A 57,671-nucleotide genomic window follows, 5' to 3' on the forward strand; every position below is an offset into this window, starting at 1 on the left:
TTATTGATCAGCCTGCTCGCCAAAGAACCCAAACGCCAGCTCATTGCGATACTCGGCGGGCTGGGATTCGGTTTTTCATTGACGAAATCGGCAAGTTTGCAACTCGGGCAAACGACTATTTCTACCGTGATGCCTTTTTGTTGATGTATTTGTCGTTGCTATTGCTTTGGTCCGCAGCTCGACTGATAATCGTCCGGTCCGAACAACTCAGCTTCTTCTCCCCCGCCGAATGGCCGCGCCGTACAGTCTCCAAAGCGATAATTCTTGGCTGGTGCCTCGTCCAGACTCTCGGCACCGCAGTGCTGCTGGCTTTTGCCACTGCTGGTCAGCTCACGGAGCTACCTGCCGCAGCACATATCGCCTTGGTATTGCTCGCCGCCCATTCGGTCTTCGCTCTCGTGGCAGTGTTCTGCTACCCGCGAAATCCGATCCGATCCGGCAAACTACTGCGCTATGCAACACTGGCCCATCTGCTGTTTGTGGTGCCAGCATTTTTCTTTGATTATCCCTTCGCGGCGTTAGTTGGCGCTGGCATTGACGTTGCCATCATCATTGGCCTATCCAAGGTCTCATTCGCGACCTTGTTTCGTCGCCTGGTAGTACACCGCTAGGCTCGCCACCCATTAGCCTGGCAACAGCAAAGCCCCATTCGGCCGAGGCCAAATGGGGCTTTAGAAGCTGCGTTGAGAAAAGCTCAGGCAACCGTTGAGAACTTGATAACCAAACCAAGGGCAACGATCACAACGCCCCAAGTCAGACCAAGAATTACCGTGAAACGGTTGAGGTTCTTTTCAGCCACGCCGGAGGACCCCAGCGATGACGACATACCGCCGCCGAACATATCCGAAAGGCCTCCACCGCGGCCTTTGTGCAGCAGGATCAGCAGGGTGAGCAACAACGATGTAATGCCCAGCAGAATCTGCAGGATGATGGTGAGAACTTGCACAGTAGCCCTTCCGCGGTGAACCAAGCTGGTCGCTTGGTTGAAAAACTGTTCAGTCAGTCAGAAGATGTGACTCGAACCTGACAATATTAGCAAACTCAGCTGGTTCCAAACTCGCACCGCCGACCAACACGCCATCGACGTCGCGCTCACGCAAGATCGTCGCGACATTATTCGCCTTAACCGAGCCGCCGTAAAGCAACCGAATCTTATCTGCGATCGCTTGATCGAAGAGTTCTACGAGCTCGGCGCGGATCGCTGCACACATTTCTTGGGCGTCCTGCGGACCTGCAACTTCTCCGGTACCAATCGCCCAGACGGGCTCGTAGGCAATGACCAGTTCTGCGGCCTGCTCCTCACTCAATCCAGCAACATCGGCCCGAACCTGAGCCAGCGTGTGCTCAACGTGCGTGCCTGCTTGCCGAATCTCTAAGCCTTCGCCGACGCACAGAATTGGTGTGACCTTGTGCTTATAGGCGGCTTTGAGTTTTCGGTTGAGAAGTTCATCAGATTCTTGGTGAATCGTCCGTCGCTCGCTGTGTCCAACAAGAACATAACGGCAGCCCAGCTTGGCTAAAAAGGCGCCAGAAATATCTCCGGTATATGCGCCGGAATCCTGGTCCGATAAGTCTTGACCGCCATAAACAATCTTCAGCTGGTCGCCCTGGACTAAGGTTTGCACGCCGCGCAAATCAGTAGATGGCGGGAAAACCGCTACCTCCACCCGACTGTAGTCATGCTTCGCATCAGAGAGGGTCCAGGCCAGCTTCTGTAGCAAGGTGATGCCCTGGACATGGTCCATGTTCATCTTCCAATTGCCAGCAATGAGCGGAGTGCGGTCAAATTTGCCATTTGTCGATGTGGTCACAACCCCATCCTAATGCGAATTTGCGCCCTCACGATTCTGGTAGGCCCGGCGGATTGGTTTTCGATTCCGGGATTGCTTCGCTAGCTAGCCCCCAGCGATCCAAGATCTTAGCGTAGGCTCCGTCCTTGATCAAGCCATTGAGCGCAGCAGTAAAGGCCGCATTACTAGCTACCGCTATCTCTGCGGTCAGCGGCCAGTCACCGGGAACAAGACCTACCAGCTTTGTCTTGGCATTGAGCGCGGCTTTGTATACGCCCATCGCATTTGGACCAAAGGTGAGATCCGAACGACCGGATTGGAGTGCAAGATCCGCGGCAGAGACGTCGTCATAATATTGAAACTCCACCGCGGGCAATCCTGATGCCTTATTTTGCGCGTCCCAGGCCAAAAGAACTTTCTCTTGGTTGGTGCCGGAACTGACGATGATCCGCTTACCGGCTACGTCCGCTGCTCCACTGATCTTGCTGATATTGCTGTCGGATTTGGCATAAAATCCCAGCTGATCCTGGCGGTAAGTTGAGAAGTCGAATCGTTCTTTGCGTTCTTCCGTCACGGTCACATTGGAAATCACCGCGTCGTACTTCCCCGAGCCTAAGCCCAGCGGCCAATCAGCCCAGGAGGTCGCTTGCAACTCAAGCTTCAGGCCGAGCGCATCTGCTACCGCTTGCGCAATTGCGGGCTCCGAGCCAACGATAGTTTTGTTATCGGTGGCAAAAAGCCTAGCGGCACTGCGCCGACGGCGTTGGCCACGGTTAGTTTTCCGCGTGCACGAAGTTCAGCGGGTAATTGATCTGCCGCAGCTTGGTTGAGCTGGGCTCGGATAGGTTCAGCGCTGGCAGCCTGCGCAACAGGAGTCAAGGCAGCTGCGGTCGTCTCAGTTTTGCTGCTGTTTCCAGGATCGGAGCACGCAGCAAGACTAAGGCCCAATGAAAGCAATACCGCGATGGTAGCCACACTGCGGGCGCGGCTCAGGTGGTGAATTTTCACGATGTCACTTTCGATTCTGGCAAAGCTTCCTCAGCGAGGCCCCAACGCGCCAACACCTTTGCGTAGCTGCCGTCCTTTATTGCCGAATTAATTGCCGCGGACAAGGCGGGTGCCAGTCCGTTACCTTTAGCAGTTGTGGCTGCCACCAATGTTTCATTGGGACAACCGGCGTTAACTTTGCCGACGATCTTGACTCCGGGGGCGGTGCTCTGCTGATAGACCGCGGTTGGATATGGCTGCAGTGAAGCGTCAATCCGACCCGCTTGCAGGCTCAGCAAAGTGTCGCTAGCACTACCGAATTGAACCAATTCAGCCGGCTTCTTCCCGGCCTTTTCTAACGTGGCATTCCAGGCGAGCAAGATTTTTTCTTGATTGGTGCCCGAGCCAACGGCAATTTTCAACCCAGCTACATCATCTGCTGAATTGAGCTTGGCCTGTGACGAGCTGGCTGCGACGAAGCCCATATATGCGGCGCGATAGCTCGCGAAATCAAAAAAAGCTTCTTCCGTTCGTCATTAATTCCAACGTTGGAGAAGACCAAATTATAAGCGCCGGATTGGGTTTTCAGCGGCCAGCTCTCCCACGAGGTCACCTGCAGATCGAGGCTGAGCCCTAACTTATCTGCGACCAGTTGCGCCAGATCAATTTCCGATCCGATCACCGTATTGTCATCGGTGGCGTGGAAACTCAAAGGTGCAGCCCCTGCTGTGGTCGCAACGACTAAAGAACGCCGGTCTTGAATCTTTTGCGGTAGCAGGGCCGAAACCGTTGGGTCCTTTTCGACTCGAATTCGGTTCTGATCCGGGCTGGTGTTAATACTGGGTGACGTTGTGCTGCCGACGGCGCCTGCAGGCTTGGCCGACACCGGGTCAGGGCTGCCGCAAGCGCTGGGTGAAGATAAACCTAGCGAAAGCAGCCCCACCGCTATCGCTATTGGTACGAGTTTGCGATTCATGATGCCTTTCAGAGCACCTTAGCCAAAAGGCTTGGGCCCGCGGATGTGCTTCGGTACTGAAGAGGTGTTGCGGAGTGCCCTGGTCAATGATCCGGCCGTCGTCCATAAAGACGATGCGATCGGCTATTTCTCGAGCAAAGCCGATTTCATGGCTAACGATGATCAAAGTCTTCCCACTCCTTGCGAGGTCTTTGATCACATCAAGTACTTCTTTGACTAACTCCGGGTCGAGCGCCGAAGTCGGTTCATCGAAAAGCAACACCTTTGGCTCCAAGGCCAGCGATCTGGCGATAGCAACGCGTTGTTGTTGTCCACCGGATAGCTGGCGCGGGTATGCCTGCGCTCGATCTTTCAGGCCAACCCGATCCAATAATTCCAGCGCTCTAGCTTGCGCGACGGCTTTTGACTGGCCTAAAGCAGCAATGGGCGCTTCAACGATGTTCTCCAGCACGCTCAAGTGCGGAAACAGGTTGAAGTTCTGGAAAACCATCCCTAACTTGGGTACGTTGACGCAGCACCTCACGCTCAGGAAGTTCGTGCAAGGTAAAAGTTTCGTTACCACTTCGATCTTTTTTACTGTGCCGGCGGTAACCAACAAGTTCACCATCAATATCGATGCTGCCTCTGTCTAACTTCTCCAGGTGATTAATAGTCCGCAGCAATGTCGATTTTCCTGAGCCAGAAGGCCCCAAAATCATGGTCACCTCGCCGGGGGGCAATCTGCAAATCGATTCCTCGAAGGACTTCAACTCCGGCGAAGCTCTTGTGCACCGCCGCAATGTTGACCCGGCCTTGGCTGGTGATCGTCATCGCCCATCCCCTGATCCTCGTACGGCTGAGATCAATCCAGGGGCCTTGAGCGCGGCCCGAAGCCGTTGCCAGGGGGTTGGCGGAATGGTACGTAGCGCCCCGCGAAAATCGCCGCTCAATGTAGTACTGCGCCACGCTCAATACCGAGGTAATCAATACGTACCAAAGTGTGGCTACTAAGAGTAGTGGGATGACTTGCTGGGTGCGGTTATAGACCACTTGAATGGTGTAGAAAAGCTCGCTGTACGCCAAGACATAGACGACCGATGTTCCTTTCACCAAACCGATAATCTCGTTAAAGGCGCTAGGCAAAATTGCCCGTAATGCTTGGGGCAACACGATCCGCAATGCTCGACGGCTCCGCGGAATACCCAAGGCAGCCGCGGCTTCCAATTGCCCCTGGTCTACCGAAAGGATTCCGCCCCGGATAATCTCGGCCGAATAGGCGGCCTGATGCAGAGTCAGTCCCAGAACCGCGGCGGCAAATTGACTAATCAGGGTGGTAGTTTGCACTTCAAAAAAGACCGGGCCAAAAGGCACTCCGAGCTGGATCTTTTCGTAGAGGTAACCCAAGTTGTACCAAAGAAGCAGCTGCACCAATAGCGGCACTGAGCGAAATATCCAGGTGTAAGCCCAAGACACCGTCCAAAGCAGCGGTGAGCTAGATATCCGCATCAAAGCAAGCAAGAAGCCGAGTACGAATCCGGAACTGCCAGCAATTACCGTGAGCAAAAGCGTCGAGCCAAGACCACGAATCACCGACTCAGCGGTAAACCATTGCGCCACCACAGCCCATTCCCAACGCGGGTTGGCGAGCAATGACCAGGCTAGTGGCGCCAGCAGCAAGGCTACGAGCACCGTCGCAATAATGCGTCCTGGATGCCGGGTGGGGACGATTTTTGCTGGCGGTGCATTGCTCGTTATTGGCGAGTTGATCTCCGGTGATGCCTGGGCTGTCGCCCTCAGCAGGGTGCTACTCATGCGTTCAGCTCCTTTCGGAATGGCAGATTCCAGACCGACTCTGGATCAACAGAGAGATCAAATTGCGGCAGGTAGCCAGCCGCCAGATAAAGTTCCTTCGCTTCCGGCTGGCGCGGGCCGGTGGTCAGGTAGATTCGCTGATAACCTCGGCTTTGCGCCTCAGATTCAAGCTCGTGTAATACTCGTTGCGCCAGACCTTGCCGCCGGTGCGATGAATGCGTCCAGATCCGTTTCAATTCGGCAGTCCGCTCGTCGTATTTCCGAAAGGCTCCACCGGCGATCGGCTCACCATCAGCCAGCAACAGGATGAACGCGCCATGCGGTGCAGCAAACTCGATTTCTGGGTATTCGACCAGTTCACGGTGTATTTCCGCTAAGGGATGCCCATATCGGTTGCTATATTCCACTGACAGCTCGGCAAATAGCGGCGCTAGCAGCGGGTCCTTTTGGCCAACAATGATGACTTGAACGGTGGAGGTATCAGCCGTCATTTTAGGCCACCGCAGCAGTCTGACCGCGGTCGAGACCTAACCGAGCGGCTTCCTGCCGAACGAGCGGAATGACATAATTCCCGAAGTCTTCCGCATCTTGCAGGGTGTCGTAACCTCGCACCGAAATGATATCTACGCCAATTTTGAGATACTCCACCAGGGCTTCGGCAACAATTTCTGGCGTGCCTACTAAGGCATTTGAATTACCGCCGCCAGTCAACTGCGCAGTTTTCTTCCATAGAGCCGCACCAAATTTTTCACCTTGTTCGGCAAGCTTCAACAACCGCTGAGAACCACTATTTTCGGGTTCGGTCAGCGATCGGCGATGCCGGAAGACCGTCGCGCCCTTGACTCTTTCTTCGAGCCTTGTGGCGATCTCCTCAGCACGCTGCCATGCCTTCTCTTGCGTCGTGGCCAAAATAGGCCGGAACGCGATCTGAATTCGTGGCGCCTCAGTACGGCCTGCATCTAGCGCAGCTTGACGAATCGAACCGATCTGCTCCGCGGTGCCTTCTAACGTCTCGCCCCACAAGGCAAAAACATCGGATTCGGCAGCACCGATCCGGTAAGCAGCAGGAGAAGAACCGCCAAACGAGATGAGCGGCCGAGGTTGTTGAAGCGGCTGAAAGTCGAGAGCAAAATCTTGCAGCTGGTAGTGCTGGCCGGCATAGTCAAAGCGCGCTTGCTCCGTCCAGGCCTTCTTAAATGATCTGTAGATACTCACCGGTACGGGCGTATCGCTCGTCTTTACTCAAATGATCGCCTTCGGCAGCTTGATCCGCCGTTGACCCGCAGGTAATGAAGTGCACCGCTACCCGACCATCAGAAATGTGATCCAAAGTGGCGTAAGTCTTCGCAGCAAAAGTGGGTGCTGAGACGTTCGGGCGATGAGCCACAAGCAGGCCAAGGCTCTGCGTATTAGCAGCTACGAAAGCAGCAGCCTGAGCCGGATCCGGGCTACCAGAGCTGTAAGCAAAAAGTACCCGAGTGAAGCCGTTATCCTCGTGCACTTTAGCCAGCTTCGCGGTATATTCGCGGTCAAAAACCGCCCCGCTACGCTGTTGAATTTCGGTGCCATCATTTAGTGCACCCATGCCTAGAAAATCGATACTCGCTGCTTTTCCTTCCCCTCAACCCTGCTGGTGGCTCGAAGCTACGGTCCAGAAGATGCTGCGGTCAAAGATGGTGACTTCTTCGGTCTCTCTGCGTCGCTGAGCGTCTTCAGATTGCTTCGAATGACGCCAAATCTGCGCTTGCCTGCAGTCTTCATTACCGAGCATTACCAAGATTTACTGTCCGTAAACGGGCGCTGGCGGCATAGTTCTGAAGCACGTACAGTCCTGGCAGAACAGCAAGTCAGCAGCCGGGGGAAATATGCAAAGTCAGTGGGAGTCAAGCATCGCCTTCATTGGTGGCGGACCAAGAACCACTGGAATCCTGGAACGCTTGGCCAAGAATTCTGACAGTAGTACCGCGGCACTCACCGTCCATATCGTAGAGCCCTTCGAACCAGGATCCGGCCGAATCTGGCGGCGCGAACAATCCCCGTTACTGAAACTAAATTCGCTCGCCGCCGATGTCACTATGTTTACCGATTCCAGCGTGCAGATGGCTGGCCCTGCTGCCCCTGGCCCTTCACTGATTGAATGGGCCGTCGGTATCCGTCAGGGCAGTATCACCGACGTACCGGTGTGGGAGACGGCGGTCCAACGTGAACTGGAATCATTAGAACCGGATAGTTTCCCCACTCGAATTCTGCAAGCGCGCTACCTGCAATGGTGTTACGCCCGCGCGGTACGTGCTCTGCCACCGCAGATCGAAGTCCGAATACATCGATGCCTTGCCGAATCGATTGAAATCCTCGACGACGGTAAGCATCGGGTTCGCCTCTCAGCCGGCTTTGAGCCACTGATTGTCGATGCGGTAGTTCTTGCCACAGGCCACAGCGAGCCACAGCGAGCCACAGGCAACGCCTGGTCCACTGAGCGGCTTCGCGGCACGCCACGGGAATTGGTATCAACCACCTTCTTACACCGCAGACACTGATTACTCGGCGTTGGAACCCGGTCAAGACGCCATAGTTCGTGGCATGGGCCTGGCCTTTATCGACCTCATCGTTTTGCTTATGCAGGGTCGCGGTGGCCGCTTTTCCGAGACCTCCGAAGGCTTGCGTTATTTGCCTTCGGGTGAAGAACCACGTCTATTCGTTGGTTCTCGACGCGGTGTCCCCTACCGCTCTAAACCAATACCAATACTTCGAGGTGAGCCAGCCAGCGTCCGGTACCTGACGCCGTCGGCCGTTGCAGAATTGTTGAGCGTTCACTCAACCCTCGATTTTGAATCGCATCTGCGCCCGCTTATGGTCCGAGAATTGGCCTACGGCCACTACCGTGAAATAGGTACTGGTCATCCACATCGGCTCAAGGTTCCCTGGTCTGAGCTGCAATCCGCTCTTGATCGAAATGCCGATCCGCTGGAATTAAGCAGTATGCTCAAGGACCCCCAAGACCTGCTCGACCTAGATACCTTGGCTTACCCGTTGCGCGGCGCGGACGTACCGGACCTACAGCATTGGATGGCCCAGCACATTGAAACCGATGTGCAAAAGCGAACCGACGACCTTCATTCAGAGAGCTTCGGCCTGTTCTTGGCAATTTTGGGCTGCCACGGGGTGCTTTCTGGAATTCCCCTTGACCGGCTAAGCCCTGCTTCGGCACAGGCCATCAGCGGAACCTGGCACTCGTTCTTCAGCTATCTAGCAAGTGGCCCACCGCCAGCTAGACTTCGTGAGCTACTGGCGCTGCAGAAAGCCGGATTGGTGCATTTTCTGGGCGCGGACCTTGAGGTCAGGTCCGACGAAGCGACTGGCCGTTTTATCGCGCGTTCCGCGAGCTCCGGGGTTGCCCCAGTGTCAACCGACGTGCTTATCGACGCCTTTTTGCCAAGCCAGACTGTCGCAGTCACTGTTGACTCGCAGTCGCGGGTACTGGCGGAGAATGGCCAACCGGTCCCTGGCCGATTTGCGTTGGGCCCCTTCACCAGCGCGGTAAAGACCCGGGTCTTCAGCAGACCGCGCAGCAACGCACCCGGATTTCGAGAAAATGACGCCTTGGCGCGGCAGCTACTGGAGTTCTTTCGCGTCCAAGACAAGAGCTCGGCCTTGGACCAAGCAGCCGTATTGCGCATATCGAATAGGCCCAGCCACGCGGTGACTCTTTAGCGTTGTATTTCCGTCGTTCCGGACGTAGAGTCCAGACCTGCTCGAACAGGCTTCCGCTACGGTGCTGCTGCCGCTACAACGCCAGTAGCACCGGTTCAGCGTGCTGGTTCGGCTCGCGACCACCGGCGAAGGCCGGACGAAACGCTAGCGGATCCCCCTCTTGTCAGAAAGTGGTGCTAACTTCATGACGCACCATCGGGATAACCTCAGCAGCGAAGCGGTCCAGGATCTCGAGTTGGTGTTCCAAAGGCAGTGTGCTCGGCAACGAGACTGACTGCAAATCATGGCTGAATGCCTGATGAAATCCTAGAATCTTTTCCGCAATCTGATCTGAAGTACCCACCAGCGCCGGTCCCTGAGCGATCGCGTGCTCTATGCTCCGGAATGGCGAGTTATTTCCCGGCACATTGCGTGCGGAGGTAAGACCCTCGTAGACCGGACCAAATTGCCGTTTGGCCTCAGCCGCGGTATCCGCAATAAACAGTCCCCCAGCCCCGGAACCGGCACCAAGATAGGCACTTTTCGGGTCATGACCGAACCGTTCATAAGCTTCAAAGTAGTGCGCAATCAACTCTTGATACGCAGCTAGCGGTTGGATGGAATCGGCACTAAAAAGTGGATCTCCCCAGCGGGCGGCGAGCTCAACCGCTTCACGCGAAGTTGCTGAACCATGCCAAATTCTGATTGGCCCGTTAAACGGCCTTGGCTGACTGGTAGCGCGATCCAAAGTGGATCTAAACTGCCCCGACCAGCTAACGTGTTCATCCGCCCACAGCTGTCGAAGCAACTCGTATTTTTCTACTAACAATGCATATTGGTCCTGCGCCCGGACACCGAACAATGGAAATTGGGCAAGCTCGTTACCCTTACCAATGGTGATTTCTAGCCGTCCGCGCGAAATTTGATCGATTGTTGCGTAGTCTTCAGCCACTCGAAAAGCGTCTAGGAGCGATAAAACGGTAACGCCGGTCTGCAACCTGATTCGGCTGGTTGTTGCCGCGATTGCGCCGAGCACCGCCACTGGCGAGCTGGAAAGGAACGCGCCAGCATGGCGCTCGCCAACTGCTACCGAGTCGAACCCGAGCTCCTCGGCTCTTTTGGCCAGCAGGATCGTTTGATTCAACCGTTCGGCTGAACTGACAATGCGTCCGGTGACCGGATTTGCTTGGTGTCCAATGATATCCAGCAACTGAAATTTCATGCGCTCAGCGCCGCTAATTTAGGTAATTGCAACGCAGCGAATTGTCCCCGAAAAAATAGTAACGGCTCAATTATGCGACCAGAGCTGCGTAGGCTTTTGACTTTCCCGAGCGCAATACTGTGATCGCCGCCGTCGTACTCAGTCACCAATTCGCAATCAACCCAGGCCAAAGCCGCGGCCAAATGCGGATTACCGTGCTCTGAGGCGGCCCATTCAATTCGGTCAAATCGCTTGATGCCTTTTCGGCTGAATTGGGTCGCGAGTTCCTCGGATCCGGCCGGCAAGATATTGACCGCAAACTGACCGATTTCTCTGATCTGTGGCCAGGTCGCGGAAGACTTGGTCGGATTAATCGAGATCAGCGCCGGCTCAAGGGAAAGTGAGGTGAATGATTGGCAGGTGAATCCAATAGGCCCATCTGGCCCAGCAGCGGTGATTACAGTCAGCCCGGTGGCGAAATGGCCTAGAACAGCGCGCATGCTGCTCGGAGTGATTTCATGCGGCACGGTCACGTTGCTCCTTCGGAGGATTTGGCGGCCTGGTGGAAGGTCGGTAACGCCAATCAATCACGCCTCGGAGCGTGGAAACAAGAAAAGTTACCGCACACGGCAATCTCACGAAACTTCACGAAACATGGCTCAACATCGCGACGCAGTACGCAACCTGGCACGCGAGCCATTAAAAACGCCATGAGGTCCTTGGCACTAATGCCAAGGACCTCATCAACTGATTCTGCAGAGTTATCCGCTAGCGATCCAGTGCAGTCAATCCGGGCAGTTCTTTACCTTCCAAAAACTCCAGGCTGGCGCCACCGCCGGTGGAAATATGTCCGAACGCATTATCGGCAAATCCGAGCGTACGAACGGCTGCAGCAGAATCGCCGCCGCCGACCACGCTGAATGCCGCACTATCTGCCAGGGCTTGAGCAACTGCCCGAGTTCCGGAGGCAAACGCCGCGAACTCAAAAACGCCCATCGGCCCGTTCCAGAAAACGGTCTTTGCGGCGCTGATTTGCTCGGCAAATGCCTGGCTAGTTTCCGGGCCAATGTCCAAGCCGATGCCTGCGGCACCGAAGCTACTCGATTCAATTGCCTGCGCCGCTACCAACTCGTGCGCGGCATCTGCGGCAAACTTCGAGGCCACTACGACGTCGGTTGGTAAGACGAAGCTAGTTCCAGCGGCTTCAGCACGGGCTAGATAGTCCTTCACCGTGTCGATTTGATCGCTTTCCAGCAAACTTGCCCCGACTTCGTGTCCCTGGGCTGCCAAGAAGGTGAACAGCATTCCGCCACCGACTAAAATCGAGTCAGCTTTGCCGATCAGATTTTCAATGACCGCGAGCTTATCCGAAACTTTTGACCCGCCCAGCACCACCACGTAGGGCCGTTCAGGCGAGTCAGTAAGTTTGCGCAGTACGTCGAGCTCGGTGCGGACCAGATCGCCATGAAAAGACGGCAATTTCAGCGCTAAGTCGAATACGCTGGCATGTTTACGGTGCACCGCACCGAATGCGTCATCAACGTACGCTGCCTCTTTGTCAGCACCAGATGCTGCCAGTTCGGCAAGTTCCGCTGCAAAAGCTGCGCGTTCAGCGTCGTCTTTCGACGTCTCCCGTGGATCAAACCGAACATTTTCCAGCACCAGCACCTGGCCGTCGGCCAATTCGGCGGCAGCCTTCTGTGCGGATTCGCCAGAAGTGTCGGCAGCCAAACTGACCGGCACCGAAGCAAGTTCGGCAAGCCGGTCAGCCGCTGGGCGAAGCGAATACTTCGCCTCAGGAGCGCCTTTGGGCCGGCCCAAGTGCGCAAGTACCAAAACTCGAGCGCCTGCGGCGGCCAGCTTTTCAATGACTGGTAGCGAGGCCCTGATTCGGCCATCATCAGTTACCGTCAGATTTGTGTCCTCAGCGCCAGAAAGCGGCACGTTCAGGTCACTTCGGACCAAAACGTACCGCCCCTGGACACCGTCGGCGAGAAGTTCGTCAAGGGTGTGCAATGTCATGTTTAGAGCTTAGACGCTACAAGCTCGGTCAGGTCGACCAAACGGTTTGAGTAACCCCACTCATTATCGTACCATGAGACGACCTTTACCTGATTACCGATCACCTTGGTCAATCCCGAATCGAAAATTGACGACGCCGGATCAGTCACAATATCTGAAGAAACAATTGGATCTTCGGTGTAGGTCAGGTAGCCCTTGAGTGGACCGCTCTCCGCGGCAGCCTTGTAAGCAGCATTGACCTCTTCAACGGTGACTTCGCGCGAAAGCGTCGCAGTCAGGTCAGTTGCCGAACCGGTCGGAACTGGCACGCGCAAGGCGAAGCCGTCCAACTTGCCTTTGAGCTCTGGCAGTACCAAACCAATTGCTTTGGCTGCACCAGTGGACGTTGGCACAATATTGATCGCAGCTGCACGTGCGCGACGCAAATCCTTGTGCGGACCATCTTGCAGATTCTGGTCAGCGGTGTAGGCGTGAATCGTGGTCATCAGACCGCGCTCTATGCCAAAGTTGTCGTTGAGAACCTTGGCGAGCGGGCCCAAGCAGTTCGTGGTGCACGAGGCGTTGGAAATAATGTTGTGCGTCGCCGGATCGTAATCTCCGTCGTTGACGCCGAGCACGATGGTGACGTCTTCATCGCTTGCCGGAGCGGAGATGAGGACCTTTTTGGCGCCAGCCTCAAGGTGTTTGCGCGCATCGGCTGCTTTGGTGAAGAATCCGGTGGACTCGATGACGATATCTACGCCGAGCTCGGCCCAAGGCAGATTAGCGGGATCGCGCTCAGCCAACACCTTGATAGTTTTGCCGTTGACAACCAAATGTCCATCGACAACTTCAACGGTGGCCTTGATTCGGCCAGTTACCGAATCGTACTTGAGCAAATGCGCCAAGGCTTCCGGGCTCGTGAGGTCGTTGACAGCAACGATCTCCAAGTCTGCGCCTTGTTCCAGGGCCGCACGGAAGTAGTTGCGTCCAATTCGGCCGAAGCCGTTGATGCCGATCTTTGTGGTCACTATTCAATCTCCCTTAGAGCTTTTCCAAGCACTTCTAGTACTCGTGATTTGGCAAAAAGCCAATTGCGAAACGAATCCCGCACGACGCTGGGCAGAGACGACTTACCTTGGGGTGCGAACATTGCTGCTCACAAGTCCCCCGTGATCCATCTTACGTTTAAGAACGTTTGCCCCTGCAAATGCAGGGGTAAACATCCACAATGTGAAACAAATTGTGACCTGGCTTACAGGAAACTCTTAGAAAACGATGAGCCCGGTAGCATTCTTACGAGCCGCTTCGAAGCGCTTCGCAACATCTGCCCAATTCACAATGTTCCAGAATGCCTTGACGTAGTCCGCCTTGACGTTCACGTAGTCCAGGTAGAAGGCGTGCTCCCACATATCCAACATCAACAACGGCGTGGTACCCGCGGCAACATTGCCCTGCTGGTCATAGAGCTGCTCGATGACAAAGTTTCCGCCAATCGGCTCATAAGCCAAGAAGCCCCAGCCAGATCCCTGCAAGCCCAATGCTGCTGCGGAGAATTGCGCACGGAACGCATCAAATGATCCGAAAGCATCATCAATTGCGGCTGCCAGCTCACCCTCGGGCTTGTCGCCGCCATCCGGAGAAAGATTGTTCCAGAACACAGAGTGGTTTACGTGCCCACCAGTGTGGAAGGCCAAGTCTTTTGAGAGTCGGTTGATGTTCGCGAAGTCGTTCTTCTCCCGAGCTTCAGCAAGCTGGGTGAGCGCGTTATTTGCGCCGGTAACATAAGCCGCATGGTGTTTGTCGTGGTGCAGTTCCATGATCTTGGCCGAAATATGCGGCTCGAGAGCTGCATAGTCATAGGGCAGATCGGGAAGTGTGTACTGCGTGAATGTCACGATTCCTCCATATTTTGTGAATTACCAACAAATTCATATCACCGACCAAGTTCTTCGATCGGAACCTTCAGCAGCTTCGGTGCCACTAATTGCTATAACGCAAGACTTTTGTGATGTATTTCTGAATTCTGAAATACTTTTCAAACCCAGGCTATTCCTCGAGCATCTCAAGTGTCACATTGGCTTCAGTACTGGGTATACCCAAATCTGATGCGCGCTTATCCGCCATTGCCAAAAGCCGCCGGATCCGACCGGCAATAGCATCTTTTGTCATAGGCGGATCAGCCAGCCGGCCTAATTCGTCCAAACTTGCTTGTTTGTGCGCCACTCGCAATTCACCCGCATATTTGAGGTGCTCGGGCACATCATCGCCTAAGATTTCCAGCGCACGGTCAACTCGAGCACCAGCCGCTACCGCAGCTTGCGCTGAACGACGCAAGTTAGCATCGTCGAAATTTGCCAACCGGTTTGCTGTTGCCCGGACTTCCTTGCGCATCCGACGCTCTTCCCAAACTAGAAGCGTCTCGTGGGCGCCCATTCGAGTCAGTAGAGCAGCGATGGTGTCGCCATCACGGATGACAACGCGGTCGACGCCGCGCACCTCCCTAGCCTTAGCGGCAATGCCTAATCGACGAGCGGAGCCGACCAGCGCCAAGGCGGCCTCCGGCCCAGGGCACGTCACTTCCATCGAAGAAGAGCGGCCAGGTTCAGTCAACGAGCCGTGCGCCAAGAACGCACCGCGCCACACTGCTTCGGCGTCGGCAGTTGAACCATTGACCACCACCGAAGGCAAGCCACGTACCGGCCGGCCTCGGCTGTCTAGCAGACCCGTTTGCCGCGCCAGTGCCTCGCCTTCGCGCACGACCCGAACGACGTAACGGTTACCTCGGCGCAGCCCGCCACCTGAGACCACAATTATTTCGCTCTGATGTCCATAGAGCTCAGCGATTGCCACCCGCACGCGACGAGCCGTAGCGGCAAGATCAACCTCGGCTTCAATGACAATTCGGCCAGAAATAATATGTAGGCCACCAGCAAAGCGCAGCATGGCGGACACCTCGGCCTTACGCACCGAGGACTTTCGCACTTCGAGCCGGGACAGCTCCTCTTTCACAGCCGCGGTCAACGCCATGTGCTTTTCCTGTCTTGTTTTCGGAAAGAAACCATTATGCGCATCTATGCTCCTGCAAAAACGTCGTGGAATGCTGCGGCTAAAGGCAGCGGATCGTGCACAGCTTGCCGATTATTGCCTCGAACGCGGCTCAAAACTACCTCAGCGACAAGTGCGCTTGCGGCTTTTTCAAACTCGGCTCGATCCCCCACGCTAGTTGGGGCCGCCAAGACTACATCTATCCCGAAGTCCGGTGCATACTTCGAGATCACCTTCAAGTGATCAGCCGCGCTCAAGCCCTCAGCCTCTTGATCGTTGACATCCAAGTTCATTGCCAAGCACCGTCTTGCCGGTGTATTGCACAGTGCTTGACGAAGTTCAGGTAATAATAAGTGCGGCAAAACCGAGGTGTACCAGGAACCACCGGGCCCCAAAACGACCCAGTCGGCCAGCTCGATCGCTTCGAGCGCTTCAACACAGGCCGGCGCGTTTTCGGGCAGTAGCCGAACGTCCTCAACGATGCCGGCCGTCGCTAGTGCGGCCTGGCCGGCGATGTGATGACTAACTTCGCTGCCATCAGCGCTAATCTTTCGGCTTCGGCCTTGAATGGTCAAAGGCACGCTGGCCATGGGCAGCACCTGGCCCCGAGGACCCAATAAAGCACCGGCCCATTTCAGCCCGTCCACGGTATTTCCCAGGAGCTCCCACAGGGTCACGATGAGTAAATTACCCATTGCATGTTGATCTAAAGAGCTCGGACGCCCCGGTTTAGCATCGAAACGATGTTGCATAACATCGCGCCAAGTACGGCCCCAATCTGTGTCATCACAAAGGGCTGACAGGGCCATCCGTAAATCTCCCGGTGGCAATACACCAAGTTCCTCGCGCAGCCGTCCCGAGGATCCACCGTCGTCAGCAACCGTGACAATTGCGGTCAGCTCACTTGTGAGCAAGCGCAGTGCTGACAGCGAGGCGTAAAGTCCATGCCCACCGCCCAGTGCCACTACAGAGGTATCAGTTCCACCATTGTTTTGTTTGCCTTTAGGCGGAATCAAAGGCAACGGTCCCGTGAGTAACGCCACTATTCGCGCCCCAGATCACGATGTTTTGTGCTAACCGTGACCCTAGGCAATTGCGCCAGTCTTTTGGCTAGCTCGACCGATACCGCAACGGAACGATGCTTTCCACCGGTACAGCCGACGGCGATAGTCGCGTAGTGCTTGTTTTCTCGGCGATAACCTTCTAAGACCGGTCCCAGAGCCCGCACATAACGCGTGACGAATTCGTTTGCATCGTTCTCAATCAAGACAAAGTCGCTCACGTCTTGATCCAAGCCGGTATGCGGACGCAGCGCGGGGACCCAGTGTGGATTCGGCAAGAATCGGACATCCGCCACGTAGTTGGCATCCACGGGAAGCCCGTATTTGAAGCCAAAGCTCATAACGGTTAGCCGAAGTACTACCGGCCCGGAATCCGAGAAGAGGCCAGTTACTTGGTTAGCAAGCTCGTGCACGTTGAGCGAGGTGGTATCAACCACGACGTCGGCAGAATCGCGCAATAAAGCCAAAATCTCTCGTTCAGCAGCAATACCATCTAACATCCGGCCGTCGCCCTGTAGCGGGTGCGGCCTTCTGCCTTGTTCAAATCTGCGGACCAAAGTGTTATCACTCGCATCGAGAAACAAAACACGATAACTGATTCCGCTGGCTGCCAAAGTGTTCAATGAATCGCGAATGTCGGCAAAAAATGCCTTACCTCGAACGTCAACTACTACCGCAAGTTTCGGTAATGAATTCGGTGTGCGTGCCACCAAATCGGCCAAAGTGGTAAGCATTTGTGGTGGTAGGTTCTCCACCACATACCAGCCGTGGTCTTCAAGGGCATTTGCCGCAGTGCTGCGACCGGCTCCAGACATTCCGGTAACAACGAGCAGTTCAGATTCTTGTGGTTTCACCGGCGTGAACTCACCCTCAGCCCCTGCTTCCGGGGTTGAATCTGTCATTACCGCACGTCCTGTCTGTCAATTCCTACTTACCGAAGCCCGGCTTCCCAATAGCCTAGCTAAGATTCAAGGATTTCGCCGGTGGCCATATTTATTGCAGGCTGCGCATCGACAGATTCAAGAGCGGAACGTACTGCTTCTGCCAGTACTGGGCCGATTCCCTTAACCTCAGAAATCTGCGAAACATCGGCACTTTGGAGCTTCTTGACGGAGCCAAAATGTTTAAGCAACGCCTTTTGCTTCGACTCCCCCAAGCCGGGTACTCCATCAAGCAGCGATGCCGTCATAGATTTACCGCGTTTTTGCCGGTGAAAACTGATAGCAAATCGATGAGCTTCGTCGCGGATTCGCTGCAATAGATACAGCCCTTGCGAGGTCCGCGGCAAAATTACCGGGAAGTCATCCTCAGGCAGCCAAACTTCCTCGAGCCGTTTTGCCAAGCCAATTACCGCAACATCCGTGATACCCAGATCCGCTAAAGCTCTGCTCGTGGCAGCAACCTGCGGTGGGCCACCGTCGACAACAACAAGATTGGGTGGGTAGGCAAACTTGCTCTTAGGCGCTGTTTCAGCAGCATCGCTAATTTCAAATTCGACCGGCCGAGTCAATGCTTCAGCCCGGTCTTGCTGTTCCTGCAAATAGTTGCGGAATCGCCGGGTGATGACGTCGTACATCGAAGCTGTGTCATCTCGAGCGGCGTCGCCGGTAATCGAAAATCGGCGATATTCGCTTTTCTTCGCGATGCCGTCTTCAACGACCACCATCGACGCGACCACGTTTGTGCCTTGCACATGCGAGATGTCGTAGCATTCGATGCGAAGCAGCGGCAACGGTAGATCAAGAGCGTCTTGAAGTTCACGCAACGCTAGCGATCGCTGCGTAAGATCCCCGGCGCGCTTGGACTTGTGCAATTTCATTGCCTGCTCCGCGTTGAGCGCAACAGTCTCCATCAACGCGGCCTTATCCCCGCGCTGCGGTACTTTGATTTCAACTTTTGCCCCGCGCAGCCCGCTGAGCCACTCGGTGAGTTGTTCGACGTTCGCGGGCAGCTCCGGTACTAAAATCTGCCGCGGAATTCGATCTTCGTCGGCGCGCTCGTCGCCGTAGACTTGCTGTAAGAGATGTTCAATGAGCTCTGCCGGTACTAGATCCTCGACTTTTTCTACCACCCAGCCACGTTGGCCGCGTATCCGGCCTGAGCGGACGTTAAACACCTGAACCGCAGCTTCGAGTTCATCTTGATGCACAGCGAAAATATCCGCGCTGGTGTCTTCAGCCAGCACCACGGCATTTCGCTCGAACACCTTCCGCAAAGCGATCACATCGTCACGCAAGCGAGCGGCCCGTTCGTAGTCCAGCTCAGCGACTGCCTCAGCCATTTGCTTTTCCAGGGTTCCAATAAAGCGCTTCGCCTCGCCGCCCATAAAGGCGCAAAATTCATCAGCCAAGGTGCGATGCTCTTCGGCAGAAACTCGACCAACGCAGGGGACGGCACATTTGTCGATGTAGCCGAGCAGACAGGGGCGCCCGCTCTGTTGAGCGCGTTTGAAAGTGCTGGGACTGCAAGTTCGAACTGGGAAAACTCGCAGCAGCGTATCAACCGTCTCGCGGATGGCGCCAGCAGTGAACGGGCCAAAATACCGAGTGCCTTTACGCCGCTCGCCGCGCATCACCTGAACCCTAGGGAACTCTTCGCCCATCGTGACGGCAAGGTAGGGATAGGACTTGTCGTCACGAAAAGCTAAGTTATAGCGCGGCGCGAATTCTTTGATCCAGGTGTACTCCAGCTGCAGGGCTTCAAGCTCACTACCAACAATCGTCCACTGCACGCTCGTGGCAGTGTGCACCATCGCGAAGGTCTTAGGCAGCAATGTTACAGGGTTGGCAAAATATGAGGTGAGTCGAGAACGAAGATTCTTAGCCTTACCAACGTAAATTACCCGGCCGTGCTCATCACGGAAACGATAGACACCCGGATCGGTTGGAATCTCACCGGTTTTGGGCCGATAGCTCGCTGGATTTGCCACAAAAACATCCTAATCGCCAGCACTGACAATCCAGCTCAGAAGCTGTGCTTTCCGCTACAGGCTCTTGCTCTGGTTATATCCTTCGGCCCGCTCTTGGCCCGTCAACTCAGCAATTGCATCCATGATGCGATCAGTCGCGGCCCTGCGGGCAGGCAAAGAATGATCCGGACCGGTTTTTTCGAAATACAAAGGCTTTCCGACCGTCAGCGAAAGGTGTTGCGGCCGAACCGTATTCTTGCCGGATGGTTGAAGCTTATCGGTGTCTTTAAGACCCACCGGCAAGACCGGAGCTCCGGTTGTTAAGGCGAGCCAGCCGACACCGGTACGGCCTCGGTAGAGCTTGCCATCCCGAGAGCGGGTGCCTTCTGGATAGATCCCCACCCCGTCGCCAGCGGCGAGAATGTCCAAAAGCGATTTCAGCGCAGCGACACTAGCTGCCTGCTCACCGCGTTCCACCGGGATTGACCCGACACCAGTAAAAAATGACTTCATCATCTTCCCTTTGATGCCCTTGGTCGTAAAGTATTCTGCCTTGGCGAAAAATCCCACCTTGCGCGGCAACAACGTCTGGATCAAGACACTATCCAGGAAAGACAAATGGTTCGGCGCCACAATAAACGGGCCGTCTTTCGGCACGTTCTCCAGACCGATAATCTTCGGTCGACAGGCAACAGCAATCATGGCCTTTATGGTGCCCCTGGCCAGATCATAGAGCGCCATAGGTCACCCCTTCGGTGGCAAACCGGAGAATTTCCTCGCCGAGCTCTTCCGCAGAATGCACAATGCACAGCTCACCAGCAGCATCTAGCTCGCCGTCAGCGGCAAAACCCCAGGAAACTCCTAGACACGCAAGACCATTCGCTCGCGCACCAAGCACATCGTGTTCCCGGTCACCCACCATCACTACCGTGGCAGGATTGCCAAGTTCTTGCAGAGCACGCTCAACAATCTTGGTCTTGGGCGGCAAGCCATCGTTAGCGGCGAGAAGGCTTTCATCGTCGTCAGCACCAGAAATAAATTCAAAGTAAGGCGCATAACCATGATGCGCCAAGACCGTAGCCGCCAATGTCCGTGGTTTTTGCGTCGCTACTGCCAAACGAATTCCACGGCTCTTGAGCTCTGCTAAAAGCTCAATCATCCCCGGATAAGGCTTGCTCATCGCAATTCCATGTTCGTTGTACCAAACTCGATAAAGCTCAATCGTCTTGGCCAGTTGCGCAGCATCAGTTTCGGTGTATTTCAGCAATGATTCTGCCAACTTTGGCCCAACCATACTGTTCAACACAGCCTCTGCGGGAACCGGTAAACCCATGCCTTTTAGAGCATATGCAATGCCCCCAGTAATCCCACCGGCCGGATCGACCAAGGTGCCGTCCAGATCAAAAAGGACGCCGACACTACTCCGGTCTATGTCTTCAGGCACGCGCGTGTTCACCGCCTAAGTTTCTCACGAGTACGAGGGTGCAACGTACATGCATTCCAATACGGGAATACTTCAGCGAGTCACAATGCCTCGCGAAGGAAAGTCGCCGTATAACTCTTAGTCGACTTTGCCACTTCTTCAGGTGTGCCCGTTGCGATGATCTGCCCGCCACCTGAACCGCCATCCGGGCCCAAGTCCACGATCCAATCGGCATTCTTGATCACATCAAGATTATGCTCAATGGTGATCACGGTATTACCCTTGTCGACCAGTCCTTGCAAGACCAGGAGCAACTTCCGGATGTCCTCGAAGTGCAGGCCGGTGGTTGGCTCGTCTAAGACGTAAATGCTTCGCCCGTTTGAACGCTTCTGCAATTCTGAAGCGAGCTTGACGCGTTGCGCTTCACCGCCGGAAAGTGTGGTTGCGGGTTGGCCTAGTCGAACGTAGCCCAAGCCAACATCGACGAGCGTGTTCAGATGCCGCGCAATTGGCGTGAATGCGGCAAAGAACTCGGACCCTTCTTCAATCGGCATGTTGAGGACATCCGCGATTGACTTTCCTTTGTAGTGAACCTCAAGCGTCTCGCGGTTGTACCTGGCACCATGACAAACTTCGCAAGGAACGTAGACGTCCGGCAAAAAGTTCATCTCAATTTTTAGTGTGCCGTCACCAGAACAAGCTTCGCAACGGCCGCCTTTAACGTTGAACGAGAATCTGCCCGGCTGATAGCCGCGAACCTTCGCTTCAGTGGTTTCTGCGAAGAGCTTCCGGATGTTGTCAAACACACCCGTGTAGGTAGCCGGATTGGATCTTGGCTTACGACCAATTGGGCTCTGGTCTACGTGCACGACCTTGTCCAGATGCTCAAGACCGTCAATTCGAGTGTGTCGACCAGCTACTTGTTTGGCCCCATTGAGCTTATTGGCCAAGACTTTGTAAAGGATCTCATTGACTAAGGTTGATTTACCCGAACCGGATACACCAGTGACCGCGGTGAAGACGCCCAACGGAAAAACGGCGTCTAAATTTTGCAGATTGTTCTCCCGAGCGTCAACAACCTTCAGCACTCGCTTCTTATCAATCTTGCGGCGCTTTGCGGGCACACTGATTTTCTTTCGACCAGACAAATAATCTCCGGTCAACGATTCAGTATTGGTCAGTAGATCCGCCAATGATCCGGAGTGAACCACCTTGCCGCCGTGTTCGCCAGCGCCAGGTCCAATATCGACTACCCAGTCAGCTTCATGAATCGTGTCTTCATCGTGTTCAACGACGATAAGAGTGTTACCCAAATCGCGAAGTCGGGTCAGAGTCTCGATCAAGCGTCGATTATCCCGCTGGTGCAAACCAATCGACGGTTCATCCAAAACGTACAGCACACCCACCAGGCCGGAGCCAATCTGGGTTGCCAGGCGAATTCGCTGCGCCTCGCCACCGGAAAGTGTCGCCGATGCTCGTTCCAAGTTCAGGTACTCGAGGCCTACGTCCAAGAGGAATGTCAGTCGTGCTTGAATTTCTTTCAGCACCTGAGCCGCAATTTGCGCCTCTCGACTGGTGAGTTCAAGTGAGGAGAGGAATTCGAAGCAGTCCCGCATTGGCATTGCAGCTACCGCGGAGATCGACTTGTTGTTGATGAGGACCGAAAGCGATGCCGGATTTAACCTGGCTCCCCCGCACTCAGGGCAATGAATCTGCCGCATGTACTCTTCGTAACGGTCACGCGCGTGGTCCGATTCCGTTTCCAGGTGTTTCCGATGGATGTATTGAATGACCCCCTCGAACCCAGTGGAATACTTTCGTTCACGGCCAAAGCGGTTTCGATACTGAACCACAACTTGATGATCTTTGCCATGCAGGATCGCTTGCCGGTCATCCGCGGGGAGCTTCTTCCACGGCGTACTGAGCTCGAAGCCCAGTTCCTTGCCCAGACCTTCCAGCAATCGGTTCCAATACTCGGTGGTGGCTGTACCTAACGACCAGGGTTCAATCGCGCCATCGCCCAGCGCTAACGCGGGGTTGGGCACAACCAGCTCTTCGTCCACTTCAAGTTTGGTTCCGATGCCGGTACAAGCTGGGCAGGCGCCAAAGGGATTATTGAACGAGAACGAGCGTGGTTCAATCTCATCGATTGCCAAAGGGTGCTCGTTTGGACAGGCTAGATTCTCCGAGAAACTGCGGATAACCGGTTTGCCCTCTTCATCACCATCCACCAGCTCGGCGAGAACCCTGCCTTCTGCCAGCAAGAGCGCAGTTTCCACCGAGTCGGTGAGCCGTTGCTGGATGCCGTCTCTGACGACCAAACGATCAATGACGACTTCGATAGTGTGCTTGTACTGTTTACCCAATTTCGGCGGCTCTGCGAGCTGGATTTGTTCGCCGTCTACTTTGGCCCGCGAAAAGCCTTTCGCGGTTAATTCTTTGAACAAATCGACAAACTCGCCCTTACGCCCTCGGACGACGGGAGCCAGAACTTGGAATCGAGTGCCCTCCGGCATCTCCAACAACTGATCGACGATTTGCTGCGGCGTCTGCCGCGAAACTGGCTCGCCACAAACAGGACAATGCGGCCGGCCCACCCGCGCCCAGAGCAAACGCATGTAGTCATAAATTTCGGTGATCGTGCCAACCGTAGACCGAGGATTCTTAGAGGTCGATTTCTGATCGATAGAAACCGCTGGCGAAAGCCCCTCGATGAAGTCGACGTCGGGTTTATCTACCTGACCCAAGAATTGGCGCGCATATGCCGAAAGCGACTCGACATAACGTCGCTGCCCTTCGGCGAAGATCGTATCGAACGCCAGCGAGGACTTTCCGGACCCGGACAATCCAGTAAAGACGATCATCGAATCCCGAGGCAGGTCCAGATCGACATTGCGCAGGTTGTGTTCGCGGGCACCCTTAACGACTAGCCGGGACATATCCTGCCGTTTTACGGGCTCGCGAGGGGCATCTGGTTCACGAACGGAGGCCAGTTTAGATTCAGCAGCTTTTGGCACGACTCATATCCTAATCGAAAATGTCTTCGAATGACGATTGTTCCGCGGTCAGCATAGCGCGCAGCAGTGACAGTATTACTTCTTTGCTATATTCTTCAGCGTTGCAACGCTGCTCGGGCAAAGCCCAAAGCTTTCTCGGCCGGCATGCCCTGTTGGTGCACGACGTCGGCAAAAACCTTGGCGGCTTTAGCCACCTCATCGCGAATAGCGTCCCCGGCAGCAGCAATGATGGCGCCTTTACGGCCCAAAGTTTCCACCACACCGGCAATTTCGAGTTCTCGAAATGCCTTGGCCACAGTATTGACGGCCAGACCGGTCGCCGAGGCAAGGGCCCTGACTGTTGGCAGCTTCGCCCCCACCGGCAAAACACCACGCACCGCTAGATCTGCGATTTTCAACCGGAGCTACTCATAGGGTGCCACCCCGGTTCGCCCTTCCGTCCGCCAGTTCAGCAAATTTCCGTCGTTCACCCAGTTCACCCAATCACCGCTAGATCTTGGCTTAGCACAGCGCAGGACCCGGACCGATTCCGACCCCAGTCGCGCATGAACACCAATCCTGAAAATTTACTTGCATCAGTCAACTACTAGCATACGCACGCCAGTTGGCGCGCCTGCTCAAGTCTGGACATCCTCGGTCGCCGGTGCTTCATAGCCCGATTTATAGAGCTTCTCGTAGAATCCCTTTGCTACCAAGAGCTGTTCGTGCGTACCTTGCTCGATGATTCGACCGTGATCCATCACCAAAATCAGATCGGCATCCCGAATCGTTGACAATCGGTGCGCAATAACAAAACTTGTCCGATCCTCGCGCAACCTATTCATCGCGTTCCGGATCAACACTTCGGTTCGAGTATCGACGGAGCTGGTGGCCTCATCAAGGATCAAAATCGAAGGATTCGCTAACCAGGCTCGGGCAATAGTCATCAACTGACGCTGCCCTTGACTCAGCGAATCGCCGTCGTCTGAAAGCACCGTGTCATAACCGTCCGGAAGGGCTCGCACAAAGTGATCAACATAGGTTGCCTCAGCTGCTTCGACGATGTCAGCTTCGCTAGCATCTAGCCTGCCGTAAACCAGGTTTTCCCGGATCGTGCCGGAAAACAACCAAGCGTCCTGCAGTACCATGCCAAACCGTTGCCGAACGTCGTCGCGGCTCATCTGCGCGGCGTCCACGCCGTCAATCGAAATCTTGCCGGAGTCAATGTCGTAAAACCGCATCAGCAAATTGACCAACGTTGTCTTGCCAGCTCCAGTTGGTCCCACAATCGCAACGGTCTGGCCAGGTTCTGCAACCAAGGAAAGATCCGTAATAAGTGGTTCATCATCTTTGTATTTGAAGTTCACGTGGTCAAAAACAACCCGACCTTGGATGGGCTCCCCCGGCCGACCAAGTTTTGCAGCCGGCTGGAAATCTGGAGATTGTTCCTTTTCATCAAGCAGAGTAAACACCCGTTCTGCCGAAGCCACGCCAGACTGCAGCAAATTGATCATGCCACCAATCTGAGCAATCGGCTGACTGAATTGGCGTGAGTACTGAATAAAGGCTTGAACCGAGCCCAAGGTAATTTGCCCCGCGGTGATCTGCAGGGCACCGACCACCGCGATTGCCACGTAACTCAGGTTGGAGACAAACCCGGTCGAAGGCATGATTACGCCAGATATGAACTGTGCCTTCGAGCTGGATTTGTAGAGACCTTGATTGGCAACCTCAAACTTTGCGATCGCAGCCTTTTGCTGGCCGAATGCCTTGACAATTTCGTGGCCGGTGAACATCTCTTCGATGTGACCATTGAGCTCACCAGTGGTCTTCCACTGCGCCATGAACTGAACACGCGAGCGCTTGGCCACCAAGACGGTAATTCCGGCGATGAGCGGCACCGAGCACAGCGCAATAAGCGCCAAGGACCAAGAGATCGAAAACATCATGGCGATAACGCCAATTACAGTCAGTACGGACATTAGTAATTGCGTCAGAGTCTGGTTCAGCGTCTGCGAGAAGTTGTTGATGTCGTTAGTTACCCGGCTGAGCACGTCTCCGCGCGAAGCTTCTTGAAAATGGCTCATCGGCAAGCGGTCCAGCTTCGCTTCGATGTCCTGCCGAAGCCGGTACATTGCACGTTGCACAATGCCCGTGGTGATGTAGCCCTGGCTCCAATTGAAGAAGAAGGAGATGGCGTACAGCATCAGCACGGAAAGCATCACCCAGCCAAGGGCTTGAAAATCAATGCCCTGACCAATCACGGCATCCGTGCCATTGACTAAGTCGGCAAGTTGGCCTTGATTCCCTGCTCGCAATGCCGCAACAGCTTGCGCCTTGCTAGTGCCAGCTGGGAAGTTTGCGCCTAACATTTTGCCGATGATGCCCTGGAAGATCAGGTCTGTTGCGTGGCCCAATACTTTTGGTGCGGCCACAGATAGCAATACGGACACTGCGGCTAAGAAAACCAGCCAGGTCATCCGGAGCCGGTCCGGCTTCATCAGACCAAGGATCCTTTTGAGGCTCGGACCAAACGCTGTTGCTTTTTGCGGCGGACCGCCCCGGCCCATCATGCTCATGCGGCTTGCTCCTCTGCACTCAATTGCGAGGTGGCAATCTCTTGATAGGTCGGGTTGCCTGCCATGAGTTCGTCATGGGTGCCTTGTCCAACCAATTTCCCCTCATCCAAAACCAAGATGTTGTCTGCATCTCGAATCGTATTGATGCGTTGCGCGACCAGAATAACCGTGGCCTAAGTGGTCACCGGATTTAACGCTGCCCGTAGTTTCGCGTCAGTACTGAAATCCAGCGCAGAAAAGCTATCGTCAAAAAGATAGACCTTTGGATTCGCAATGATTGCCCGCGCAATGCATAACCGTTGTCGTTGACCGCCCGAGACGTTCGCGCCACCCTGCTCAATGGGCGCGTCCAACCCCTCTGGCATCTCACGGACGAAGTCGGCCGCTTGCGCAATTTCCAAAGCCGCCCAAATTTCCGTTTCGGTGGCGTCAGGCTTACCGAAACGAATGTTGGAGGCTACACTGCCCGAAAACAGGTAGGCCTTTTGCGGCACCAAGCCAATGGATGAACGCAGTGACTCCAGAGTGAGTTGGTGGCTTTCGTGGCCACCAAGCGCGATGTTTCCACCAGTCCGGTCAAGCAGCCGTGGAATCAAATTGATCAGCGTCGATTTACCGCTGCCCGTGGAGCCGATTACCGCCGTCGTCGTTCCCGGTTCTGCGCGGAAACTCAACCCGGAAACAACCGGCGCCTCGGCACCCGGATAGCTAAATTCAACCGCATCAAATTCGATAGTGCCGTCCAGATCCGCAATGTTCTGTGCACCTGGCTTATCTGCCACTGACGATTCCGTGCTCAGTACCTCTTGGATTCGTTCTGCACTGACGGCTGCCCGGGGAATCATCATGAACATGAACAGCGCAAACATGATTGCCATCAAGATCTGCATGATGTAGCTCAAAAAGGCGGTTAGCGCACCGATCTGCATACCACCGGCGTCGATTCGCATGCCGCCAAACCACAGCACACCGACGGTAGCTGCGCTGACCACAACCATGATGGTGGGGAACATCAGCGAAAGCAGTCGGCCAGCACCCAATTGAGTTCTCGTCAGGTTTTGGTTCGCCTGGTCGAATCGTGCGTCCTCATAGTCTCTGCGCACGAAGGCGCGAATTACGCTGACCCCCATGATTTGCTCGCGCAAAACACCGTTAATCGCGTCCAGCTGGGCTTGGCCTTTTCGGAAAAGGGGTACTAACTTGCGCACTATGAGGCTGATCGCCACCACCAGCACCGGAATGATGACCAGCAACAACCCTGATAACGGTACGTCCTGCTGCAGCGCCAAAATGATGCCGCCGACGCACATAATCGGCGCCATCACCATCATGGTGAATGACATCAGGGTGAGCATCTGGATCTGTTGAACGTCATTGCTGGTTCGAGTGATCAATGAGGGCGCACCAAATTTGCCCACTTCACGTGCCGAGAACGATTCAACTTTGCTGAACAACTCGCCACGGAGCTGGCGACCAACTGTCATCGCCAATCGGGCACTCAAAAAGGTTGCCGCAATCGCGCAAACAATTTGGCCTAATGAAATGAGCAGCATCCAACCGCCAAGCGAGTAAATCGCTCCGGTGTCCTGCTTGACGACGCCGTTGTCGATGATGTCTGCGTTGAGGGTAGGTAAATACAGCGTGGCCACTGTTGAAAGTAACTGCAGTAGCACAATGCCAAGTAGCGCACCTTTATGCGGTGCCAAATTTCTTGCTATCAGCCGGAATAACAAGCGAATCTCCTATAGCTCCGTAAAACTCTGATAATGATCTAGCTCACAATTCAAAATTGAGTACAGAGCTTCGCTTCAAGGTACACCTGGCAATTGCGGCTGTCAGCATCTTCGAAAATATTCTCCTATTGGCGAACGAGAAGCCCGCAGCCTTGGCGTCAGTTGACGCAGCTTGACGAACCTAGCTGTCCGGGTGGCTGTGTACTGCGGAAGGAATCAGCTAACCTACCGACCGTTGCCAATGCTTCTTGGGCTTCGCCTTCATTCCAGTCAGACAAACGCTGCCGCATCCGCTCGGCACGTTGGGAAAGCACCTCTGCGAGCGCTTGTGATCCGGCCGGTGAGATCATAATGAGCGTTGCTCGACCATCTTCTGGATCGGGTCTGCGCTGTACCAGACCTTCGACTGCCAAGTCAGCTAATTGCCTACTCAAAGCGCTTGGGCCGACGCCGATCATTTCGGCAAGTGCACTCGCGCGGCATTCACCAAATTGCGCTAACAATCCGATGATGCCGATATGAGCCAGTCTTGGCCCTTCTGAATTCGGTTCGTGCGACAGGGTTTTAAGCGTCCGGAAAAGTCGGAAAACTTCGTTGACCAGCTCGACGAGGGTCTGTTCCTCGACAGCCATGATGCCTCCCAGAAATATTTGCTTGACTCAGTCAACTATATACCCTGCTACCCGATAAACGCCGTACCCGATAGCCTGAGCAAATGGATGAAAATCTCTGGGAATTGCCCCAGCTTACGATTCGCCGAATTTCCGTCAGCAGCATGGATAACAATATCTACCTACTCACTTCGAGACGAACTGGCACCCAGTTGCTCATTGACGCTGCCGATGACTCGCCAGCAATTTTCGATCTCCTAGCCGTAGCTGCCGCGGATGTTGAACCGGGCACCGAGGCCAAACTTGCTGCGGTCTTCACCACACACTCGCACTGGGACCATGTGCGTGCACTTGCCGAAGTTGTGGCGCAAACTGGCGCGCGCACCGTCGCAGGCACGCTTGATGCTGCCAACATTGCAGTGCCCACTGATGCACCCGTAGATCATCAAGACCTTTGCCAGTTCGGCGACTTCGACGTCGAGGCGATCCACTTGCGCGGTCACACCCCGGGCTCAATTGCGCTGCTCTACCAAGACTCGGTAGGCCCGGCACATCTCTTTACTGGGGATTCGCTCTTCCCTGGCGGGGTTGGCAACACCGAAAATGATCCTGCCCGTTTCGAGCAGCTCTTGAACGATGTCACTGAACGAATTTTCGAACGGCTACCTGATGACACCATCGTTAATCCGGGGCATGGCAAGGGAACAACGCTCGGAGCTGAGCGGCCTCAACTTGCCAGCTGGCGCGCTCGCGGCTGGTAAATTGAGGCCTTAGCCTCAGATCAAACCGTTCATTCAGGGCTTCTGTCCCACCACGAAAATTCGTCGGAAGGGAAAGACCGTACCAAATTCGCGCCGCGGATAAGCTTCGTCCAGACGGGCCGAATACTCTTCCTCAAAAAGCGCCGCATCCTTCGGGTCCAAAGCATTCAACACTGGCCGCAATCCCGTACCCCTGACCCATTCGAGCACCGGTTGCGGACCCGCTAACACCTGCTGATAAGTGGTTTCCCAGGCATCCGCTCGCATACCAGCAGCTAGGAATATTTCCAGATAATCCACAGGCTCCCCCACCGCGTCATCGTGCCGAAGCACGCCGTCGAGCTTCGTCCGCCACTGCTCAGATTCAGCAACTTCACGCATCAGCAGGTGCGACTGAGCACCAAAATTTCCCGGAACCTGCATGGCGAACCAAGCGCCAGGCTTAAGCGCTGCTAACCACCGTGGCAAGAGTTCTCGATGCGCTGGGATCCATTGCAATACCGCGTTCGTGACCACGACGTCGACGTCGCTCTCCGGCATCCAGAGCGCCGCATCACTGACCTGAAAGCTCAAGTTCTCTGCATTTGCGCCAGCCTGAGCTGCGGAAATCATCTCAGCGGATGAATCGAGTCCAACAATCTCTGCATCAGACCAGCGCGTAGCAAGTGTTGCAGTCAGGTTGCCTGGGCCACAACCCAGATCGACGACTTTCCTCGGCTGCTCTGCCAAAACTCGACCGGTGAGATCGAAAAATGGTCGATTCCGAAAATCACCGAACTGGACGTACTTTTTGGGGTCCCATGTGACTGCCATTTTCAACCTTTCCGCTCGCACGTTATCTCAGTTCTGAGCCTACTGCCTGATCAGGCGAAGTGCGATGCACCAGAAGGTTGCTGCGCTCCGGCTAGGCTAGGACTGTGACTCTCCTCGATCAATTACCCGCATCCAGCGACGACGCCGATGCCATCTACGAGGGTTTCCTGAGCTGGAGCGCAAGCCGCGGCGTCCGTCTTTACCCCGCGCAAGAAGAAGCGGTTATCGAGTTAGCTAGCGGCAACAACGTGATTCTGGCGACTCCTACCGGTTCCGGTAAATCGCTAGTAGCAGTTGCGGCACATTTCACTGCGATGGCGGCGAAAGCGCGCAGCTACTACACCGCGCCGATTAAAGCCTTGGTTTCGGAAAAATTCTTCGCGCTGATCGAAATCTTTGGCGCGCAAAATGTCGGTATGGTCACCGGAGATTCCTCGGTAAACCCGGAAGCACCCATCATTTGCTGCACCGCAGAGATTCTGGCCAATATTGCGCTACGTGAAGGCGCCCAGGCTCAGGTCGGCATCGTGGTGATGGATGAATTCCATTACTTCGCAGATCCGCAACGCGGTTGGGCTTGGCAAGTACCGCTTTTAGAGTTGCCGCAAGCTCAATTCCTCTTGATGAGCGCAACGCTTGGCGACATGAGCAGTTTCGAAAAGGAAATCACCGAGCGAACTGGACGAGAAACCGTCACTGTTTCCTCAGCAGAGCGACCGATTCCGCTGCACTATTACTACGTCCAGACGCCAGTGCACGAAACTCTAGAAGAGCTACTGTCCACTAACCAGGCTCCGGTCTACATTGTGCATTTCAGCCAAGCCGAAGCAATCGAGCGTGCCCAAACGCTCATGAGCATCAACATGTGCAGCAAAGAAGAAAAGCAGCGCATCTCGGAAATGATCGCACTTTTCCGCTTCTCCCCTGGCTTTGGCAAAACGCTGAATCGATTGGTTCGGCATGGGATTGGCGTCCATCATGCGGGCATGCTGCCCAAATACCGCCGCCTTGTTGAACAGCTAGCCCAAGCCGGACTGCTTAAAGTTATTTGCGGAACCGATACCCTCGGCGTAGGCATTAACGTGCCCATTCGTACCGTGCTTTTTACCGCATTGAGTAAGTACGACGGCGTACGCACAAGAACCTTGCAAGCCCGCGAATTCCACCAAATTGCGGGCCGCGCAGGCCGGGCCGGCTTCGACACCGCGGGCACCGTCATGGTGCAAGCTCCGGAACACACAGTGGAAAACGCCAAGGCAATGGCGAAAGCCCAGGCCAAATTTGGCGATGACCCACGTAAATTACGCCAAGTGGTCAAGAAAAAGCCACCGGAAGGATTCGTCAGCTGGGGCGAGCCAACTTTTACCCGGCTCGTTGAATCCGAACCCGAACCACTTTCATCGAGTTTCACCATTACGCATGCGATGTTGCTTAACTTGATGGAACGGCCAGGTAACCCGTTCACCGCGGCGCGGCGACTACTCAGTGAGAATCGCGAATCCCGCTCAACCCAACTGAAGCTGATGCGCAAAGCGCTCGGCATTCTGCGCGAACTCCTAGTCGCCGGCGTCGTCGAGCGGATCCCGGCAGCAGAACAAACAGAAGATGGCCGGACGCTTCGCCTGACCGTGCATTTACAAATGAACTTCGCACTCAATCAGCCGCTCTCCCCCTTCGCTTTGGCAGCCTTAGAGCTGCTCGATCCGGAATCGCCAAGCTACGCGCACAACGTGGTTTCCGTCATTGAATCCACGCTAGAAAACCCACGGCAGATCCTTTCCGCGCAACTCAAATATGCCCGTGGCGAGGCCATTGCCACCATGAAGGCCGAGGGCATGGAGTATGAGGAGCGGATGAACGCCCTAGAAGAAGTTAGCTACCCGCAGCCGCTTGGTGAGTTACTTCGGCAAGCTTTCGATACCTATCGAGGCTCAGCACCATGGCTTGGTGACTTTACCGTGGAGCCAAAATCGATTGTGCGTGATTTAACCGAACGCGCAATGAACTTCGGCGAGTTTGTTCGCTTTTATTCGCTCGCCCGTAGCGAAGGCATCGTGTTGCGCTATTTGGCTGATGCCTACCGCGCCTTACGCCAAACCGTCCCGACCGGTGCGCTGAGCGAAGACTTGTCCGACCTCATCGCCTGGCTTGGTGAACTAGTGCGGCAAGTAGATTCAAGCTTGCTCGACGAATGGGAAGCGCTCGCCTCCGGACATGAAACTGGCGGCTCACCTGATAGCAATCCGCTACTTGAGGCTCCCCCGGCACTAACTCGGAACGAACGCGCTTTCCGGGTGATGGTTCGCAACGAGTTGTTCCGACGAATCGAATTGGCCGCACGTGACGATTTTGAAGCTTTAGCTGAGCTCGACGCCGATTCCGGCTGGGATACCGATCGCTGGGCCGATGCGCTCGACGATTATTGGGACGAACACGAAAGCATCAACGCTGGCCCGTCTGCGCGCGGACCGGCACTCTTTGTTGTCACCGTGGCAGGTCGAATCTGGAAGGTACGCCAGATCATCGATGATCCGGCCGGCAACCATGATTGGTCGCTCAGCGCCGACGTCGATTTGGACGCCTCTGATGAGGCAGGTTTCGCGGTACTGAGACTAACCGACTTTGGCCGTGCCGACGGCTGAGGCTTGGGATACGCTCACAGTATGACCATACGTCCCGCTGTGCTTTCTGATGTCCCAGTGATTCTTGAGCTAATCCATGATTTAGCGATCTACGAAAAAGAACCGGATGCGGTCAAGACCACAGTCCCGATGCTCGAATCCGCGCTGTTCGGCGCCGAACCCAAGGTATTCGCCTATCTCGCCGAAGATCCACACGGCGTGCAGGGCTTTGCCCTCTGGTTCTTGAACTTTTCCACTTGGGAAGGCGTACACGGCATCTATCTCGAAGACCTTTACGTGCGCCCAGCAGCCCGCGGTGGTGGCCGTGGAAAGGCACTTTTGCAAGAACTTGCTCGAACCGCGGTTAAACAAGGTTATGCCAGAGTTGAATGGAGCGTTTTGGATTGGAATCAACCCTCAATTGACTTCTACCGAGCGCTCGGCGCCATCCCCATGGAAGGCTGGACGACGTTCCGACTCACTGAGACTGCGTTGCAGAGCTTTGGCGCGGGTCAGGAGTTGCGCGCATGAGGGCCGCCCAACATCGGCAGCTGCCCGGCGTCGAACGTGACGGGGTGCTTTACCAGCCGCACGTTTTCCAGGTTCCGCTTGACCATAAAAATCTCGACGGCGAATCACTGGAGATTTTTGCCCGCGAAATAAGCACCCTTGAAGCCCCAGATGCCCCCTGGTTGGTCTATTTTCAAGGCGGTCCAGGGATGCGAGCCGATCGACCGAACTCGGCTAGCGGCTGGCTCAAAGAAGCGCTCAAAGACTTTCGCGTGCTCTTACTCGATCAGCGTGGCACTGGCCTTTCCTCACCAGTGACTCGGCAGAACTTAGCCCACCGGGGCGATGCTGCCACGCAAGCCGAATACCTGAGTCATTTCCGAGCAGATTCGATCGTTGCCGATGCTGAGGCGATTCGACTCGCGCTGGCAAGTGGTCCATGGAGTATTCTCGGCCAAAGCTTTGGCGGATTCTGCGCCTTAGCCTATCTGTCGCAGCATCCGGCAGGACTTCGCGAAGTCCTCATCACTGCCGGCCTTGCCCCATTGCACGGGCATCCGGACCGAGTTTATCGAGCAACTTTCGACCGGATGACCGCCCGGAACAACGAGCACTTCGAACGATACCCGCAAGACCAAGAGCTTGCGCACCGGATTGCTCAGCATCTCACCGAGCATCAGGAGGTTCTACCCACTGGTGAACAACTCACGGCGCAGCGGTTTCAAATGTTGGGCGGATTTCTTGGCGGTAATAGTCGGATAGATGCCTTGAACTACCTACTCGAAGATGCCTTTAGCACGGACGGTGAACAGCTCACGGATTCTTTTCTGAGCCAAGTTTCCGGGCAAGTTTCCTACGCCCAAAACCCGTTATACGCGGTTCTGCACGAGTCGGTCTATTGCCAGGGCGAGGCCTCGAATTGGTCTGCAGCACGAGTAGCCGCAACACTACCCGATTTCGCGCCAACTGCGGAGAAGCTCATGTTCACTGGCGAAGCCATTATGCCTTGGTATTTTGAGCAAGATCCCGCTCTGATTCCGCTGCGCGATGCGGCGGAAGCGCTGGCGCAGCGCAGCGAGTGGCCTGCGCTCTACGATCTGGAGCAACTCGCCCAGAACAGTGTGCCGGTGGCCGCAACCGCTTACTTTGACGATATCTACGTGGACCATGCTTTAGCCGTCGAAACCGCAGCCTCAGTGCGTGGACTCAAGCTTTGGCAAACTGGTGAGTATCATCATGATGGCTTACGCGCCGACGGCGAAAAAATCTTCGCTACCCTGCTCGCGATGACGCGCGGCGCTTCTGCACCGAGCTAAAGACCGCCATTGCCACCGCGAGCACTATCGCGGTGGCAATGGCGGTCAAGCCGGCAAAGCCCCAATACGCAAGCGCTATGCCAGCCAGCACGCTGCCGGCCGCTGCGGAAAAGCCCATCAGAGTATCTGAAACGCCTTGAACTTGGACTTTTTCGCTCGCCGGGACGCTTTCGCTCAGCAACGTGGAACCGGCAATAGTCGATGCCGACCAGCCAAGGCCCAACAAGATCAAACCTACGGTTACCGCATTGGTGTTCGACTGACCGAACCCGGCAACCGCTACCGCGCTCAATAAGATTATTTGCCCACCGATAATGACCTTCACCCGACCCAGCCGATCGCTAAGCCAACCGAACAATGGCGACAACGCAAACATCCCCGCGATATGCAACGAAATAGTGAAGCCGATAATCGCCAACACATCCGTACCATGGTGACCCATTGCGGCGCGCTCATCTACTTGTTTCAGGTGCAACGGTGTCATAGCCATAACTGAGACCATCACAACATGCGAACCAACTACCGAGATAAAGGCCACCATTGCTGAAGGCGATTCTCTGATGGAAGCAAAGCCAGCACGTCGGCTTAGTTTCTGCACGGACTGCTCTTGATTGGCAATTTTTTGCGCAGTCAATAACGGGTCTGGCCGCAAGCCTATCGAGAGCAAAATCATCCCGAGCAACATCGAGGTAGCTGAAAATAAGAACGGGCCGGAATTTTCTGGCAAGCCCAGAAAATTACCCAATTGCGCTCCCGGACGGACCAGGTTTGGCCCGGCCACCGCCCCAAGAGTGGTTGCCCAGACGACTATCGCTAAGTCACGTCCGCGATGCTCGCTAGCCGCAAGGTCAGCGGCTGCAAAGCGAGACTGCAAATTTTCCGTCGTGCTGAAACCCAAACCTGCGGCCGCCACCAGCACCGAGGGAAAGCTTCTGGTCGCCGCTGCTACCACCATTAACACCGCGCCAGCAAAGGCCACGGTGAGGCAAAGGCTAAGCGAAACTCTGCGACCGCGCTTTCGCGCAAAAGAAGCCATGGGCATTGCCGAAAATGCTGCAGCAAGCGTTAGCAACGTGGTCACCGATCCAGCCCAAGCATCCGAGCCGCTCAGATCAACCGCCAGTAACGAGCCAGCTGCCAAGACGCCTACCGTTCGGCGTTGAATTGCCTGGACGGTCATCGGTTGCGCAGGAGTCGATCCGGTCATGCGCCGAGTTTACGGCGTTTCTGAGTCATCCTGTTGCGAACGCGCGCTGGCCTGTTCAAGCTCTGGATCAACTTTTCCGCGTGAGACTAGCAAGCTAGCCACAGTGGCCACCACAATGGTGCCTAAAATGACAGCCAGTGAAAGCCAGATAGGGATCTCCGGCGCCCAGTCGATGCCTTTACCGCCATTGATGAAAGGCAGCTCATTGACGTGCATTGCATGGAAAATCAGCTTCACGCCAATAAAGCCCAGAATAATTAACAGCGCGTGTTTCAAGAAGACCAATCGTTGTAGCAAACAGCCTAGCAGGAAGTACAGCTGCCGCAAGCCCATCAACGCGAAAATATTGGCCGTGAACACAATAAACGGCTCTTTGGTCAACCCAAAGATTGCCGGGATGGAATCCACTGCGAAGAGCAAATCCGTCAGGCCCAAGGCGATGAACACGATAAGCATCGGTGTCCACATCTTTTGTCCGTCGACTACGGTACGCACTTTGGCACCGTCGAAATCTTTGGAAATTGGCAATACGGAGCGAAGCTTACGAATCAGCGCATTGTCACCAGCATGACCTTCGTCCTCACCAGAGTCACGCGCCTGCTGCCATGCCGTGTAAAGCAGGAACAGACCAAATATGTAGAAAACCCAGCTGAAATTCTCAATAACGGCGGAACCGAGCAGGATGAAGATACCGCGAAGAATAAGCGCAATAATGATGCCCACCATCAGCGCTTCTTGCTGATACTTTCGCGGGACCGAGAATCTAGTCAACACAATGATGAAAACAAAGAGATTGTCAATGCTGAGGCTGTATTCGGTGATCCAGCCCGCCAAGAATTGCGAGCCATGTTCTACGCCGGTAAACACGAACATGAGCACGGCAAAAATAAGCGCTAATCCAACATAAAAAGCAATCCAGAGACCAGATTCTTTCATGGAGGGTTCGTGCGGCCGTTTGATAACCAAGAGAAGATCAAAGGCCAAAATGAGTCCAAGAACTACAAAAGTTCCCACTTCAAAGGCCAAAGGAAGTTGAGTCACAAGAATCTTTCGGGTAGGCAATTGCCGCAAGTCTCTCCGCCGATATTTCACGGCCGCTACGCCCGGCAGAGCAACTTTGCTCTGCGTACTGACGTTCGTAGCGCTGAAGGATACTCCCCTACGTGCCTTCTATTCTACACTGGCCAAAAACTATCAGCGTGCCAGACAATACGTGCCTACACCCAGACGGCTAGGCGTGACCGGCTGACTGCATCTGCCTTAGTTCCTTCTTCAAATCGCCGACCTCGTCACGAAGCCTGGCCGCCAGCTCGAATTGCAACTCGCCAGCCGCCGAATGCATTTGCGCCGTAAGCTGTTCGATCAAATCCACCAGGTCTTCGGCGGGCACGGCAGCCAATCCGTCGTGCCGGACCGGGACTGGCGCCTTCCCCCTTGATCTGCCCTTGCCCGCAGACTCCAAAAGGCTCTTGGTATCGGCATCCTCCCGAGCCAAGGAATCAGTAATATCAGCGATTCGTTTGCGCAGCGGTGTCGGATCAACGCCGTGTTCGGTGTTGTAAGCCACCTGAATGGCACGACGTCGATTGGTCTCGTCAATGGCCTTCGCCATGGAATCCGTGATCTTGTCCGCATACATATGCACTTCACCGGAAACGTTACGAGCAGCACGACCAATCGTCTGGATCAAGGACGTGGCCGAGCGCAAGAAACCTTCTTTGTCAGCATCCAAGATGCTGACCAAAGAAACTTCTGGCAGGTCCAAACCCTCGCGCAACAGGTTAATACCCACCAGGACATCGAAGACACCTAGCCGCAGCTCTCGCAACAACTCAACGCGACGCAAAGTATCTACATCCGAGTGTAGGTATTGCACTTTGACCCCGTGACCCAATAAGTACTCAGTAAGATCCTCGGCCATCCGTTTGGTCAAAGTAGTAACCAATACCCGTTCGTCCCGCTCAACCCTAGTTCGAATCTCACCGAGCAGGTCATCAATTTGGCCTTTGGTCGGCTTGATAATGACTTCAGGGTCAATCAACCCGGTGGGTCGAATGATTTGCTGCACGACGCCGTCGGCTTTAGCCATTTCATATTTGCCCGGCGTTGCCGAAAGGTAAACCGTCTGACCGACTCGCTCCAGAAACTCATCCCATTTGAGCGGTCGGTTATCCATTGCTGAGGGCAACCGGAAGCCATGATCGACCAAAGTGCGCTTTCGGGACATATCACCCTCATACATAGCGCCAATTTGCGGTAGAGTAACGTGCGATTCATCAATCACCAACAAGAAATCATCTGGAAAATAATCGATGAGGCAACTTGGCGCGCTGCCGGAGTCACGACCGTCAATATGCCGAGAATAATTCTCGATGCCATTACAGAAACCCATCTGCTGCATCATCTCGAGATCATAAGTGGTACGCATCCGGAGCCGCTGCGCCTCGAGCAACTTGTTCTGACCTTCAAGTTCTTTCAGTCGAACGGCTAATTCATCCTCGATTCGGGTGATCGCCTTGGCCATCCTTTCCGGACCAGCCACATAGTGCGAGGCAGGGAAAACGTACATCTCGTTTTCTTCCCGAATGATCTCGCCGGTCAGCGGGTGCAAAGTAAAGATTTTCTCAATTTCATCGCCAAAGAACTCGATGCGCAACGCTTGCTCTTCATACATCGGGGTGATTTCCACGGTATCCCCGCGAACTCGGAAAGTACCTCGGTGAAAGTCAATGTCATTTCGGGTGTACTGAATCCCCACGAATTGGCGCAAGAGTTGATCTCGATCGACCCGATCGCCCTGCTTGAGCGTAACCATGCCTGCGACATACTCTTCTGGCGTGCCCAAACCATAGATACACGAAACGGTAGCCACCACGATGACGTCACGACGAGTGAGGAGCGAGTTCGTCGCGGAGTAGCGCAACCTTTCAACCTCTTCGTTGACGGAAGAGTCTTTTTCAATGAAGGTGTCCGTCTGCGGTACATACGCTTCTGGCTGGTAGTAGTCGTAATAAGAAACGAAATACTCCACCGCGTTATTAGGCAGTAGCTCGCGGAATTCGTTAGCGAGCTGCGCGGCAAGGGTTTTGTTCTGCACCATCACCAAAGTAGGTCGTTGTACTTGTTCAATCAGCCAGGCCGTGGTCGCTGATTTTCCGGTACCAGTGGCACCGAGTAACACCACATCCTTCTCACCGTTATTAATTCTTTCGGTCAGATCGGCGATGGCGGCAGGCTGATCGCCAGCTGGCTGATACTCACTGATGACCTCGAACGGGGCCACAACTCGATTGATCTGTTGCGCAAGACTCATAGCATTACGCTACTGCCAAGCACCGACAGTTTGCGAGGCCGGATGATTTATCCGGCAATAATAAATAGTTCGCCACAGTCTTTTCCCAGGAAATCCGAGACTTTCATCCAGGATCGTGACAAAATTGCTCTTCAGTTGAGCTGCGTAATTTTCGGCAAATTTGCAGCTCAGGAAACGCTACAACGCCGCAATCAACAATGAAAGAGGCCACGATGTCCAGCAACGAGCCCCAGTCCTACCCACAGGCACCACAACAAGCCGCACCCGGCTATTACCCACCGGCTCAAGATCCGGGCAAAGTTATGGGTATTCTCTCCATAATTTTGCCCTTTGTTTTCCTTGGACTTGTTGGTCTAATCCTTGGCATCATTGGCTTTGTTCAGTCCAAAAAGCCGGGTTCAAAAACATTCCAGCAGTTATTGGAATCATCTTGAGCAGCTTGGCGATCGTGGGAACCATTATTCTCATTATTGTCGGAATTGTGGCTGCTCAAGCAGTTCTACAAACCTGTAAAGATTTGGGATCCGGCACGCACGTCCAGGGTGGAATTACCTATACCTGCCCATAATTTTCGTTTGAGCGCGCAGACGGAACCAGAGCTCGGTCTGATGCGGAGAAAGCGGCCTATCGGCCGAAGAGGAAGGTCATTATGAGCGACAACTACGGCCAACAGCCGCCACCCCAGCCATACCCAGGCCAAAATCCACCTAGCGAAAATCCACCTGGCGGATACCCGCAATTCCAGAACCAACAATTCCAAAATCCACCGGCAGGCTATCGCAACCCCTCCGGAAACTATGCGCCGGCTGCCTCGGAAGATTATCCCGGTAAGACCATGGGCATTGTAGGTCTGATATTGGCTTTCTTCTTTTCGATTGCAGGCTGGATTATCAGCGCAATTGCTTTGAAACAATCAAAAGACGCTGGCGTGCAAAACACACCAGCCAAGATCGGTCTGATTCTGAGTATTATCTTCACGATCGGTGGCGTAATCGTCGCGATCATCCTGATCATCTCGGCTATCACGCTGGCAACGTCGGTGCACAACTATAGCGGCTACTGAGCACCAATTCAGCATCTCTCCAAAAGGCTGCGGCTTAAACCCGGGGCGGCGTCCAGCCGCTCCGGGTTTTCCATTCTTCTAGTGCTGGCCGGGCTATTTCGCTGAACCAGTTTTCCTTTTCTTGGGCTTAATCTGCGCTAGTTCCGGTACCGTTTAATGTTGCGGCTCGCAGTTTTTCTCCAAGGTAAACTTCCCGCCATTCCGGCTCTGCACGTAACCAATCGCGGAACGCTACAGCATAGTTCGCGCCCGGTGAGCCGTCCACGCGAATATGAAGATTCACTGCTCTTCCCGGGTCTGCATTACCGTGCAATCGTTTTTGCCAGTGCCTTGGATCTGGGTCATCCACCGAGGGAGTGTCCGACCAGGTTCCAGGAATTCTTGGGAAACCCGCCGAGGACAAGGCCAAGGCCAGCTCATCCGCGGATGCCAAGGAATCAACTCTCAGCTGCAGGTCGATCACATCTTTCGCGGCCAAGCCCGGAATCGACGTTGAACCAATATGGTCTGCGCCGATGGCCTTTTCGCCTGCCGCATGCAAAATTCTAGCTATCAACCGAGAGGCAGCAGCTGACCAGTCAGGATCAGCCGGTTTGAGAATTGCTGGACCAGACCTTTTAGCCGTCGCACCAGCATGCAGGTTCTCAGCAAACGGAAGCAGCCTTTCCTGCCACAACGTATCAACCGCTTCAATCGTGAGTTCAGCTGGCCCCGAGTTCTCAATGACGACGTCGGCCGCGGCTAACCGCTGTTGCTGACTCGCTTGGGCTGCAATTCGCTGTGTCGCGGCGGCCTCGGTCAGGCCGCGATTCCGCACCATTCGCTCGATCCGAAGCTCGGCCTGGGCATCCACCACAAGGACTAGATGGAATGCTGCACCCTGCCCAGTCTCTACTAACAAGGGAATGTCTTGAACGACGATCGCGTCCGGTGGAGCTGATGCGCGCAATTCAGTTGCACGTGCACGAACTCGAGGGTGCACTATCGCATTGAGTTTTTCCCGCTGTGCCGCATCTGCAAATATTCTCGCGCCAAGAGCCTCCCGGTCCAATCCACCTTCTGGGTTCAGAATCGTCGGGCCAAATTCGACACAAACCTCGGCCAGCCCCTCAGTTCCGGGTTCGACGACTTCTCTGGCGAGCCGATCAGCATCAATCAACACCGCACCAAGTTCCGCTAGCCGAGTGGCTACCCATGATTTCCCGGCTGCGATCCCGCCGGTGAGTCCAAGTGAAAGCATGACACCAGACTATGCTGAATCGGTTTCATACAGCGTGTTGAAAGACGGACCAGCCGAGCGTTACGAGTTGGAAGTGCGGCGTTCGAAATTCATCGCGCTAGTGGGACGGGTCTCAGGTTAAGTCGCCGCACGCGAGATGATTGCCACTGCCCGCCAAGATTTCCCTGATGCCGGGCATCATTGTTCGGCCTATCTGCTGGGCCCCAGACGGGAAATTCAACGCAGCAACGACGACGGTGAGCCATCTGGAACCGCCGGCGAACCAATTCTTGAGGTCTTAATTTCGCGCTCGGCAGCGCCAGCTGGCGCTTTAGAAGGCCGCTCAGATCTATCTGATGTGTGCGCCGTCGTCGTTCGCTACTTCGGCGGAACGCTACTGGGGACTGGCGGACTGATCCGAGCCTATTCTGAAGCTGCCGCGGCCGCATTGAACCAGGAACGCCTGGTAACACGCCAAGAAATGACTCAATTTCGCATCGTGGTTCCGCACGCCACAGTTGGTCAGTATCGTCATGAATTGGAGCGCTCGGGGCATAAAATTACTGCGATTCGCTATTCTGAACGGGCTGAACTGGACTTTGTTGCGTTTGCTCAGCCGGAAACCTATACGCTCGCGCAGAATTTGATTCATTCCGTTGATCGAGCGACTGCTGGAGTACTAACCAAGCTCGAAACCATCGGCAGCCAATGGGCAGATGTCTAGACCTAGACGAACCCGGTCAGAACTTAATGTGGGATCGCGTTAATAAACCGCGCTGAGCTGCCGGCTGCACCAGGTTGCAGTCGTCCGGTAACCTCTGGAATTTCCAAGCTAAAAAGAGTTCCAATTGGTTTGCCGTAACCAAAGTCATCGCTCATGAGCGTCACCTGGTCCGGTCCAACATCCCGAATGACAACGTCGATCGGTTCCGTTGCGTCGTCAACCTGCAGCTTCCAGCGGCTCGCTAGGTAGCCTAATCCGCGTTCCAGCAACAACTCTTCGGCTTCTTCGAACGGCAGCACCCCAGCAATTGGCCGGCCAAGCAGATCAAAAGGCACAAAGCCGTCGTCGGACATAGCTAAATAGCCAACGGTCTCCCGGTCCCCCGGCCGATTGATCCGGAGCCACTCGGACGGAATCATTGCTGCTCCTCGATTTCTTGACCCGTCCCGGAGGCATTTTCAGCTTGCGGATGGGCGTTTAGCTGTTGAAAGAGCATCCGGATGCCGAAAATGCCTCCGGAGTGCTGACAAAAGGTGTGCTGATAAAAAGGAGGGCCGCCGCGTTCAACGCGACGACCCTCCTAAAAAGTGCTAGCTGGAAAGACTAGTTTCCGGTGAGCTTCTCCCGCAGAGCGGCAAGAGCTTCATCTGAAGCCAGGGTTCCGGCATCGGCGGCCGGGGCCTCCGAGGAGTAGCTGGTCGGTGCGCCTTCGCCGGTGCCCTCAGTCGCGGCGGCCGCGTCGTCGGCAGCGTGCTGAGCAACCTGCTTCTTGTGTGCTTCCCAACGGGTCTGAGCCTCGGCGTACTGAGCTTCCCAAGCTGCGCGCTGGGTCTCAAAGCCTTCAAGCCACTCGTTGGACTCCGGATCGAAGCCCTCCGGGTACTTGTAGTTGCCCTCTTCGTCGTACTCCGCGGCCATGCCGTAGAGAGCCGGATCGAATTCGGTCGACTCGGCGTCAAGACCCTCGTTAGCCTGCTTGAGCGAGAGGCTGATGCGGCGACGCTCGAGGTCGATGTCAATGACCTTGACGAACAGCTCGTCACCAACGGAGACAACCTGCTCGGCGAGCTCAACGTGACGGACTGCCAACTCGGAGATGTGCACGAGGCCTTCGATGCCGTCTTCGACGCGAACGAACGCACCGAACGGAACCAACTTGGTAACGCGGCCCGGGACAACCTGGCCCAGCGCGTGCGTACGGGCGAAGGTCTGCCACGGATCTTCCTGCGTAGCCTTGAGCGAAAGTGAAACCCGCTCGCGATCCAGATCGACTTCGAGCACCTCGACGGTGACTTCCCGGCCAACCTCGACAACCTCGGACGGGTGATCGATGTGCTTCCAGGACAGTTCCGAAACGTGAACCAAACCGTCAACGCCGCCCAAATCGACGAATGCGCCGAAATTGACGATCGAGGAAACAACGCCCGGACGAACCTGGCCCTTTTCCAACTTGTTGAGGAAGGTCGAGCGAACCTCAGACTGAGTCTGCTCGAGCCATGCACGGCGAGACAGGACCACGTTGTTGCGGTTCTTGTCCAGCTCGATGATCTTCGCTTCGATCTGCTGACCGATGTACGGAGCCAAATCGCGGACACGACGCATTTCCACCAGCGATGCCGGCAGGAAGCCACGCAGACCGATATCCAGGATCAAGCCACCCTTGACAACCTCGATGACCGTACCGGTGACCACACCGTCTTCTTCCTGGACCTTCTCAATATCGCCCCAGGCACGCTCGTACTGTGCGCGCTTCTTGGACAAGATCAAACGGCCTTCTTTGTCTTCCTTGGTCAAAACCAGGGCTTCGACTTCATCGCCTACGGAAACGACCTCGGAAGGGTCGACGTCGTGCTTGATGGAAAGCTCACGCGAGGGGATAACGCCTTCGGTCTTGTAGCCGATGTCGAGCAGAACTTCGTCGCGGTCAACCTTGACGACAATTCCTTCGACGAGATCGCCGTCGTTGAAGTACTTGATAGTTGCATCAATAGCGGCGAGGAAGTCCTCAGCTGATCCGATGTCGTTGATCGCGACGACAGGGGTGCTGGTCTTCTCGGGGGTCGTGATGGTCATGTAGTAGGGGCTCCGTTGTGGATAGATGATTTGGTCAGCGCGCAAGACGAATCGAGTTTACTGAAATGTTTGTGGTGTTGAATACACGCAATGCGTGCCCGTTTAGTTTAGTCCGATCTGCCTAGCAACGCAAAAGCTCAGTACTAAGCCACAAAGACGACAGCGCCGCGGCCGAAGGTTAAGCTCTGATCCGGCTAATGGCACGATAAACAGGTGCGGAAATCGACGCTATTAAATCTTGGGCCCGCAAGCTGGGTGGTTTTAGCTGCGGTTTCGCTCGCAGCAGCCTTAGGTTTGGCGGTTTTTGCTGAACCGAAATTTCCGTGAAGTATTATTTGCGGGGCTGAGAGCCTTCGTTCAGTTGGCCATCGTTGCCGTTTTGATTGCCCAGTTGTCTAGTCATCCGGCGCTGGCGCTGGCCTTTATCGCCCTCATGTTCTGCATTGCGGTCTGGACAGCTGGCCGTCGAATTGCCAAGACCGGGAACTGGTGGATGGCCGCGATACCGCTAGCCTGCGGCGTGATTCCAGTGGCCGCCCTCATGTTTTGCACCGGGGTACTGCCGTGGAATGCGCTGGCACTGATCGCCGTAGTAGGTCAGCAAATCGGCGGCGCGATGGCGACAACCACACTGGCTGGCAGACGCATCGAATCCGAGCTTCAGCAACGAAGAGGCGAGGTTGAGGCCGCGGTAGAACTGGGTCTGACCTGGCCTGCCTCCAGGCACTTCATCAGTCGCGATATTGCCGGTGAAGCGGTTTTGCCAAGCATCGACCAAGCGAGGACCGCCGGAACCGTGACGCTACCGGGCGCCTTCGTAGGGTTGATTCTTGGCGGTGCCAGTCCAATCGCGGCCGGCCAGATTCAACTACTGGTACTCATTTCATTGCTTTTAGTGAACAGTCTCGCCGCCTGGGTGTGCCTGTTGCTGAGCTCCTCCGGCGCCTGGGAACGACGCCGCCGTCAAAAAACCGCTTGACCTGGAGTGCACTCTAAGTTCTAGCCTGGGTGCATGACTTTAGAACAGCACAAAATTAACAGCGGATTCGGCTTCAGCAGCACCGCGGACGAGGTGCTAGCCGGTATTGATCTCACCGGAAAAACTGCGATCGTAACCGGCGGCTACTCCGGGATCGGTTATGAGACGACGGCGGCGCTCAGCAAGGCCGGTGCCACCGTGATAGTTCCTGCCCGACGGCTTACCGTGGCGCAGGATGCGCTACGCGAAATTGACCGTACCGAGGTCCAGACCATGGACCTCGGCGATCTGGACAACGTGAAAGAGTTCGCCGAATCGTTTTTAGCCTCTGGCAGGAAGCTGGACATCGTCATCAACAATGCCGGGATTATGGCGTGCCCGGAGACCCCTGTTTGCCCCGGCTGGGAAGCGCAATTCGCCACGAATCACTTAGGACATTTTACGCTGGTCAATTGGCTGAAACCGGCATTAGCCGAGCAAAGCCGGGTAGTAGCACTGTCTTCGACCGGGCATTTTCGCTCCCCGATCCGTTGGGATGATGTCCAGTTCCAGGATGGCTACGACCGATGGGAAGCATATGGCCAAGCCAAAACCGCCAATGCGCTCTTCGCCCTGCACTTGAATAAGCTGGGCGCAGAATCCGGTCTTCAGGCTTTTTCCGTCAACCCGGGCGGCATCTTCACCCCGCTGCAACGGCATCTTTCGCAACAGGATCAAATAGAACTAGGTTGGCTCAACCCAGATGGCTCCCCCAGCGAGCTTGCAGCTACCGCGTTCAGATCGCCAGCGCAGGGCGCTGCCACCACAGTTTGGACCGCCGCTTCCAGCCAGTTGGCCGGCCTCGGCGGCGTCTATTGCGAGGACAGTGACGTTGCCGAGCCAGCCGTTGAGGGTGGACCCCGCAGCGGCGTCAAAGCCGGGGCAAGCGATCCCGAGCCAGCGCAGCGACTTTGGGATTTGTCAGCCGAACTCACTGGAGTCAGTGTATTCTGATCCCGCAGTTAGCTGCGAAACTTAGTGTCCGGCGTCGAACCAGCTCTTTCCGATTCCCACTTGCACATCGAGTGGGACCGTAAGGTTGGCGGCGACGGCCATTTGCGCGATAACCAACGCCTGAACCTGATCTAGCTCGCCCTCAGCAACTTCAAAAACCAATTCATCGTGGACTTGCAACAACATTCTAGATTCCAGCCCTGCTTCAGCAATGCCAGCGTCCACACCCAACATGGCGCGCTTGATGATATCTGCCGCCGAACCCTGGATAGGCGCGTTCAAAGCGGCTCGCTCTGACATTTCCCGAAGTTGACGATTGTCACTGGTGAGCTCAGGCAAGTAACGACGGCGGCTTTCAATGGTCTCGGTAAAACCGTCTAACCGAGCCTGCTCTACAACGCCGCGCAGGTAGTCTCGCACCGCGCCAAATCGGTCGAAGTAGTCCTTCATTAAGGTACGAGCCTCATCGACAGAAATGTTGAGCTGTTTGGAAAGACCGAAAGAGCTCAAGCCATAGACCAGACCATAGGACATAGCTTTGACCTTCGATCGCATCGCCGAGGTCACTTCTTGCGGCTCAACATTGAAAATGTGCGAGCCCACAAAACGGTGCAAATCTTCACCATCCTTAAAGGCTTGAATGAGCGCTTCGTCACCGGACAGATGCGCCATGATCCGCATTTCGATCTGCGAGTAGTCAGCTGTCAGCAAGGTCTCGTAGGACTTAGTCGATTTTTGGCCTACGACGAAAGCACCCCGGATTCGACGGCCTTCTTCGCTGCGAATCGGGATATTTTGCAAATTCGGATTGTTCGATGACAGTCGACCTGTCGCGGCGACGTTTTGCGCGTAGGTAGTGTGCACTCGAGTGTCTGAGCCAATGGATTTGATGAGGCCTTCAACGGTTTGCCGGAGTTTAGTTGCATCACGGTACGCCTGTAATTGCAGCAAAAATGGATGTGGATGCTTGGTCGTGAGATCGGCCAAAGCCTCTGCGTCAGTAGAAAATCCAGTTTTGATCTTTTTCGTCTTCGGCATACCTAGCTCGTCGAAGAGCACGGTTTGAAGTTGTTTGGGTGAGCCCAAATTCACTTCATGGCCAATAATTGCGTACGCCTCGGTTTGAGCCGTCTCGATGGTTTTACCGAAATCAGCCATCAAGGTATCTAAGGTTTCTTTAGATACGGCGACTCCGGCGAGCTCCATACCGGACAGCACCCGAGCCAAGGGCAGTTCCAAACCGGTCAGTAGCTGCTCCGCATTTCGCTCGAGCAGAATTGGCGCGAAAAAGCTGCTCAACTTTTGGGTCGCAAAAGCCCTCAGTACTGCTTCTTGAGCACCGTCGTCGCCTTCAAGGCCCAAATCCAGTTGGCCAGCGTCTTTGCTAGCACTCACAGTCATTGGAGTCTCTAAATGGTAAAGACTCAGATCTGCCAAATCATAGTTTCGGCGTTCTGGCTGAATCAGATATGCCGAAATTGACGTGTCATCTACGACGCCGTCAAGATCCAGCCCGCGTCCAGAGAGCGCTTTCAAAGCCGATTTGAGATCGTGCACAGCCTTTGGCGCCGAACCTTTTAGCCAGCTCGCCAGGACTTGCTCCGCTGCCTCGTCTAGACCTGTCAGCGGTATGAAGGCGGCCGACTCTTCTGAACTCAGGCCGATTCCGTGCACGTCCATGCCAACTGGTTCCGCCAGTGGTAACGTCTGACCGGATAGCGCCAGCCCGATTGTTGCCGTTCCAGCAGCCTCTAACCAAGCCGAGATTTCCGCCGCCGAACCGAGCACACCATGTTCCGGCGCATCATGACCTTCGCTAGATGCTTCAGCCTCGTCTTCGCCAAATAAGTCGAAAAGTCGTTTGCGCAAAGTATTGAACTGTAGCTCATCAAAGAGCTCTTCGATTTTTTCCCGATCAGGGTGTTGCAATTCCATCTGCTCAAGGGTCACCGGTAAGTCAAGATCGCGCAGCAAATGGTTCAAACGGCGATTGCGCTTGACGCTGTCAACATGCTCGCGGAGCGAATCGCCAACTTTTCCGCCAATGGCGTAAATATTTTCCAGAATTCCGGCCAAGCCGTCGTACTGATTGATCCATTTGGCCGCAGTCTTTGGCCCAACGCCAGGCACGCCCGGGAGGTTATCTGCTGTTTCACCAACTAAGGCGGCTAAATCCGAGTATTGATCCGGCCGAACAAAATATTTCGCTTCGATTGCCGCGGCATCCATCGGCGGAATATCCGAGATGCCCTTTTTCGGGTAGAGCACAAAGGTGTTATCCGTGATCAGTTGAAAGGCATCCCGGTCACCAGAGACGACCAACGTTTGCCAACCAGCGGCTTCCGACTGGCTAGCCACGGTAGCGATAATGTCGTCCGCCTCAAAGCCATCAATGCTGATAGTGGGAACGTTCATGGCTTCCATGACCTTGATGATCAGATCTATCTGGCCATAGAACTCTTCCGGGGTCTTCGAACGACCTGCCTTGTATTCGGTGTATTCCACCGATCGAAAGGTTGGTGTATCAAGATCAAAGGCCACCGCCACGTGGCTAGGCTTTTGCTGACGGATCATGGTCAGCAGCATTGAGGTGAATCCATGCACGGCGTTGGTGTGCTGACCGGTGTCGGTGACGAAAGTTTCCGGTGGCAGCGCATAAAAAGCGCGGAACGCCATCGAATGCCCGTCCAAAACCAGAAGTTTTGGTGTGGCCTTGGTCGCCGTGTTGCTGACAGAAGCTGCTGCGCTAGATTCACTCACGGATCTAGCCTAGTGCGCAGCACCGACTCTTTCACCTCAAGATTTGGGATGGAAAAATGGCACGATCAAATAGACGCCATACAACACCGCTGCTATACAGAGTAGATAACAGGCATATTCAGTCACTCGAGTCCAGGTTCTGGCTCGCCCGGTACGGTCCAAGCCCGCTGCGTGCAGCCGCACCGCGGAAGAAAAAGTGTGACAACAACCAGGGCACCGACCAAAGTAGCAATGCCGACCACAAAAAAGGCATTCCAGTTGATGTTCATTTCGTGCTCCTGATTTTCGGCTGACGACCAGCGCGCTTGACGATGTCAGCAGCCGCCTCAACCTCGGCAACGCCGCTAATGTCGTGACCCTTGCTGCGCCGCGAGTACAAGAAGATTGCTGCTACGCCAGCCACACCGAGCACCGCGTCGATGATCAATCCGACAAGGCCAAGCTGCGCAATGAATGCGGCAATGGCACCGACTATTGCTGCCGCAGGCAAAGTGAACAACCAGCCCACAGCAATTTTTCCGGCCAGCCGCCAGCGCACCACCGCGCCAGGACGGCCCAAGCCGGAGCCAATAACCGATCCAGAAGCGACCTGCGTGGTAGACAGGGCGAAACCCAGGTGCGATGAAGCCAGAATTGCGGCAGCGGTGGAGGTCTCTGCGGCAAAGCCTTGTGCGGGCTTGACCTCGGCGAGGCCGGTGCCAAAAGTTTTGATAATTCGCCAGCCGCCCGAATAGGTGCCTAGCGCAATCGCCAATGCACAGGAGGCAATAACCCAGAATTGTGGGTCGTTACCGGCTGCTTGATACCCATCAGAAACCAAGACCAGGGTAATAACACCCATGGTTTTCTGAGCGTCGTTCGTGCCGTGCGCTAACGCAACTAATGAGGAGGAAAAATCTGTGCGTGCCGGAATCCACCACGCCGGCTTGGCAGGTTGCTGCCACTTTCGGCAACTCGCTGAGTGATCGCATAAGCCACCAGCGTGCAAACGAAGGCAACGAATCCGGCTACCACCGGTGCCAGCAGCGCCGGCAAAATCACGTTGCTCAGTAGCACGCGGTAATTGACTACACCGAAACCGGCACCGACAATAGCCGCGCCAATGAGACCACCGAACAAGGCATGCGAAGAGCTCGAAGGTAAGCCCAGCATCCACGTCAGCATGTTCCAAAGCACAGCGCCAAGTAAGCCTGCAAAGATGAATGCTGGCGTGATACTGACGCCACCGGACCCCTCTTTGAGCAGGTTTCCGGAAATAGTCTTGGCAACCTCAGTCGAGAGAAACGCGCCAACAAGGTTTAAAACTGCTGCCAACCCGACGGCGACTTTGGGCTTGATTGCCCCGGTCGCGATCGGCGTCGCCATCGCATTCGCCGTGTCATGAAAACCATTGGTGAAGTCGAAAAACAGTGCGACTGCGATCACCAAAACGACGATGACCATTAAGTCCACGAGGACCCCTGACTTTGCCTTACAACGAACACGACCAAGAACGGGTCAGGCAATCTGTGCCACCGGACCTTGAAGATCATATCCTCAGTTTGCTGAGAGTTATCCAGATGCGATTCTTAGTCTGCTGCCTCAAGCAACAGTTCTAAACCCCGTTGGACTTTTGGTCCTGAGCCGCGGCTGCCCGCCTTCTTGGCCCTGAAAGACTTGGTTTGGCCGTCAGGGCGTGCCAGCCTATAGCTATGACTCATAGTGACGACGCGCACTCGAAGGCGCCAAACCCTTTCGAAAAACAACTGACCGATGCCGGAGTTCCCGCAGAATTTCATCAGATGTTAAGCCAACATAGCCTGGGTACTCTGACGGTAAAGCTCGGAATCAAGTTCTTGGAATTGAGCGTCGAGCGCGTGGTTGCCACCATGCCGGTGGAAGGTAATACTCAAGTCACCGGTATCCTGCACGGCGGGGCGCATGTGGTTCTGGCAGAAACGCTCGGTTCGTTCGCGGCCGGAATCCATGCAGGCTTTGGCAATCGGCAAGCTCTGGGTGTTGAAATTGGCGCAAGCCATCACCGGGCAGCGGCTCAAGGCTTAGTCACCGGAACATGCACACCGATTCACCTTGGCAGAACGTTGACCACCCATGAAATCGTGATGACTGATGAACAGGGCAGACGGCTCTCCACGGTTCGAATGACTAATATGATCCGTGAGGTACAACCCAATAACGCCGCGAAATGACCGACAGAGAACCGTCTAATACGAGGAACATTCTTCCACACGAGGCGAGCCGAGTTCTCATCTACGGCGTGACCGGTTCTGGAAAATCCACCTTAGCCATTGTTTTGAGCAAAATCAGCGGCATCGAAGCGCACTTGGTCGACGAAGAGTTCGGTTGGCTACCAAACTGGACATCGCGACCGCCAGTAGAGATTCGTGAGTTGGTAGCGCCGGTAGTCGCCGGCGACGCCTGGATCTTTGATTCGGCGTACGCCACCTTTCGAGATTTAGTCACGCCCCGAGCTCAACTCATTCTTGGCCTGGATTACTCACGGGCACGCACCCTGGCCCAACTACTTCGTCGGACGGTCAAACGAATCATCAGCAAAGAGCCTGTTTGCAATGGCAACATCGAAACGTGGCGAAGTCTGTTGTCGAAGGACTCGATCGTGGCCTGGTATTTCAAGTCATTCAACCGCAAGCGCTCCACGATGCGCCAACTGGCCAAAACAGCCAGCATTGTGCCCAGAGTCTTGTTGTTTAAGAATCCTCGTCAGACGGCAGACTGGTTAAATTCGCTCAAAGCCGCCGCCGAGTCCCGGAACCGGTAACGAAGCTCAACCATTCCTTTGCCAAACACGGTGTGCTCTAAAAGCTCCAGCGGCAAGGTTGGGCTTTTCAACGGTAATAAGGGCTTGCCCGCGCCGAGCACCGTCGGAATGAGAGTCAGCAACATCTCGTCTAGCAGACCCAATTCTTGGAATTGCGCCACCAGGTTGCCACCGCCAACCAACCAGAGGTTCTTCTCCCCCCCCCCCCCCCGCGGCAAGGAGCGCGTCCCGATGTACCGGAGCAACGTCGCCAGCCACGAAACGAATATCCGCACCGGTAAATGTAGTGAGGTCAGGCAATTCTGTGTGGCTGAACACCCAGGTGGGTACGTCCGGGTAAGGCCAGGCGTCAAGATCTTGACTGAGTAGAAAACGAAAGGTGTCGGCGCCCATCATGAGGGCACCGACACCGTCGTAAAAACGCTGATAAGCAGCTTCCTGGCCATCTGCACCGTTGAATTCAAAGAGCCAGGCTAAGTCGTCATCAGCTGTGGCAATAAAACCATCGAGGCTGGCGGCGACAAAATACTGCGTTGAGTTCATAATCTTCACAGTAGGCGAAGGCCCCGACAGTTTGGATCACCAGTCTGTTGAGATGGGAAGCTAGCTATTTCACTCGCCGGCAAATGCCGGAACTTCGTCCTTCTTTTGGCTAGTCTTCTTCGGTTTGACGAAGAAAATCGCTGCGAGTACGCCAACCAAAATCACCGCGGCGGGTACAAACATTGACTGCCCCATCGCCGTCGAGAATCCGGCACGCAAGAACTCTGGCAAAGGACCTTCGCCGGCAGGTGCGGCACCAGCAGGTGCGTGCGGCAAGTTCTCGTTGAGCCGAGCTTGCATCACCGCAGCAATTGCTGCCGAACCCAAAACAGCACCAATTTGGCGAGTTGTGTTGAATACGCCAGAACCAGCGCCAGCCAGCCTTGGGTCAAGGTTCCGGGTAGCGGTCATCGAGACCGGAGCCCAGATTCCCGCATTTGCGAACCCGAATAATGCGATCGGGAACAACAGCAGCCAAATCGGCACGTCAGCGGTAAGGATTGATCCCATCCAGAACAGCGCTACGGACAAGATTGCAAAGCCGCCAATTGCGAAATAGCGAGGATCTACCTTGTTGAGCAGCTTGCCAACCACGGGTGCCAAACCGCCAGAAATCAGCGCCATCGGCACCAAAAGCAATGCAGCCTGGGTGGGCGTCAGCGTGCGGACGTTCTGAGCATAAAGCATCAGCGGCAACACCATCGAGGTGATGGTGAACCCCGTTGCGGAGATCGCCAAGTTAGCCAGCGAGAAATTCCGATCCTTGAAAAGAACCAAAGGCAACAACGGTTCCGCCCGGTTGAGACGCTGCCAAATAACAAACAACACCATCAACACAATGCCGGTAATGATGAGGGACCAGATGGGGATCGGTCCAGTAATCTTGCCCCAGTTGTAGGATTCTGCTTCTTGGATACCGAAGACTATGCAGAACAGACCTAAACCGCTAAGCACCACGCCAAGCCAGTCAAAGCGGTGCGCCGTGGTGGGCAGCGTCGGAACGAGTCGTGCGGCAAAGATGAATCCAATCACACCGACCGGAACGTTGATGTAGAAGATCCATTCCCAACCGGCGGCATCAACCAATACTCCACCCAAGATCGGACCAACCAAGGTGGCAACACCGGCCACGGAACCCCAGAGTCCCATCGCTGAGCCACGGCGTTCTGTCGGGAAAACCCGGGTGATGACGGCCATCGTTTGCGGCGTCATCAGAGCTGCACCAAGTCCTTGAACAACCCGCGCCAAGATCAACATCTCAATGCTGTTGGACAATCCACACCAGGCTGAGGACAGTGTGAAGACGACCAACCCGATCAAATAGATGTTTTTCGGGCCGAAGCGGTCGCCCAAGCGGCCGGTGATCAGCAATGGAACGACATAAGCCAAAAGATAGGCTCTGGTTACCCAGACCGCCTGATTAATATCGGCGTCGAAGCTCTTCATAATTGATGGCATCGCCACCGTAACAATGGTCGAATCGACCAAAATCATAAAGAAGCCGATGACAAGCGACCAAAGCGCCGGCCATGCTCTTGCATGTTGATTCATGATTTTTCCTTGAAAGTGTCAGTGTGGGTGTTTGCGGTAAGTAAATGTGGCGCTTCAGCGACGATTCTGGGGAAGATCGACCAGATGATCTTGCCTTGCTCCAGATCGACGATGATGCCGTCTAACCAGGCCAGCTCTGCCTGAAGCATCGCGAGCGAGTATTCGTAATTCAAATAAAACTGCCGAATTTCGGCATCTACTCCGGTGAGTAGCGTTTCGGTTTTGGCGGCTTGTTCACGCAGCGATACTTGCCGCTCTCGCAGTAAGCCGACCACTTGTTCTGCCGGTAAATCATGAGCTTCAGCGATTCCTCGGCGGAATCCCGGGTATTCATTGACTACTTCGCGAAGCAGAAAGCTCACGTGTCCGTGCAGAGCTTCGTAGCCAGCGGGCAAAATCGTGTACCTGAATCGCCCCGGTGTGTCCGGAGACTTTCTTGTTTGAGAGGATCAGGACATGGCAGGGAAAACTACGACACGGTATCCGCAGGAGTTGAAGGATCATACGGTGCGCATGGTGGCGGAGATGGAGGGTGCGTCTTCGGCGTGGGCGGCGATGCAAAAAGTTGCCCAGCTTTTGGGTGTGGGTGTGCCGGAAACGGTGCGTAAATGGGTCCGGCAAGCCGAGATCGATGTTGGTACTAGAACTGGAACAACGAGCACGGAATCGGCCGAGCTGAAACGGTTACGGCGTGAGAACGCTGAGCTGAAACGGGCGAACGCGATCCTTCGGAGTGCTTCAGCTTTTTTCGCGGTCGAACTCGACCGCCACAAAACTGATCGTGAAATACATCAAGGACCATGCCGGTCACCGCGAGAATAATGGATTGCGGTGGGGTGTCGAGTCGATCTGCCAGGTGCTTACTGGGACGGGGTGAAGACCACCCCGTCCACGTACTACGAATGGGTGGATAAAACACGATCTCACCGAGAACAACGTGATGAGGTGCTCAAGCCCGTGATCCAGAAGGTGTATGCCGCTAATTACGGGGTTTACGGCACCAGGAAAGTCTGGTTGGCGATGAACCGTGAAGGTGTGCCGGTGGCCAGGTGCACGGTAGAACGGCTCATGGGGTTACTTGGCATACAGGGTGTGGTCCGTGGCAAGGTCAAACGCACCACGATCAAAGACTCGAAGGCGGCCCGAGCGAAGGACTTGGTCCGCCGTGATTTCACACCAACGGCACCGGATCGGCTATGGGTAGATGATTTCACCTATGTTTCGACCTGGTCCGGGTGGGTCTATGTTGCCTTCGTGATCGATGCCTACTCTCGGAGGATCCTGGGCTGGTCAGCGAGTGCTTCTATGAACACCGTGCTAGTGCTCAACGCAGTTAATCAGGCAATCTGGAGTCGTGAACGGGCCGGGGCTGAGATTTCCGGGGTGATTCATCATCACGATGCCGGGGCTCAATACGCCTCCTTGGCCTTCACCGAACGCCTGGCCCAGGCCGGTATCCGCCCCTCGATCGGTTCTGTGGGTGATAGTTACGACAACGCCTTGGCGGAAACCATCAACGGGCTTTATAAGACCGAGCTGATCAAACCCGGCAAGCCCTGGCGGACTCTAGAAGAAGTCGAAATCGGCACCGCTGAATGGGCCGATTGGTACAACCACCGAAGGCTCTACCAGTACTGCGGAGACATCCCACCAGTAGAGCTAGAAAACCACTACTACAATCACTACCAGAGCACGGCAGCCGCCGACAGGCTCATCGTCTGAGAAACCCTCCGGACACACCGGAGCGATTCATGCCTCGTACGGGTGCATCGGGCGCTCCATGACGAGACCAAGCACCGCTGCACCCAAGGGCGTGACCTCGACCATGGCATTGCCTTTCTACAAGATTGATTAGATCGGATGAATTATTCCAACTGGAATATATCAAGATTGATTACCCCGTGCAACTATGATCTGCAAAAGATTGACGTGATCCGGCCCACATGGTTGTCTAATAGTCATCTGGTCAGACCACTGAAATATCTTCTCGCGAAGGCGGCTCAGCATGCGAACGACGGCGTACCCAGACGGACTGCCAATTGGCGAAACTTGCCTAGCATGCCAGGATTCGAGCCCCGTACAGTTCCCTTTCGACGGAACGGTGATTGGCCAAGCGCCGTGCGGAAATACTGCGAACGCCAGTTCCGCCGTAGATTTCGCGGCAGCTGTGGCACCGGTTGTTGCGGCGCTCAGTGCCGGTAAACGTCGCAGAATTCTGCACCACGTTGCCGCCGCTTTAGCGACGCATCAAGATCAGCTCATCGATTTGCTGGTCTTAGAAACCGGAAAGCCTCTTGTTGACTGTCGAATAGAACTCTCCCGAAGCCTAGCCACTTGGACCGCCTCGGCTGAAGAGGTGGCCCAGCTGCACGGTGAGACCGTTCCGCTCGATGTGCAGCAAGCCGGTGAAGGCATGTTTGGCTACTGGACCCGCCAACCGGCCGGCGTCGTCGTCGGAATCACTGGCTTCAACTATCCGTTGTTACTTGCCTCGCACAAACTAGCTCCTGCCCTGGCCGCGGGCTGCCCGGTCATAGTCAAGCCAGCACCGCAAACACCGCTGAGTACCTTGTGGCTGGTAAACCTCATCCGGCAAGCGCTTGCTTCCGAAGACGTCCCGTTGAGCTCCGTCCAAGCTGTCACCGGCGGCGTGGACGTGGGCGAAACCCTAGTCAGCGATGCCAGGGCGCCGTCGTCTCGTTTACTGGCTCAGCTGCCGTGGGGCACCAAATTGCCCGAAGCGCCGCACCCCGGAAAGCCGTTCTAGAACTTGACTCGAATGCGGCAATGATCATCGCGGCCGACGCCGACCTGCCTGCAGCCGTTGATGCCGTGCTTCGCGGCGGCTTTTACGCCAGTGGCCAAGCCTGCATCTCAGTGCAGCGGGTGATTGTGGAGGCAGCGATTGCTGATGAGTTTGAAACTGCTTTAGTTGCCGCCATGCCTCAGGTAATTTATGGCGATCCTCGAGCGGAAACTACCCGAATTGCGCCACTGATCGACGCCCAGGCAACTTCGCGCGTGCACGATTGGCTTGCGGCCGCGAGCAACGCTGGCGCGAGAACGATCTATTCCGGTGCCGCCAATGCGTCCGCGGCAAAAGCCCAGCTCCCGCCCACGGTGCTAGCAGACGTGCCTAGCAGCGCGCTGGCTTGGCGGGAAGAAATCTTTGGTCCCGTCGTCTGCTTACGCAGCGTGCCAAACTTCGAGGCAGCAATTACGCTGGCGAACGACTCTCGCTACGGACTGCAAGCCGCAGTGTTCACTTCTTCTTTGAAACAAGCAATGACCGCGATTGACCAGTTGCAGGTGGGTGGCGTCGTAGTGAACGACGTCCCCGGCTTTCGCTCCGACATCATGCCCTATGGCGGAATCAAAGACTCCGGCATCGGCCGTGAGGGGCCGCGATTCGCGATCGAAGAACTGACCGTGACCAAAATGGCGATCATTCGCCCCTGACTTTCTGCGAGGACATCATGGACTATCGCGAGCTTTTTTCGTTACGGGACCGCACAGCACTGGTTGTTGGCGCTGGCAGTGGAATTGGCCGCGAGGCAGCAGCAGCCCTCGCGGCACGCGGCGGCGGCAGTATAATTGGCTTTTCTTCCATCCGTGCCAGCACAGTGGAAGCGGGCCAGGGCGTGTATGCGG

Annotated in this window: 54 protein-coding genes and 6 pseudogenes (2 of these 60 running past the window's edge); 21 read left to right on the forward strand and 39 right to left on the reverse strand. The window is 55.2% G+C overall.

The genetic code is table 11. From position 1 onward, the window contains the following. Window positions 1–144, forward strand: partial view of a hypothetical protein gene (locus tag RSAL33209_RS09965; protein ID WP_012245648.1) — the 3' portion only. It extends 180 nt beyond the left edge of the window; the window shows 144 of its 324 coding nt (coding positions 181–324); its start codon lies off the left edge, out of view; it ends in the stop codon at window positions 142–144. After that, on the forward strand, window positions 138–611 hold the full coding sequence (locus RSAL33209_RS09970; protein WP_012245649.1) for a hypothetical protein: 474 nt from the start codon (window positions 138–140) through the stop codon (window positions 609–611). Before RSAL33209_RS09965 ends, RSAL33209_RS09970 begins: the two co-directional genes overlap by 7 nt. Window positions 612–694: 83 nt before the next feature. On the opposite strand, the gene secG is transcribed toward RSAL33209_RS09970, so the two are convergent. The 11 genes and pseudogenes from secG to RSAL33209_RS18765 form a co-directional block, all read right to left on the reverse strand. Next, the gene (gene secG / locus RSAL33209_RS09975; protein ID WP_041684657.1) at window positions 695–946 is read right to left on the reverse strand and encodes a preprotein translocase subunit SecG; all 252 of its coding nucleotides are present in this window, start codon (window positions 944–946) and stop codon (window positions 695–697) included. A 49-nt stretch (window positions 947–995) separates the two neighbouring features. Then, window positions 996–1,811, reverse strand: coding sequence for a triose-phosphate isomerase (gene tpiA / locus RSAL33209_RS09980; RefSeq protein ID WP_012245651.1), 816 nt, complete (start codon window positions 1,809–1,811; stop codon window positions 996–998). Between the two features lie 28 nt (window positions 1,812–1,839). Beyond that, the gene (locus tag RSAL33209_RS19665) at window positions 1,840–2,505 is read right to left on the reverse strand and encodes an ABC transporter substrate-binding protein (protein WP_114597623.1); all 666 of its coding nucleotides are present in this window, start codon (window positions 2,503–2,505) and stop codon (window positions 1,840–1,842) included. Continuing rightward, window positions 2,469–2,798 carry a hypothetical protein gene (locus RSAL33209_RS19670; RefSeq protein WP_012245653.1) on the reverse strand — a complete coding sequence of 110 codons (330 nt, stop codon included), beginning with the start codon at window positions 2,796–2,798 and terminating at the stop codon, window positions 2,469–2,471. The genes RSAL33209_RS19665 and RSAL33209_RS19670 overlap by 37 nt, the downstream gene beginning before the upstream one ends. Further along, window positions 2,795–3,199 carry a type 2 periplasmic-binding domain-containing protein gene (locus tag RSAL33209_RS19675; RefSeq protein ID WP_012245654.1) on the reverse strand — a complete coding sequence of 135 codons (405 nt, stop codon included), beginning with the start codon at window positions 3,197–3,199 and terminating at the stop codon, window positions 2,795–2,797. The genes RSAL33209_RS19670 and RSAL33209_RS19675 overlap by 4 nt, the downstream gene beginning before the upstream one ends. A 5-nt stretch (window positions 3,200–3,204) precedes the next feature. Beyond that, entirely contained in the window at window positions 3,205–3,489 is a 285-nt protein-coding gene (locus tag RSAL33209_RS19680) for a transporter substrate-binding domain-containing protein (RefSeq protein WP_325050033.1), read from the reverse strand. 178 nt (window positions 3,490–3,667) lie between these two features. Continuing rightward, window positions 3,668–4,563, reverse strand: a pseudogene (locus RSAL33209_RS18180) (amino acid ABC transporter ATP-binding protein). After that, window positions 4,560–5,544 (reverse strand): annotated as a pseudogene (locus RSAL33209_RS18185) (amino acid ABC transporter permease). The pseudogenes RSAL33209_RS18180 and RSAL33209_RS18185 overlap by 4 nt, the downstream one beginning before the upstream one ends. Next, window positions 5,541–6,035 (reverse strand): GNAT family N-acetyltransferase, encoded by a 495-nt coding sequence (locus RSAL33209_RS10005; protein ID WP_012245658.1) that lies wholly within the window; start codon window positions 6,033–6,035, stop codon window positions 5,541–5,543. Before RSAL33209_RS10005 ends, RSAL33209_RS18185 begins: the two are co-directional and overlap by 4 nt. 1 nt (window position 6,036) lies before the next feature. Continuing rightward, window positions 6,037–6,759, reverse strand: coding sequence for an LLM class flavin-dependent oxidoreductase (locus RSAL33209_RS10010; protein ID WP_233494170.1), 723 nt, complete (start codon window positions 6,757–6,759; stop codon window positions 6,037–6,039). Further along, on the reverse strand, window positions 6,737–7,129 hold the full coding sequence (locus RSAL33209_RS18765) for an LLM class flavin-dependent oxidoreductase (RefSeq protein WP_012245660.1): 393 nt from the start codon (window positions 7,127–7,129) through the stop codon (window positions 6,737–6,739). The genes RSAL33209_RS10010 and RSAL33209_RS18765 overlap by 23 nt, the downstream gene beginning before the upstream one ends. A gap of 48 nt (window positions 7,130–7,177) precedes the next feature. Here RSAL33209_RS18765 and RSAL33209_RS17805 point away from each other — a divergent pair, with 48 nt between their 5' ends. From RSAL33209_RS17805 to RSAL33209_RS18775, 3 genes are read left to right on the forward strand one after another with little or no spacing between them, the layout of a single operon-like run. Beyond that, window positions 7,178–7,498, forward strand: a complete 321-nt coding sequence (locus RSAL33209_RS17805) for a hypothetical protein (RefSeq protein WP_012245661.1) — start codon at window positions 7,178–7,180, stop codon at window positions 7,496–7,498. Continuing rightward, window positions 7,482–8,081: an FAD/NAD(P)-binding protein gene (locus RSAL33209_RS18770; RefSeq protein ID WP_049758962.1), complete on the forward strand. Its 600-nt coding sequence runs from the start codon at window positions 7,482–7,484 to the stop codon at window positions 8,079–8,081. Before RSAL33209_RS17805 ends, RSAL33209_RS18770 begins: the two co-directional genes overlap by 17 nt. A gap of 10 nt (window positions 8,082–8,091) precedes the next feature. Further along, on the forward strand, window positions 8,092–9,255 hold the full coding sequence (locus RSAL33209_RS18775) for a hypothetical protein (RefSeq protein ID WP_233494171.1): 1,164 nt from the start codon (window positions 8,092–8,094) through the stop codon (window positions 9,253–9,255). Between the two features lie 163 nt (window positions 9,256–9,418). On the opposite strand, the gene RSAL33209_RS10020 is transcribed toward RSAL33209_RS18775, so the two are convergent. The 16 genes and pseudogenes from RSAL33209_RS10020 to RSAL33209_RS10095 all read right to left on the reverse strand — a co-directional run bounded on the left by RSAL33209_RS10020 (window position 9,419) and on the right by RSAL33209_RS10095 (window position 28,816). Further along, window positions 9,419–10,456, reverse strand: coding sequence for an LLM class flavin-dependent oxidoreductase (locus RSAL33209_RS10020; protein WP_012245664.1), 1,038 nt, complete (start codon window positions 10,454–10,456; stop codon window positions 9,419–9,421). After that, window positions 10,453–10,968, reverse strand: a complete 516-nt coding sequence (locus RSAL33209_RS10025; RefSeq protein ID WP_041685570.1) for a flavin reductase family protein — start codon at window positions 10,966–10,968, stop codon at window positions 10,453–10,455. The genes RSAL33209_RS10020 and RSAL33209_RS10025 overlap by 4 nt, the downstream gene beginning before the upstream one ends. Window positions 10,969–11,203: 235 nt before the next feature. Beyond that, the gene (locus RSAL33209_RS10030; protein ID WP_012245666.1) at window positions 11,204–12,457 is read right to left on the reverse strand and encodes a phosphoglycerate kinase; all 1,254 of its coding nucleotides are present in this window, start codon (window positions 12,455–12,457) and stop codon (window positions 11,204–11,206) included. A 2-nt stretch (window positions 12,458–12,459) separates the two neighbouring features. Continuing rightward, window positions 12,460–13,467, reverse strand: a complete 1,008-nt coding sequence (gene gap, locus RSAL33209_RS10035; protein ID WP_012245667.1) for a type I glyceraldehyde-3-phosphate dehydrogenase — start codon at window positions 13,465–13,467, stop codon at window positions 12,460–12,462. Between the two features lie 237 nt (window positions 13,468–13,704). Beyond that, window positions 13,705–14,334: a superoxide dismutase gene (locus RSAL33209_RS10040; protein WP_012245668.1), complete on the reverse strand. Its 630-nt coding sequence runs from the start codon at window positions 14,332–14,334 to the stop codon at window positions 13,705–13,707. Between the two features lie 151 nt (window positions 14,335–14,485). Beyond that, the gene (gene whiA, locus RSAL33209_RS10045; protein WP_012245669.1) at window positions 14,486–15,466 is read right to left on the reverse strand and encodes a DNA-binding protein WhiA; all 981 of its coding nucleotides are present in this window, start codon (window positions 15,464–15,466) and stop codon (window positions 14,486–14,488) included. Between the two features lie 44 nt (window positions 15,467–15,510). Continuing rightward, window positions 15,511–16,527: a gluconeogenesis factor YvcK family protein gene (locus RSAL33209_RS10050; RefSeq protein ID WP_012245670.1), complete on the reverse strand. Its 1,017-nt coding sequence runs from the start codon at window positions 16,525–16,527 to the stop codon at window positions 15,511–15,513. Beyond that, a complete protein-coding gene (gene rapZ, locus RSAL33209_RS10055) occupies window positions 16,527–17,447 on the reverse strand; it encodes an RNase adapter RapZ (RefSeq protein WP_012245671.1) in 921 nt (306 codons plus the stop codon). The genes RSAL33209_RS10050 and rapZ overlap by 1 nt, the downstream gene beginning before the upstream one ends. A 59-nt stretch (window positions 17,448–17,506) precedes the next feature. Further along, entirely contained in the window at window positions 17,507–19,474 is a 1,968-nt protein-coding gene (uvrC, locus tag RSAL33209_RS10060; RefSeq protein ID WP_012245672.1) for an excinuclease ABC subunit UvrC, read from the reverse strand. 54 nt (window positions 19,475–19,528) lie between these two features. Next, entirely contained in the window at window positions 19,529–20,194 is a 666-nt protein-coding gene (locus tag RSAL33209_RS10065; protein WP_012245673.1) for a lysophospholipid acyltransferase family protein, read from the reverse strand. Beyond that, complete coding sequence (locus RSAL33209_RS10070) at window positions 20,181–20,909, reverse strand: HAD-IA family hydrolase (protein ID WP_012245674.1); 729 nt, start codon at window positions 20,907–20,909, stop codon at window positions 20,181–20,183. The genes RSAL33209_RS10065 and RSAL33209_RS10070 overlap by 14 nt, the downstream gene beginning before the upstream one ends. Window positions 20,910–20,977: 68 nt before the next feature. After that, a complete protein-coding gene (gene uvrA, locus RSAL33209_RS10075) occupies window positions 20,978–23,893 on the reverse strand; it encodes an excinuclease ABC subunit UvrA (protein WP_012245675.1) in 2,916 nt (971 codons plus the stop codon). 95 nt (window positions 23,894–23,988) lie between these two features. Beyond that, the gene (locus RSAL33209_RS10080) at window positions 23,989–24,291 is read right to left on the reverse strand and encodes a GntR family transcriptional regulator (RefSeq protein WP_012245676.1); all 303 of its coding nucleotides are present in this window, start codon (window positions 24,289–24,291) and stop codon (window positions 23,989–23,991) included. A 219-nt stretch (window positions 24,292–24,510) separates the two neighbouring features. Further along, on the reverse strand, window positions 24,511–26,451 hold the full coding sequence (locus RSAL33209_RS10085; RefSeq protein ID WP_012245677.1) for an ABC transporter ATP-binding protein: 1,941 nt from the start codon (window positions 26,449–26,451) through the stop codon (window positions 24,511–24,513). Continuing rightward, window positions 26,448–28,184: pseudogene (locus tag RSAL33209_RS10090) on the reverse strand (ABC transporter ATP-binding protein). Before RSAL33209_RS10090 ends, RSAL33209_RS10085 begins: the two are co-directional and overlap by 4 nt. 158 nt (window positions 28,185–28,342) lie before the next feature. Continuing rightward, a complete protein-coding gene (locus RSAL33209_RS10095) occupies window positions 28,343–28,816 on the reverse strand; it encodes a MarR family winged helix-turn-helix transcriptional regulator (protein WP_012245680.1) in 474 nt (157 codons plus the stop codon). An 83-nt stretch (window positions 28,817–28,899) separates the two neighbouring features. On the opposite strand from RSAL33209_RS10095, the gene RSAL33209_RS10100 reads away from it, so the two are divergent. After that, the gene (locus RSAL33209_RS10100; protein ID WP_012245681.1) at window positions 28,900–29,556 is read left to right on the forward strand and encodes an MBL fold metallo-hydrolase; all 657 of its coding nucleotides are present in this window, start codon (window positions 28,900–28,902) and stop codon (window positions 29,554–29,556) included. A 33-nt stretch (window positions 29,557–29,589) separates the two neighbouring features. Here the strand turns inward: RSAL33209_RS10100 and RSAL33209_RS10105 are convergent, their stop codons facing one another. Then, window positions 29,590–30,369 carry a trans-aconitate 2-methyltransferase gene (locus tag RSAL33209_RS10105; protein WP_041684661.1) on the reverse strand — a complete coding sequence of 260 codons (780 nt, stop codon included), beginning with the start codon at window positions 30,367–30,369 and terminating at the stop codon, window positions 29,590–29,592. Between the two features lie 104 nt (window positions 30,370–30,473). Here RSAL33209_RS10105 and RSAL33209_RS10110 point away from each other — a divergent pair, with 104 nt between their 5' ends. Genes RSAL33209_RS10110 through RSAL33209_RS10120 form a run of 3 tightly spaced genes read left to right on the forward strand, consistent with a single transcriptional unit; the run spans window position 30,474 to window position 34,816 of the window. After that, entirely contained in the window at window positions 30,474–33,011 is a 2,538-nt protein-coding gene (locus RSAL33209_RS10110; RefSeq protein WP_012245683.1) for a DEAD/DEAH box helicase, read from the forward strand. A 21-nt stretch (window positions 33,012–33,032) separates the two neighbouring features. Next, window positions 33,033–33,521, forward strand: coding sequence for a GNAT family N-acetyltransferase (locus RSAL33209_RS10115; RefSeq protein WP_041684663.1), 489 nt, complete (start codon window positions 33,033–33,035; stop codon window positions 33,519–33,521). Beyond that, entirely contained in the window at window positions 33,518–34,816 is a 1,299-nt protein-coding gene (locus RSAL33209_RS10120; RefSeq protein ID WP_012245685.1) for an alpha/beta fold hydrolase, read from the forward strand. The genes RSAL33209_RS10115 and RSAL33209_RS10120 overlap by 4 nt, the downstream gene beginning before the upstream one ends. On the opposite strand, the gene RSAL33209_RS10125 is transcribed toward RSAL33209_RS10120, so the two are convergent. The 3 genes from RSAL33209_RS10125 to uvrB all read right to left on the reverse strand — a co-directional run bounded on the left by RSAL33209_RS10125 (window position 34,773) and on the right by uvrB (window position 39,336). Next, window positions 34,773–36,023: an MFS transporter gene (locus RSAL33209_RS10125; RefSeq protein WP_041684665.1), complete on the reverse strand. Its 1,251-nt coding sequence runs from the start codon at window positions 36,021–36,023 to the stop codon at window positions 34,773–34,775. The two genes, RSAL33209_RS10120 and RSAL33209_RS10125, sit on opposite strands and share 44 nt — an antisense overlap. A 9-nt stretch (window positions 36,024–36,032) precedes the next feature. Continuing rightward, window positions 36,033–37,064 carry a TerC family protein gene (locus RSAL33209_RS10130; RefSeq protein WP_041684667.1) on the reverse strand — a complete coding sequence of 344 codons (1,032 nt, stop codon included), beginning with the start codon at window positions 37,062–37,064 and terminating at the stop codon, window positions 36,033–36,035. A gap of 190 nt (window positions 37,065–37,254) precedes the next feature. Continuing rightward, window positions 37,255–39,336, reverse strand: a complete 2,082-nt coding sequence (gene uvrB / locus RSAL33209_RS10135) for an excinuclease ABC subunit UvrB (protein ID WP_012245689.1) — start codon at window positions 39,334–39,336, stop codon at window positions 37,255–37,257. 212 nt (window positions 39,337–39,548) lie between these two features. Here uvrB and RSAL33209_RS10140 point away from each other — a divergent pair, with 212 nt between their 5' ends. From RSAL33209_RS10140 to RSAL33209_RS10145, 3 genes are all read left to right on the forward strand, one after another. Further along, the gene (locus tag RSAL33209_RS10140; RefSeq protein ID WP_145962072.1) at window positions 39,549–39,770 is read left to right on the forward strand and encodes a hypothetical protein; all 222 of its coding nucleotides are present in this window, start codon (window positions 39,549–39,551) and stop codon (window positions 39,768–39,770) included. Beyond that, window positions 39,767–39,904: a hypothetical protein gene (locus RSAL33209_RS17570; protein WP_155116079.1), complete on the forward strand. Its 138-nt coding sequence runs from the start codon at window positions 39,767–39,769 to the stop codon at window positions 39,902–39,904. The genes RSAL33209_RS10140 and RSAL33209_RS17570 overlap by 4 nt, the downstream gene beginning before the upstream one ends. Before the next feature lie 81 nt (window positions 39,905–39,985). Continuing rightward, a complete protein-coding gene (locus RSAL33209_RS10145; RefSeq protein WP_012245691.1) occupies window positions 39,986–40,399 on the forward strand; it encodes a hypothetical protein in 414 nt (137 codons plus the stop codon). 127 nt (window positions 40,400–40,526) lie between these two features. Here the strand turns inward: RSAL33209_RS10145 and coaE are convergent, their stop codons facing one another. Continuing rightward, window positions 40,527–41,639, reverse strand: a complete 1,113-nt coding sequence (coaE, locus tag RSAL33209_RS10150) for a dephospho-CoA kinase (protein ID WP_012245692.1) — start codon at window positions 41,637–41,639, stop codon at window positions 40,527–40,529. Between the two features lie 136 nt (window positions 41,640–41,775). Here coaE and RSAL33209_RS10155 point away from each other — a divergent pair, with 136 nt between their 5' ends. Then, window positions 41,776–42,342 carry an IMPACT family protein gene (locus tag RSAL33209_RS10155; protein WP_012245693.1) on the forward strand — a complete coding sequence of 189 codons (567 nt, stop codon included), beginning with the start codon at window positions 41,776–41,778 and terminating at the stop codon, window positions 42,340–42,342. A 23-nt stretch (window positions 42,343–42,365) separates the two neighbouring features. On the opposite strand, the gene RSAL33209_RS10160 is transcribed toward RSAL33209_RS10155, so the two are convergent. Together RSAL33209_RS10160 and rpsA are read right to left on the reverse strand one after the other, a co-directional pair. Next, window positions 42,366–42,761, reverse strand: coding sequence for a hypothetical protein (locus RSAL33209_RS10160; protein WP_012245694.1), 396 nt, complete (start codon window positions 42,759–42,761; stop codon window positions 42,366–42,368). Between the two features lie 184 nt (window positions 42,762–42,945). Next, the gene (gene rpsA, locus RSAL33209_RS10165) at window positions 42,946–44,415 is read right to left on the reverse strand and encodes a 30S ribosomal protein S1 (RefSeq protein WP_041685578.1); all 1,470 of its coding nucleotides are present in this window, start codon (window positions 44,413–44,415) and stop codon (window positions 42,946–42,948) included. Window positions 44,416–44,719: 304 nt separating this feature from the next. Between rpsA and RSAL33209_RS10170 the strand changes: the two genes are divergently transcribed. Both RSAL33209_RS10170 and RSAL33209_RS10175 read left to right on the forward strand, forming a co-directional pair. Further along, window positions 44,720–45,394, forward strand: coding sequence for an ABC transporter permease (locus RSAL33209_RS10170; protein WP_012245696.1), 675 nt, complete (start codon window positions 44,720–44,722; stop codon window positions 45,392–45,394). Window positions 45,395–45,427: 33 nt separating this feature from the next. Further along, the gene (locus tag RSAL33209_RS10175; RefSeq protein ID WP_012245697.1) at window positions 45,428–46,387 is read left to right on the forward strand and encodes an SDR family NAD(P)-dependent oxidoreductase; all 960 of its coding nucleotides are present in this window, start codon (window positions 45,428–45,430) and stop codon (window positions 46,385–46,387) included. Window positions 46,388–46,408: 21 nt separating this feature from the next. On the opposite strand, the gene polA is transcribed toward RSAL33209_RS10175, so the two are convergent. Together polA and RSAL33209_RS10185 are read right to left on the reverse strand one after the other, a co-directional pair. Beyond that, on the reverse strand, window positions 46,409–49,147 hold the full coding sequence (gene polA, locus RSAL33209_RS10180) for a DNA polymerase I (protein ID WP_012245698.1): 2,739 nt from the start codon (window positions 49,145–49,147) through the stop codon (window positions 46,409–46,411). A gap of 265 nt (window positions 49,148–49,412) precedes the next feature. After that, window positions 49,413–50,599, reverse strand: a pseudogene (locus tag RSAL33209_RS10185) (inorganic phosphate transporter). Window positions 50,600–50,838: 239 nt separating this feature from the next. Between RSAL33209_RS10185 and RSAL33209_RS10190 the strand changes: the two are divergent. Continuing rightward, complete coding sequence (locus RSAL33209_RS10190) at window positions 50,839–51,336, forward strand: hotdog fold thioesterase (RefSeq protein ID WP_041684669.1); 498 nt, start codon at window positions 50,839–50,841, stop codon at window positions 51,334–51,336. Further along, entirely contained in the window at window positions 51,333–51,926 is a 594-nt protein-coding gene (locus RSAL33209_RS10195) for a P-loop NTPase family protein (protein WP_012245703.1), read from the forward strand. Before RSAL33209_RS10190 ends, RSAL33209_RS10195 begins: the two co-directional genes overlap by 4 nt. Here RSAL33209_RS10195 and RSAL33209_RS19685 read toward each other — a convergent pair. The 3 genes from RSAL33209_RS19685 to RSAL33209_RS10210 form a co-directional block, all read right to left on the reverse strand. Next, window positions 51,869–52,201: a dihydrofolate reductase family protein gene (locus RSAL33209_RS19685; protein ID WP_325050034.1), complete on the reverse strand. Its 333-nt coding sequence runs from the start codon at window positions 52,199–52,201 to the stop codon at window positions 51,869–51,871. The genes RSAL33209_RS10195 and RSAL33209_RS19685 overlap by 58 nt on opposite strands. Before the next feature lie 337 nt (window positions 52,202–52,538). Beyond that, window positions 52,539–54,020 carry a DHA2 family efflux MFS transporter permease subunit gene (locus tag RSAL33209_RS10205; RefSeq protein WP_012245705.1) on the reverse strand — a complete coding sequence of 494 codons (1,482 nt, stop codon included), beginning with the start codon at window positions 54,018–54,020 and terminating at the stop codon, window positions 52,539–52,541. Further along, window positions 54,017–54,382, reverse strand: a complete 366-nt coding sequence (locus RSAL33209_RS10210; protein ID WP_145962073.1) for a hypothetical protein — start codon at window positions 54,380–54,382, stop codon at window positions 54,017–54,019. Before RSAL33209_RS10210 ends, RSAL33209_RS10205 begins: the two co-directional genes overlap by 4 nt. Window positions 54,383–54,476: 94 nt before the next feature. Between RSAL33209_RS10210 and RSAL33209_RS17130 the strand changes: the two are divergent. From RSAL33209_RS17130 to RSAL33209_RS10230, 4 genes and pseudogenes are all read left to right on the forward strand, one after another. Next, window positions 54,477–55,742 (forward strand): annotated as a pseudogene (locus RSAL33209_RS17130) (IS3 family transposase). 283 nt (window positions 55,743–56,025) lie between these two features. Continuing rightward, window positions 56,026–56,787: an aldehyde dehydrogenase family protein gene (locus RSAL33209_RS19280; RefSeq protein WP_267895895.1), complete on the forward strand. Its 762-nt coding sequence runs from the start codon at window positions 56,026–56,028 to the stop codon at window positions 56,785–56,787. After that, window positions 56,739–57,479 carry an aldehyde dehydrogenase family protein gene (locus RSAL33209_RS19285; RefSeq protein ID WP_267895896.1) on the forward strand — a complete coding sequence of 247 codons (741 nt, stop codon included), beginning with the start codon at window positions 56,739–56,741 and terminating at the stop codon, window positions 57,477–57,479. The genes RSAL33209_RS19280 and RSAL33209_RS19285 overlap by 49 nt, the downstream gene beginning before the upstream one ends. A 104-nt stretch (window positions 57,480–57,583) precedes the next feature. After that, a pseudogene (locus tag RSAL33209_RS10230) lies at window positions 57,584–57,671 on the forward strand (SDR family NAD(P)-dependent oxidoreductase); its annotated part runs 308 nt beyond the window's last position; the annotation flags it as partial.

The sequence above is a fragment of the Renibacterium salmoninarum ATCC 33209 genome, assembly GCF_000018885.1.
GTDB lineage: Bacteria > Actinomycetota > Actinomycetes > Actinomycetales > Micrococcaceae > Renibacterium > Renibacterium salmoninarum.

What these genes read in the sequence shown, in the direction of transcription:
- RSAL33209_RS10020 (WP_012245664.1), bottom strand. Translation starts at nt 10,456, where the DNA reads ATGAAATTTCAGTTGCTGGATATCATTGGACACCAAGCAAATCCGGTC.
- RSAL33209_RS10030 (WP_012245666.1), bottom strand. Translation starts at nt 12,457, where the DNA reads ATGACATTGCACACCCTTGACGAACTTCTCGCCGACGGTGTCCAGGGG.
- rapZ (WP_012245671.1), bottom strand. Translation starts at nt 17,447, where the DNA reads ATGACAGATTCAACCCCGGAAGCAGGGGCTGAGGGTGAGTTCACGCCG.
- rpsA (WP_041685578.1), bottom strand. Translation starts at nt 44,415, where the DNA reads ATGACCATCACGACCCCCGAGAAGACCAGCACCCCTGTCGTCGCGATC.
- RSAL33209_RS10155 (WP_012245693.1), top strand. Translation starts at nt 41,776, where the DNA reads ATGATTGCCACTGCCCGCCAAGATTTCCCTGATGCCGGGCATCATTGT.
- RSAL33209_RS10120 (WP_012245685.1), top strand. Translation starts at nt 33,518, where the DNA reads ATGAGGGCCGCCCAACATCGGCAGCTGCCCGGCGTCGAACGTGACGGG.
- RSAL33209_RS10160 (WP_012245694.1), bottom strand. Translation starts at nt 42,761, where the DNA reads ATGATTCCGTCCGAGTGGCTCCGGATCAATCGGCCGGGGGACCGGGAG.
- RSAL33209_RS10105 (WP_041684661.1), bottom strand. Translation starts at nt 30,369, where the DNA reads ATGGCAGTCACATGGGACCCCAAAAAGTACGTCCAGTTCGGTGATTTT.
- RSAL33209_RS10085 (WP_012245677.1), bottom strand. Translation starts at nt 26,451, where the DNA reads ATGAGCATGATGGGCCGGGGCGGTCCGCCGCAAAAAGCAACAGCGTTT.
- RSAL33209_RS10145 (WP_012245691.1), top strand. Translation starts at nt 39,986, where the DNA reads ATGAGCGACAACTACGGCCAACAGCCGCCACCCCAGCCATACCCAGGC.
- RSAL33209_RS18765 (WP_012245660.1), bottom strand. Translation starts at nt 7,129, where the DNA reads ATGGGTGCACTAAATGATGGCACCGAAATTCAACAGCGTAGCGGGGCG.
- uvrB (WP_012245689.1), bottom strand. Translation starts at nt 39,336, where the DNA reads ATGAGTCTTGCGCAACAGATCAATCGAGTTGTGGCCCCGTTCGAGGTC.
- whiA (WP_012245669.1), bottom strand. Translation starts at nt 15,466, where the DNA reads ATGGCGTTGACCGCGGCTGTGAAAGAGGAGCTGTCCCGGCTCGAAGTG.
- RSAL33209_RS10125 (WP_041684665.1), bottom strand. Translation starts at nt 36,023, where the DNA reads ATGACCGGATCGACTCCTGCGCAACCGATGACCGTCCAGGCAATTCAA.
- RSAL33209_RS10175 (WP_012245697.1), top strand. Translation starts at nt 45,428, where the DNA reads ATGACTTTAGAACAGCACAAAATTAACAGCGGATTCGGCTTCAGCAGC.
- RSAL33209_RS10190 (WP_041684669.1), top strand. Translation starts at nt 50,839, where the DNA reads ATGACTCATAGTGACGACGCGCACTCGAAGGCGCCAAACCCTTTCGAA.
- RSAL33209_RS10115 (WP_041684663.1), top strand. Translation starts at nt 33,033, where the DNA reads ATGACCATACGTCCCGCTGTGCTTTCTGATGTCCCAGTGATTCTTGAG.
- RSAL33209_RS10095 (WP_012245680.1), bottom strand. Translation starts at nt 28,816, where the DNA reads ATGGCTGTCGAGGAACAGACCCTCGTCGAGCTGGTCAACGAAGTTTTC.
- RSAL33209_RS19280 (WP_267895895.1), top strand. Translation starts at nt 56,026, where the DNA reads ATGCGAACGACGGCGTACCCAGACGGACTGCCAATTGGCGAAACTTGC.
- RSAL33209_RS10205 (WP_012245705.1), bottom strand. Translation starts at nt 54,020, where the DNA reads ATGAATCAACATGCAAGAGCATGGCCGGCGCTTTGGTCGCTTGTCATC.
- RSAL33209_RS10195 (WP_012245703.1), top strand. Translation starts at nt 51,333, where the DNA reads ATGACCGACAGAGAACCGTCTAATACGAGGAACATTCTTCCACACGAG.
- coaE (WP_012245692.1), bottom strand. Translation starts at nt 41,639, where the DNA reads ATGCTTTCACTTGGACTCACCGGCGGGATCGCAGCCGGGAAATCATGG.
- RSAL33209_RS10140 (WP_145962072.1), top strand. Translation starts at nt 39,549, where the DNA reads ATGTCCAGCAACGAGCCCCAGTCCTACCCACAGGCACCACAACAAGCC.
- RSAL33209_RS10100 (WP_012245681.1), top strand. Translation starts at nt 28,900, where the DNA reads ATGGATGAAAATCTCTGGGAATTGCCCCAGCTTACGATTCGCCGAATT.
- RSAL33209_RS10005 (WP_012245658.1), bottom strand. Translation starts at nt 6,035, where the DNA reads ATGACGGCTGATACCTCCACCGTTCAAGTCATCATTGTTGGCCAAAAG.
- RSAL33209_RS10065 (WP_012245673.1), bottom strand. Translation starts at nt 20,194, where the DNA reads ATGGCGCTCTATGATCTGGCCAGGGGCACCATAAAGGCCATGATTGCT.